General features: G+C 61.8%; 50 protein-coding genes and 1 tRNA gene. 21 read left to right on the top strand and 30 right to left on the bottom strand.

Going from position 1 to position 47,647, the window contains the following annotated elements:
• Positions 1 to 215: 215 nt before the first annotated feature.
• A complete protein-coding gene (gene rplS / locus ABN482_RS02710) occupies positions 216 to 593 on the top strand; it encodes a 50S ribosomal protein L19 (protein WP_109061624.1) in 378 nt (125 codons plus the stop codon).
• Here rplS and ABN482_RS02705 read toward each other — a convergent pair.
• Complete coding sequence (locus ABN482_RS02705) at positions 556 to 819, bottom strand: hypothetical protein (RefSeq protein ID WP_349502545.1); 264 nt, start codon at positions 817 to 819, stop codon at positions 556 to 558. The genes rplS and ABN482_RS02705 overlap by 38 nt on opposite strands.
• Before the next feature lie 40 nt (positions 820 to 859).
• On the opposite strand from ABN482_RS02705, the gene ABN482_RS02700 reads away from it, so the two are divergent.
• Complete coding sequence (locus tag ABN482_RS02700; RefSeq protein ID WP_502877223.1) at positions 860 to 1,546, top strand: CoA pyrophosphatase; 687 nt, start codon at positions 860 to 862, stop codon at positions 1,544 to 1,546.
• A 120-nt stretch (positions 1,547 to 1,666) separates the two neighbouring features.
• Here the strand turns inward: ABN482_RS02700 and rsgA are convergent, their stop codons facing one another.
• Positions 1,667 to 2,560 carry a ribosome small subunit-dependent GTPase A gene (gene rsgA / locus ABN482_RS02695; protein ID WP_349502543.1) on the bottom strand — a complete coding sequence of 298 codons (894 nt, stop codon included), beginning with the start codon at positions 2,558 to 2,560 and terminating at the stop codon, positions 1,667 to 1,669.
• Entirely contained in the window at positions 2,557 to 3,825 is a 1,269-nt protein-coding gene (locus ABN482_RS02690; RefSeq protein WP_349502542.1) for a M48 family metallopeptidase, read from the bottom strand. The genes rsgA and ABN482_RS02690 overlap by 4 nt, the downstream gene beginning before the upstream one ends.
• An 86-nt stretch (positions 3,826 to 3,911) precedes the next feature.
• On the opposite strand from ABN482_RS02690, the gene orn reads away from it, so the two are divergent.
• Positions 3,912 to 4,454 (top strand): oligoribonuclease, encoded by a 543-nt coding sequence (orn, locus tag ABN482_RS02685; protein WP_143858381.1) that lies wholly within the window; start codon positions 3,912 to 3,914, stop codon positions 4,452 to 4,454.
• A gap of 60 nt (positions 4,455 to 4,514) precedes the next feature.
• Here the strand turns inward: orn and ABN482_RS02680 are convergent, their stop codons facing one another.
• The 3 genes from ABN482_RS02680 to ABN482_RS02670 form a co-directional block, all read right to left on the bottom strand.
• On the bottom strand, positions 4,515 to 5,900 hold the full coding sequence (locus ABN482_RS02680; protein WP_349502541.1) for an MATE family efflux transporter: 1,386 nt from the start codon (positions 5,898 to 5,900) through the stop codon (positions 4,515 to 4,517).
• A 15-nt stretch (positions 5,901 to 5,915) separates the two neighbouring features.
• Positions 5,916 to 7,646: an ArnT family glycosyltransferase gene (locus ABN482_RS02675; RefSeq protein ID WP_349502540.1), complete on the bottom strand. Its 1,731-nt coding sequence runs from the start codon at positions 7,644 to 7,646 to the stop codon at positions 5,916 to 5,918.
• A 93-nt stretch (positions 7,647 to 7,739) separates the two neighbouring features.
• On the bottom strand, positions 7,740 to 8,006 hold the full coding sequence (locus tag ABN482_RS02670; RefSeq protein WP_109061602.1) for a type B 50S ribosomal protein L31: 267 nt from the start codon (positions 8,004 to 8,006) through the stop codon (positions 7,740 to 7,742).
• A 255-nt stretch (positions 8,007 to 8,261) separates the two neighbouring features.
• On the opposite strand from ABN482_RS02670, the gene ABN482_RS02665 reads away from it, so the two are divergent.
• Positions 8,262 to 8,390 (top strand): hypothetical protein, encoded by a 129-nt coding sequence (locus tag ABN482_RS02665; protein ID WP_275667547.1) that lies wholly within the window; start codon positions 8,262 to 8,264, stop codon positions 8,388 to 8,390.
• A gap of 120 nt (positions 8,391 to 8,510) precedes the next feature.
• Here the strand turns inward: ABN482_RS02665 and ABN482_RS02660 are convergent, their stop codons facing one another.
• A complete protein-coding gene (locus tag ABN482_RS02660) occupies positions 8,511 to 9,698 on the bottom strand; it encodes an NYN domain-containing protein (RefSeq protein WP_349502539.1) in 1,188 nt (395 codons plus the stop codon).
• Entirely contained in the window at positions 9,695 to 10,174 is a 480-nt protein-coding gene (locus ABN482_RS02655) for a hypothetical protein (protein ID WP_349502538.1), read from the bottom strand. The genes ABN482_RS02660 and ABN482_RS02655 overlap by 4 nt, the downstream gene beginning before the upstream one ends.
• A 104-nt stretch (positions 10,175 to 10,278) precedes the next feature.
• Here ABN482_RS02655 and ettA point away from each other — a divergent pair, with 104 nt between their 5' ends.
• From ettA to ABN482_RS02640, 3 genes are all read left to right on the top strand, one after another.
• Positions 10,279 to 11,952, top strand: coding sequence for an energy-dependent translational throttle protein EttA (ettA, locus tag ABN482_RS02650; protein ID WP_349502537.1), 1,674 nt, complete (start codon positions 10,279 to 10,281; stop codon positions 11,950 to 11,952).
• A 21-nt stretch (positions 11,953 to 11,973) separates the two neighbouring features.
• Positions 11,974 to 12,513 carry an isochorismatase family protein gene (locus ABN482_RS02645; RefSeq protein ID WP_349502536.1) on the top strand — a complete coding sequence of 180 codons (540 nt, stop codon included), beginning with the start codon at positions 11,974 to 11,976 and terminating at the stop codon, positions 12,511 to 12,513.
• A gap of 79 nt (positions 12,514 to 12,592) precedes the next feature.
• Entirely contained in the window at positions 12,593 to 13,819 is a 1,227-nt protein-coding gene (locus ABN482_RS02640; protein ID WP_349502535.1) for an NnrS family protein, read from the top strand.
• A 49-nt stretch (positions 13,820 to 13,868) separates the two neighbouring features.
• Here ABN482_RS02640 and ABN482_RS02635 read toward each other — a convergent pair whose 3' ends face one another.
• The 3 genes from ABN482_RS02635 to ABN482_RS02625 all read right to left on the bottom strand — a co-directional run bounded on the left by ABN482_RS02635 (position 13,869) and on the right by ABN482_RS02625 (position 16,634).
• A complete protein-coding gene (locus tag ABN482_RS02635) occupies positions 13,869 to 14,876 on the bottom strand; it encodes an endonuclease (protein WP_349502534.1) in 1,008 nt (335 codons plus the stop codon).
• A gap of 70 nt (positions 14,877 to 14,946) precedes the next feature.
• Positions 14,947 to 16,245 carry a Y-family DNA polymerase gene (locus tag ABN482_RS02630; RefSeq protein ID WP_349502533.1) on the bottom strand — a complete coding sequence of 433 codons (1,299 nt, stop codon included), beginning with the start codon at positions 16,243 to 16,245 and terminating at the stop codon, positions 14,947 to 14,949.
• Positions 16,206 to 16,634, bottom strand: a complete 429-nt coding sequence (locus tag ABN482_RS02625) for a LexA family protein (RefSeq protein WP_349502532.1) — start codon at positions 16,632 to 16,634, stop codon at positions 16,206 to 16,208. Before ABN482_RS02625 ends, ABN482_RS02630 begins: the two co-directional genes overlap by 40 nt.
• Positions 16,635 to 16,785: 151 nt before the next feature.
• Here ABN482_RS02625 and ABN482_RS02620 point away from each other — a divergent pair.
• The 4 genes from ABN482_RS02620 (at position 16,786) to ABN482_RS02605 (ending at position 19,090) form a co-directional block, all read left to right on the top strand.
• Positions 16,786 to 16,862, top strand: a tRNA-Met gene (locus ABN482_RS02620).
• 385 nt (positions 16,863 to 17,247) lie between these two features.
• Positions 17,248 to 18,204: a M23 family metallopeptidase gene (locus ABN482_RS02615; protein WP_349502531.1), complete on the top strand. Its 957-nt coding sequence runs from the start codon at positions 17,248 to 17,250 to the stop codon at positions 18,202 to 18,204.
• Positions 18,205 to 18,214: 10 nt separating this feature from the next.
• Positions 18,215 to 18,610 carry a hypothetical protein gene (locus ABN482_RS02610; protein ID WP_349502530.1) on the top strand — a complete coding sequence of 132 codons (396 nt, stop codon included), beginning with the start codon at positions 18,215 to 18,217 and terminating at the stop codon, positions 18,608 to 18,610.
• A gap of 60 nt (positions 18,611 to 18,670) precedes the next feature.
• Positions 18,671 to 19,090 carry a bactofilin family protein gene (locus ABN482_RS02605; protein WP_349502529.1) on the top strand — a complete coding sequence of 140 codons (420 nt, stop codon included), beginning with the start codon at positions 18,671 to 18,673 and terminating at the stop codon, positions 19,088 to 19,090.
• 59 nt (positions 19,091 to 19,149) lie between these two features.
• Here the strand turns inward: ABN482_RS02605 and ABN482_RS02600 are convergent, their stop codons facing one another.
• Both ABN482_RS02600 and ABN482_RS02595 read right to left on the bottom strand, forming a co-directional pair.
• A complete protein-coding gene (locus tag ABN482_RS02600; protein ID WP_349502528.1) occupies positions 19,150 to 20,460 on the bottom strand; it encodes a glutathionylspermidine synthase family protein in 1,311 nt (436 codons plus the stop codon).
• Positions 20,457 to 21,074, bottom strand: a complete 618-nt coding sequence (locus ABN482_RS02595; protein WP_349502527.1) for a hypothetical protein — start codon at positions 21,072 to 21,074, stop codon at positions 20,457 to 20,459. Before ABN482_RS02595 ends, ABN482_RS02600 begins: the two co-directional genes overlap by 4 nt.
• A 255-nt stretch (positions 21,075 to 21,329) precedes the next feature.
• On the opposite strand from ABN482_RS02595, the gene ABN482_RS02590 reads away from it, so the two are divergent.
• From ABN482_RS02590 to ABN482_RS02570, 5 genes are all read left to right on the top strand, one after another.
• Positions 21,330 to 22,169, top strand: a complete 840-nt coding sequence (locus ABN482_RS02590) for an energy transducer TonB (RefSeq protein WP_349502526.1) — start codon at positions 21,330 to 21,332, stop codon at positions 22,167 to 22,169.
• Positions 22,170 to 22,173: 4 nt separating this feature from the next.
• On the top strand, positions 22,174 to 23,250 hold the full coding sequence (locus ABN482_RS02585; RefSeq protein WP_502877222.1) for a MotA/TolQ/ExbB proton channel family protein: 1,077 nt from the start codon (positions 22,174 to 22,176) through the stop codon (positions 23,248 to 23,250).
• On the top strand, positions 23,250 to 23,705 hold the full coding sequence (locus ABN482_RS02580) for an ExbD/TolR family protein (RefSeq protein WP_349502525.1): 456 nt from the start codon (positions 23,250 to 23,252) through the stop codon (positions 23,703 to 23,705). The genes ABN482_RS02585 and ABN482_RS02580 overlap by 1 nt, the downstream gene beginning before the upstream one ends.
• A 172-nt stretch (positions 23,706 to 23,877) precedes the next feature.
• A complete protein-coding gene (locus tag ABN482_RS02575; RefSeq protein ID WP_349502524.1) occupies positions 23,878 to 24,564 on the top strand; it encodes a response regulator in 687 nt (228 codons plus the stop codon).
• Positions 24,542 to 25,657 carry a sensor histidine kinase gene (locus ABN482_RS02570; protein WP_349502523.1) on the top strand — a complete coding sequence of 372 codons (1,116 nt, stop codon included), beginning with the start codon at positions 24,542 to 24,544 and terminating at the stop codon, positions 25,655 to 25,657. The genes ABN482_RS02575 and ABN482_RS02570 overlap by 23 nt, the downstream gene beginning before the upstream one ends.
• 107 nt (positions 25,658 to 25,764) lie before the next feature.
• On the opposite strand, the gene ABN482_RS02565 is transcribed toward ABN482_RS02570, so the two are convergent.
• The 5 genes from ABN482_RS02565 to ABN482_RS02545 all read right to left on the bottom strand — a co-directional run bounded on the left by ABN482_RS02565 (position 25,765) and on the right by ABN482_RS02545 (position 30,968).
• The gene (locus ABN482_RS02565; protein ID WP_349502522.1) at positions 25,765 to 26,406 is read right to left on the bottom strand and encodes a tRNA-uridine aminocarboxypropyltransferase; all 642 of its coding nucleotides are present in this window, start codon (positions 26,404 to 26,406) and stop codon (positions 25,765 to 25,767) included.
• A complete protein-coding gene (locus tag ABN482_RS02560) occupies positions 26,403 to 27,281 on the bottom strand; it encodes an NAD-dependent epimerase/dehydratase family protein (RefSeq protein WP_349502521.1) in 879 nt (292 codons plus the stop codon). The genes ABN482_RS02565 and ABN482_RS02560 overlap by 4 nt, the downstream gene beginning before the upstream one ends.
• A 6-nt stretch (positions 27,282 to 27,287) precedes the next feature.
• Positions 27,288 to 28,625, bottom strand: a complete 1,338-nt coding sequence (gene argG, locus ABN482_RS02555; protein ID WP_349502520.1) for an argininosuccinate synthase — start codon at positions 28,623 to 28,625, stop codon at positions 27,288 to 27,290.
• A 157-nt stretch (positions 28,626 to 28,782) separates the two neighbouring features.
• The gene (gene argF, locus ABN482_RS02550; protein ID WP_349502519.1) at positions 28,783 to 29,727 is read right to left on the bottom strand and encodes an ornithine carbamoyltransferase; all 945 of its coding nucleotides are present in this window, start codon (positions 29,725 to 29,727) and stop codon (positions 28,783 to 28,785) included.
• A 65-nt stretch (positions 29,728 to 29,792) separates the two neighbouring features.
• The gene (locus tag ABN482_RS02545; protein ID WP_349502518.1) at positions 29,793 to 30,968 is read right to left on the bottom strand and encodes an aspartate aminotransferase family protein; all 1,176 of its coding nucleotides are present in this window, start codon (positions 30,966 to 30,968) and stop codon (positions 29,793 to 29,795) included.
• A 154-nt stretch (positions 30,969 to 31,122) separates the two neighbouring features.
• Between ABN482_RS02545 and ABN482_RS02540 the strand changes: the two genes are divergently transcribed.
• A complete protein-coding gene (locus tag ABN482_RS02540; protein WP_349502517.1) occupies positions 31,123 to 31,413 on the top strand; it encodes a DUF3579 domain-containing protein in 291 nt (96 codons plus the stop codon).
• 44 nt (positions 31,414 to 31,457) lie between these two features.
• Here the strand turns inward: ABN482_RS02540 and ABN482_RS02535 are convergent, their stop codons facing one another.
• The 10 genes from ABN482_RS02535 to ABN482_RS02490 all read right to left on the bottom strand — a co-directional run bounded on the left by ABN482_RS02535 (position 31,458) and on the right by ABN482_RS02490 (position 39,114).
• Complete coding sequence (locus tag ABN482_RS02535; protein WP_349502516.1) at positions 31,458 to 32,417, bottom strand: 2-hydroxyacid dehydrogenase; 960 nt, start codon at positions 32,415 to 32,417, stop codon at positions 31,458 to 31,460.
• Between the two features lie 109 nt (positions 32,418 to 32,526).
• A complete protein-coding gene (gene rpsT / locus ABN482_RS02530) occupies positions 32,527 to 32,790 on the bottom strand; it encodes a 30S ribosomal protein S20 (RefSeq protein ID WP_349502515.1) in 264 nt (87 codons plus the stop codon).
• Between the two features lie 108 nt (positions 32,791 to 32,898).
• The gene (gene murJ, locus ABN482_RS02525) at positions 32,899 to 34,464 is read right to left on the bottom strand and encodes a murein biosynthesis integral membrane protein MurJ (RefSeq protein WP_349502514.1); all 1,566 of its coding nucleotides are present in this window, start codon (positions 34,462 to 34,464) and stop codon (positions 32,899 to 32,901) included.
• A gap of 18 nt (positions 34,465 to 34,482) precedes the next feature.
• Positions 34,483 to 35,241: a 3-hydroxyacyl-CoA dehydrogenase gene (locus tag ABN482_RS02520; protein ID WP_349502513.1), complete on the bottom strand. Its 759-nt coding sequence runs from the start codon at positions 35,239 to 35,241 to the stop codon at positions 34,483 to 34,485.
• 71 nt (positions 35,242 to 35,312) lie between these two features.
• A complete protein-coding gene (gene adk, locus ABN482_RS02515; RefSeq protein WP_349502512.1) occupies positions 35,313 to 35,969 on the bottom strand; it encodes an adenylate kinase in 657 nt (218 codons plus the stop codon).
• Positions 35,970 to 36,069: 100 nt separating this feature from the next.
• Positions 36,070 to 36,840, bottom strand: coding sequence for a 3-deoxy-manno-octulosonate cytidylyltransferase (gene kdsB / locus ABN482_RS02510; RefSeq protein ID WP_349502511.1), 771 nt, complete (start codon positions 36,838 to 36,840; stop codon positions 36,070 to 36,072).
• Positions 36,837 to 37,010 (bottom strand): Trm112 family protein, encoded by a 174-nt coding sequence (locus tag ABN482_RS02505; protein WP_109061573.1) that lies wholly within the window; start codon positions 37,008 to 37,010, stop codon positions 36,837 to 36,839. Before ABN482_RS02505 ends, kdsB begins: the two co-directional genes overlap by 4 nt.
• Positions 37,011 to 37,064: 54 nt before the next feature.
• On the bottom strand, positions 37,065 to 38,099 hold the full coding sequence (lpxK, locus tag ABN482_RS02500; RefSeq protein ID WP_349502510.1) for a tetraacyldisaccharide 4'-kinase: 1,035 nt from the start codon (positions 38,097 to 38,099) through the stop codon (positions 37,065 to 37,067).
• Positions 38,096 to 38,509 (bottom strand): ExbD/TolR family protein, encoded by a 414-nt coding sequence (locus ABN482_RS02495; protein ID WP_349502509.1) that lies wholly within the window; start codon positions 38,507 to 38,509, stop codon positions 38,096 to 38,098. The genes lpxK and ABN482_RS02495 overlap by 4 nt, the downstream gene beginning before the upstream one ends.
• Positions 38,506 to 39,114: a MotA/TolQ/ExbB proton channel family protein gene (locus tag ABN482_RS02490; RefSeq protein ID WP_349502508.1), complete on the bottom strand. Its 609-nt coding sequence runs from the start codon at positions 39,112 to 39,114 to the stop codon at positions 38,506 to 38,508. Before ABN482_RS02490 ends, ABN482_RS02495 begins: the two co-directional genes overlap by 4 nt.
• 347 nt (positions 39,115 to 39,461) lie before the next feature.
• On the opposite strand from ABN482_RS02490, the gene xseA reads away from it, so the two are divergent.
• Positions 39,462 to 40,661 (top strand): exodeoxyribonuclease VII large subunit, encoded by a 1,200-nt coding sequence (gene xseA, locus ABN482_RS02485; RefSeq protein ID WP_349502507.1) that lies wholly within the window; start codon positions 39,462 to 39,464, stop codon positions 40,659 to 40,661.
• 24 nt (positions 40,662 to 40,685) lie between these two features.
• On the opposite strand, the gene ABN482_RS02480 is transcribed toward xseA, so the two are convergent.
• On the bottom strand, positions 40,686 to 41,153 hold the full coding sequence (locus ABN482_RS02480) for a DUF192 domain-containing protein (protein WP_349502506.1): 468 nt from the start codon (positions 41,151 to 41,153) through the stop codon (positions 40,686 to 40,688).
• Between the two features lie 50 nt (positions 41,154 to 41,203).
• Entirely contained in the window at positions 41,204 to 41,446 is a 243-nt protein-coding gene (locus ABN482_RS02475; RefSeq protein ID WP_109061568.1) for a cold-shock protein, read from the bottom strand.
• 196 nt (positions 41,447 to 41,642) lie between these two features.
• Here ABN482_RS02475 and clpS point away from each other — a divergent pair, with 196 nt between their 5' ends.
• The 3 genes from clpS to putA form a co-directional block, all read left to right on the top strand.
• A complete protein-coding gene (clpS, locus tag ABN482_RS02470) occupies positions 41,643 to 41,957 on the top strand; it encodes an ATP-dependent Clp protease adapter ClpS (RefSeq protein ID WP_502877224.1) in 315 nt (104 codons plus the stop codon).
• A gap of 87 nt (positions 41,958 to 42,044) precedes the next feature.
• Positions 42,045 to 44,348 carry an ATP-dependent Clp protease ATP-binding subunit ClpA gene (gene clpA / locus ABN482_RS02465; RefSeq protein ID WP_349502504.1) on the top strand — a complete coding sequence of 768 codons (2,304 nt, stop codon included), beginning with the start codon at positions 42,045 to 42,047 and terminating at the stop codon, positions 44,346 to 44,348.
• 102 nt (positions 44,349 to 44,450) lie between these two features.
• Positions 44,451 to 47,647 (top strand): trifunctional transcriptional regulator/proline dehydrogenase/L-glutamate gamma-semialdehyde dehydrogenase (putA, locus tag ABN482_RS02460; RefSeq protein ID WP_349502503.1); only part of this gene is annotated, 3,197 nt, incomplete at its 3' end.

Genomic DNA, 47,647 nt, shown 5'->3' with positions numbered 1-47,647 from the left:
TACGGCACCGTATCGAAATTGTCGATACCGGACTGGCCCTGTTCGGTGTGGCAATGATCCCGCTGGTGTGCTGGGTTGGGTATGCTGCCGGCTTTTGATGTATGCCTATTGGCAGGGTAAGTCAGATGATATAGAATTAAGGGCTTTTCACATCCTCTGCTGGCGTTCTTATCTTTCTACAACAACCCGCCAGGCAAGATGTCATGGAGTTTTCAATGAACCTGATTGCCATCATCGAGCAAGAAGAAATTGCCCGTCTGACCGAAGGTCGGACCATCCCCGAATTCGCGCCCGGCGATACCGTCGTGGTCAACGTCAATGTGGTTGAAGGTACCCGCAAGCGCGTCCAGGCCTACGAAGGCGTCGTGATCGGCCGTCGCAACCGTGGCCTGAACTCGGCTTTCATCGTGCGCAAGATCTCGTCCGGCGAAGCCGTCGAACGTACGTTCCAGCTGTATTCGCCCCAGATCGCCTCGATCGAAGTCAAGCGTCGCGGCGACGTCCGTCGTGCCAAGCTGTACTACCTGCGCGAGCGTTCGGGCAAGTCGGCTCGCATCAAGGAAAAGCTGGTGCGCAAGCAAGTCCAGGCTTAAGCCGTTTTCCGGCCCTGGTGCCGGAATCCGCAAAAAAAAGACGCCGCAAGGCGTCTTTTTTTTTGTCCATCAGCATGTCGCTGCTGTATTCATCGCTGCAGTATTCGTGCTGCCCGAATGCAGCGTGGCGGAACGGGCCGATTTCGTGCTGGAACGCCTGGAGGGCGTTTCCATGCTCCGACCATTGTCGTAACATGCAGGAGTATTCATTCTTTTTGTCTGCCATGCCACAGTCCGCTGCCAGTCGTCGAACCTCGACGGTCGTGATGACTCGCTTTGACCCTGAAGCCCAGCCCTGGGAGTCTGCGTCCCAGGGATTGCTGTCGCTGCCTGCCGATCTGCTGGAGCCAGCTGCATTGCGCGGATTGTTGCGTATCCCGCCGCCGCCGGGATGGGTCTGGAGCCAGGGGGATGGCGTCTTGCTGCGACCGTTGCCCGATGATGCACAGTTCGAGCCCGTGCAGGCGGCCGTGCTGATCCCGCTGGTCATGCGTGGCGATGGCCTGCATGTCATGCTGACCCGGCGTGCCGGGCACCTGCGCGATCATCCTGGCCAGATCAGTTTTCCAGGTGGCCGAATGGAGCCGTTCGATGTAGACACCACGGCCACGGCGCTGCGCGAGACCGAGGAAGAAACCGGCCTGGGCAGCGAGTTCATCGAGGTATTGAGTACGCTGCCTGCCTATCAGACGATCAGTGGCTACGTGGTGACGCCGGTGGTGGCGCTGGTGCGTCCAGGCTTTGAGGTGCGTATCGATCCGGACGAAGTGGAATCGGTGTTCGAGGTGCCGCTGGCTTTCCTGATGGATCCGGCCAATCACCGTCTGCACCGTTTTACGCCGCCTGATGGTCAGGCGCGACGCTATTACTCGATGCCCTGGGGCGAGTATTTCATCTGGGGCGCGACGGCCGCCATGCTGCGCAATCTCTACCGGCGGCTGTCGGCAGCCTGAGTGGTGATTTCAGGAGTGAGCGCCTGCTCTTTTGGGGTGCACAGCCACTGGGCCACTGGCTTTGAAAGCAACCGCCTCCAGGCAATGTTGCAGAAGATGGCCTGGGGTGATGGTGTGGCTTTATTTGCTCCGACCACGCTCCTGCAGGATACGGGCATACAGCGCATGGCGTTCCTGCCCGATCTGCGCGTGATCAAGCGCCTGCAATACCTGGCAACCCGGCTCGTGCAGATGGGTGCAGTTATAGAAGCGGCAGTGCGCCGCGTGCTCGGCAAACTCCGGAAAGCCCCGTTCGATATCCGAGTCGGACAGGTGGCTCAGGCCAAAGGCCTGGAAGCCCGGTGAATCAATCAGGTCGCCGTTGCCATCGGGCAGATGGTACAGGCGCGTGCTGGTGGTGGTGTGCTTGCCGGTGCCCAGCGCTGTGGATATTTCACGCGTAGCAGCCAGGGCATCAGGTACCAGGGCATTGAGCAGTGTCGATTTGCCCATGCCGCTCTGGCCCAGCAGCAGGTTGGTCTGTCCATGCAGATAGGGCAGCAGCTTGTCGCGCGCTTCTTCCTTGTGGTGTGCGCACAACTCAATGATGGGAACACCCAGCCGGTCGATATCGGTCAACTGAGCGCGGGCCTGCGCCAGCCCATCCGCCAGGTCGATCTTGTTCAGGATGATGAGGGGGCGAATATCGACGCTCCAGGCACCGACCAGTGCGCGACCCAGCAGGTCAACAGAGAAGGGCGGGGCCACGGCCAGGACGATCAGCAACTGATCGACGTTGGCGGCAAACACCTTGGTACGCATTTCGTCGGATCTGTAGAGCAGGTTGCGCCGGGGCTCGATGCGCTCGATGGCACCCTCGGCTTCGCCCTGCAGGCTGACCTGCACCCGATCCCCCACGGCAGCCTGGCCTTTCTTGCCGCGAGGAAAACAATGGCGCAGGCGGCCATCGGCAAATTCGACCGTATAGTGGCGACCATGCGCCGCGATGACCAGACCGCAGGTGATGCTGTTCATGCGGGCTGTGCTCCACCGGCAAGGCGCAGGCGTGCGATGCGCACGGCCGCAGGAGGATGGCTGTCGTAGAACGCCGAATGCAGCGGGTCGGGCGTCAGGGTGGCGGCATTGTCGTCATATAGCCGTACCAGTGCGGCGATCAGGTGATCGGCATTGCTCTGGCTGGCGGCATAGGCATCGGCCTGGAATTCATCGCGCCGCGAGCCCATGTTGGTGATGAAGGCAAAGGGGAAGGTAAAGACGGGTACGACCAGGCAGAACAGTACCAGCGCCATGGCCTGGAACGAGGCGAACTTCACGAGTTCCACGCCCAGGCCGACGTAGAACCAGAGTTGCGTTGACAAATAGCCAAGCAGCGCAAAGAAGCCCAGGCTCAGGGCAAAGCTGACGACGATGCGCTTGAGGATATGGCGATGATGGAAATGGCCCAGCTCATGGGCCAGGACGGCCTCGATCTGGTCATGGTTCAGGCGCGAGAGCAGGGTGTCGAAAAACACGATGCGGCGAGCCTTGCCGAAACCGGTGAAGTAGGCATTGCCGTGTGCCGAGCGCCGCGAGCCGTCCATGACGAACAGGCCGTTCAGCGGAAAGCCGCAGCGTGTCGCCAGGTTGCGGATGCGGCCGGCCAGGGTCTCATCCTCCAGCGGGCTGAAGCGGTTGAAGAGTGGCGCGATCCATAGCGGAAAGGCAACCAGCATCACCAGGTTGAACGCCACCCACAGCAGCCAGGCCCACAGCCACCAGAGCGTGCCGGCCTCCGTCATCAACCAGAGCACGGCGGCGGCCAGCGGCAGTCCGATCAGTGTGGACAGTACGATATTCTTGGCCAGATCGGAGAAAAACAGCGGCAGCGTCATCCGGTTAAAGCCAAAGCGGGCCTCGAGGCGGAATTGCCGCCAGAGCGAAAAGGGCAGGCCGACCAGCATCATGATGACCCCCACGCTTGCCAGCAGCAGCAACTGCGAGAGGAAACCGTTGTCGAACAGGCGTATCAGCATGAGGTCGATCGCCTGCAGCCCCCCCAACAGCGTCAGACCAACAAGCACGCCGGCATCGACGATGCGCTCGATCAGGCCCATGCGTACCCGTGCGACCGTGTAATCGGCGGCGCGCTGATGGCTGCGCAGCGAGATCCGGTCGGCGAAGATGGCCGGTACCGCATCGCGATGACGCATGACATGGGCAACCTGGCGGCGGGCCAGCCAGAAGCGCAGGCTGGCATCAAGCAGCAGGAACAGGGCGAACAGCAGGGTGAAGAGGGTCATCTGGCCGGAGCAGGTATGCGAAAATACCGGATTGATCAAACCGATAGTGTAAACGCGCACATCGCCGTTGAGGGCAAGGAAACCAAATGCAGAACGAAAACCGCCTGGTGTGGCTGGACATGGAAATGACGGGCCTCGATCCGGAAAAGGAACGCATCATCGAAGTAGCCGTGGTCGTTACCGAACCTGACCTGACCACAGTCGCCGAAGGCCCGGTTCTGGTCATTCACCAGCCCGATAGCGTGCTGGATGCCATGGATAACTGGAACAAGGGCACCCATGGCCGCAGTGGCCTGATCGACAAGGTCAAGGCCTCCACGCTGGACGAGGCGACTGCCGAGGCCCAACTGATCGCGTTTCTGTCGCAGCATGTGCCGGCCGGCAAGTCACCGCTCTGCGGCAACACCATCAGCCAGGATCGCCGCTTCATGTTCCGCTATATGCCGAAGCTCGAGGCGTTCTTTCATTACCGCAATCTGGATGTCAGCACGCTCAAGGAGTTGTGCCGGCGCTGGAAGCCCGAGCTGATCAAGGGCTTCGAGAAAAAGACCCGGCATGAGGCATTGGCGGATGTGTATGAGTCTATTGATGAGTTGAAGTATTACCGCGAGCACTTCATCAAGCTGTAGGGTGTTGACCTTCGCATTGCGAATGCGAAGGTCAAATAACTCACGCCGTGGCTACCACCCTCAAGGTGCCACGCGCCGGAACCAGACATGCAGCAAGGTGGCCGACAGCAGCAATCCCAGCGTTGCCATCAGCCACATCGCACTGGCACCCATCGGCGCACCCGCCATCAGCAGGTCGGTCAATGGCGTCAGGGCACCCTGGGCGGGGCCGAAACCCAGCCACCAGCCGCCCAGCAGGCCGAAGCCGCTCAGGGCCACGATCTGCAGCAGCAGAGGCACTACCGCAATCTTGTAGGCACGCAGGATATACGAGTTCACGCATTGCAGTGTGTCGCACAGGTGGAAGACCGGGATGATCTGCAGCAATGCCAGGGCCATCACGGCCACCTCGGCGTCGTCGGTGTAGAGCGCCACGATGGTTTCGCGCTGGGTGGTCAGCAGCAGTGCGGTCAGGATGGCACCGATGATGGCTGCCGACAGGCCTGCGTATGAAATGCGGCGCGCGGCATCGTGGCGACCGGCACCGATGGCCTGCGCGGCCAGCGATGCAGTGGCCACGCCGATCGACATCGGCATCATGAAGCAGAGTGCTGCCAGGTTGGACATGATCTGCTGTGCGCCGACTGCGTATACGCCTTCGCGAGCCACCAGCAGCGCCATGAAGGTGAAGGCGCAGACTTCCACCAGGTAGGAGCCGCCCATGGGCAGGCCCAGGCGCAGCAATTCCTGCTGGTCGCGCCAGCGGGGACGGCCCAGCGTCAGGTTGAATTGCAGGTACCAGGAATTGCGACGCAGGTAGCCGAAGCCCAGCGCCAGCGTGATCCAGGCCACCAGGGCGCTGGACAGTCCGGCACCGGTGGCACCCAGTGCCGGCAGGCCGAATTTGCCGTAGATCAGCAGCCAGTTGAAGAAGGCCTTGCAGACCAGGCCGATCAGATTGATGATCATGACCACCTGCGGGCGCGAAACCGAGGTGCCCAACGCATAGATGGTGCGAAAAACCAGTGCGGCGGGCAGGGCCAGGCACAGTGCCTGCAGGTAGCTGGCCATACCCTGGCGTACGGCAGGCTCGACGTCGCCCGAGAAAGCCAGCCAGATATTCGGAAACAGCATCAGCGCGATGCCCAGCACCGACAACGCCAGCGCCAGCCAGACACCCTGACCCCAGGCTCGGCCGACTTCGTGCAGGCGGCCGGCTCCATAGTGTTGCGCCAGGATCGGAATCAGTGCGTGCAGTACACCCATCAGGCCGACGAACACGGTCACGTAGACGGAAATCGACAGCCCCATGATCGCCAGGGCATCCGATGAGGCGTGGCCGGTCATGGCGGTATCGAGCACGGCATAGGCCATGCTGGCCCATTGCGAGATCAGTACGGGCCAGGCCTGCTTGACGATGCGCCGCATGGCGGCACCGATGCCGGCGGAATCGTGGGGGCGGTTCATGCGGGGCGGTCCGGATCAGCGCAGGCGCAGCAGCCTGAACAGCTCGTGCCGGTCAGCGGCGCGTGCGCCTTCCCAGAGTACGTGCTGGGCGTCGGCGTGCGGGGCCCGACCCTCCTCCATGGCGGAGCGGGAGGTCTGCACCAGTACGAAATTGCAGCGGCTGTCGTAGGAGAACGACTGCTTGTCGAACACGTAGAAAGCAGCGCGCTGGCTGGTGCCAAGATTGACGGCACGGATGCATTCGCCGGGGCCGATTTCGCGGGCGGCAGTCTGCGCCAGTTCGGCGGAAACGGCCCGATAGCTGCGGGCATAGTCGATGGCCGGTAGCCACAGCAGGACCAGCAGCAGCCAGGTCGTGGCCAGGCCGCCAGCCGAGAGGATGGTGCCGCGCCACAGGGCAGTCGGGCGGGCCTTGAAGCGCCAGCGCAGCAGTGCGACCCAGCCCAGGCTGACCAGGATCGCCAGCAGGGTGGGCAGCCAGTCCATGGATGGGTCAAAGCCAGTGGTCTGACGGGCGATATTGTGCGCGATCTTGGGCGGCCAGCCCAGGTGCAGGGCAATCCAGCCCAGCCAGACCGTGACGGCAGTGAGCGAGAAGCACATCACTGCGAACCAGTCCAGGGTGTTGACGATGCCCCTGCGCAGTGTCGGCAGGGAAAAGGCAGCCAGTGCTGCCGCCGGAACGACCAGGGTGATGAAATCGAGCTCGCCCGGGGTCGGTACGGCCAGCAGGCTCAGCAGGCCTGCCACCAGCAGGCCGAGGGCAATGGCGATGTGGGGGGCGTTGTACCAGCCGCGCCAGCGCGAAATAGCCAGTGCCGCCAGTGGCCAGGTAGGCCACAGGAACCAGCTCAGGTCGCGCAGGCCGCCGATGCTGCCCTTGAAGGTGGGCAGGCCATAGTAGTCAAGATTCCATTGCAGCCAACTGTCGATCCAGTACTCGCCGCGTGCGCCCTGGGCGCTGGCCGCCAGCAGCCAGGCAATGACGGGCAGGGCAGCGATGACCAGGCTGAGGGCCAGCCATTTGAGTCTTTGCCACAGCAGGCAGCCGGGACGGAAAATGAAAGGCAGCGCCAGCAGCAGCGGCAGCACGCCGGGCAGGCCTCGTGCCAGGCATGCGCCGGCCAGACCAAGCCCCAGGAAGATGGCACCGTTGAGTGGCTTGTCGAGCATGCGCGTCAGGCCGTAGAAGGCCAGTGCATTGCAGGCCAGCAGGGCCGGCACAATGCCGGTTTCGTGAACGTGTATCAGGATGCCGGCCGTGGCCAGCAGCAGCAGCAGTGCCGCATCGGCAATCATGCGGCCGTAGTCGCGCTCGTTGGGCTCGCCGCCGAAGGGCAGCGCCAGCGGCTGGGCCTCGGGCCGGCGGCCGATCAGGTAGGCACCATACCAGAGGCCTGCGGCACCCAGCAGGAACCAGAGAATATTGGGCAGTCGGGCGGCAGTGACCTCTCCCAGCCAGCCGCCGAACAGAACGGCAAACAGCCCGCCAACCCAGGCGGACAGTGGGCCGTTCTGGGCGTGGGCCATGTCGCCGATGCGCGGCAACAGCCATGCCTGCCCCCCTTCTCGGGCATTGTCCAGCATGGTGGCCATGCCGATCAGGTCATCGCTTTTCCAGGGGTCGCGCATGAACAGACCCGCCACGATATAGGCCAGCAGCAATGCGTACAGCGCCAGGCGCGGCAGTTTGGTCGTGGCCGGGGCGGTCAGGCGGGCCGGCGTGGAGCGATATAGGGGAGACACGGCGCTAATTTATCCGACTTCAAATAAAAAAGGCAGCCGCTGCGGGGCTGCCTTTGCAACGGGATACGCCGTAAGGCGTTTCCAGGTTCCGGATCAGGAAGCCTTGCTGACTGCGCCGGTGGTACGAGCGAAACGGGCACGGAACTTCTCGACGCGGCCGGCATCGACGATGCGGGTCTGGGCGCCAGTGTAGAAGGGGTGCGATTCGGCAGTCACGTCGCACTTGAAGAGCGGGTAGCTCTTGCCATCGATCTCGACGGTTTCGCGCGTGTTGACGGTCGAACGGGTGATGATCTTGCTGCCGGTTTGCTGGTCGAGGAAAACGACTTCGCGGTATTCGGGGTGAATGCCTTCTTTCATGGTATGAACGTTCCTGATTGAGAAAATGGGTCGCCGGTCCGCGCTGAAAATATTGCGCCTGCCAGGCTGGTGCAGCAAGGCTGACCACGTATCCGTAGATAACCGCCCATTCTAGCATTTTTTGTATGTACGCTGCCAACACACGGATGAAAAAGATTCCATGAGAGCCGGCAGAAATGCTAGAATCGACGTTTTCTCGTCACAACAGCAAGCGGGGCCGCTTTCCAGTCTGCCCTTGTCTTTACGGAGCTTATCATGGCTGAAATCAAGCGTACGCGTCGCAATACCCTCGAACGTCGTTGCCTGGGCAAGACGTTCAAGCGTCTGTTCATCAACGCCCCCAAGGGCGTCTTCAAGATGCTGGAAAAGGTCAAGCGCGTCTGATATCGACTCGCCTGGATAAAAAAGCCGCGTTCATCGCGGCTTTTTTTCGTCGGGCCGTTTCTGGACAAAAAGCGCCTCCGTGGCAGGGGTAGCGCCGGAACGCAGTAACAAACGTGGGGCTCAGGCTGCCGGTATCCAGGCCTGGATGGCTGCCTCTGTCTCGGTGTCCAGGATGATCTGTTCGCGCAGGCACAGCGAGCGGATGTTGTCCGTCAGCTTCTGCTGCAGTGTCGAAGGATCGTTGGGGCCGCGCTCGAAGTCGTGCCCGCGAAAGAGGATGCCGCGCAGCACGTGCTGTATGGCCGAGCGGCTGATGGGCAGTGCGGCTTCCTTGCTGGCATCTCGCAGGCGTTTGCTGGTTTCCACGAGATTGAACGGGTGCGATGCGACATCCCGGGAGAGCAGGGAGATCAGAAGACGGTATTTGCCAGGCGGCAGCAAGGGAATGTCCGTGGCTTCGTGGATACGGCTGACGATGTCATGAAGATGCAGCGCTGTTTCCCAGCCTTCGGGGGGGAGGGTATCCGCTGTGGCGGCATCCACCGCAAGCAGGCGTCCGCCCGAAGCGTTCCATTCGAAGGTGAATGGCTCAATGTCCAGAGTTTCGGAAAATTTTCGGAATGAGCCGTGTCCATCCCAGTCTGTCGCCAGTTGCGGATACTTCTGGATGATCAGATTGGCCATATGCGCACACGAAATGTTTCTTTGCGTCTGCTGCAGATGCGATCTGATCAGATCCTCTACGTCAGCGTCGACATCCATGGGTGCCGCTGAGGGCTCCGGCTCATCATCGATGCCCAGGCCATAGCGGATGAAATCGTCGGGATTGATCAGCAGGTCTGCCGAGGCGCGATATGCGGCGGATGGGAATCCGACCGCCAGCACGGTGGTACGTCTGTCCCACCGGCGCAGGCGGCGCAATACCGGCGTGAAATCCGCATCGGCGGAAAAAACGATGAATTCATCGTAGTGTGTTTCATGCTGCAGAAGATCGACGATATCCAGCACCATATGGATATCAGTGCTGGTTTTGCCGCCGCTGGTCAGGGCAGGGCAATCGACAATTTCGAAGCCGGCCATATTGAAGCGGGCGCGAAACTGCTGGTAGACCTGGGGATTGAGATAGCATCGGCGTACCAGGACGCGTCGCTTGGCATGGGCCGGGGCACCGTCCGGGAGCTGTAGTGCCTCGACCAGCCAGGACAGCCAGGCAGCAGGTTGCTGGGCAAAGCGCTCTGCGTACGTGGGGTCAAGCTGTTTCAGGCAGGAGTAGACATTGTCGAAATCGATGAAGAGCGCACTTTTCATTGACCATCCTCGTCATCGTCCGGCGGCAGGATCTGCGCGTCGGCCCCTGCGGCAAAAGGCAGCAGGTCCGGCAGGAAGTCCGACCAGGCTGCCGCCTCGCCGTCTTCATCCAGCTTGACGAAGCGTGCGCCTTCGTCATCGGTGATCTGGATCGACCAGATGTAGCGGCATTCGTAAACATCGTCCGGGCCGGGATTGAGCCCGCCGGCGTTGCCCAGCCAGAGCGTGCCGGGGCCGCCCATCTGGACAGTCGTGGTACCTTTCTCGACCTTGTCCTCGACGCTCAGCGGAATAGCGAAAATGACCCAGGCCCCATCATCCTCGAACGTGCCATGCTCGGCCAGGACCGGCTTGCCGAAGTAGGCGGTCAGGGCGTCGGCGGTGCGTGCCAGCAGCGTCAGTTCATCAGAGGAAAAGGTCAGGTTTTCCCGGGAGGCGTCAGGCAGGTCAGGGTTTGGTGTCAGGTCGGCAGACATGGTAGTCAGGATTCCGCAGTGTGGGCCAGACCGCAATGATACAGGGCGCGCAGGATAGGCTAAACTCGCCGCTTCAACCCCTTGTTTTTTCGAGTTTCCACCGAATGGCTCAATACGTTTTCACCATGCACCGCGTGGGCAAGATCGTGCCGCCCAAACGCCAGATCCTGCGCAATATTTCTCTCTCTTTTTTTCCGGGTGCCAAGATTGGCGTGCTGGGCCTCAATGGCTCGGGCAAGTCCACGCTGCTCAAGATCATGGCCGGCGTCGATAAGGAGATCGAGGGCGAAGCCGTGCCCATGCCGGATCTGAATATCGGCTACCTGCCCCAGGAGCCGCAGCTTGATCCTGCGCATACTGTGCGCCAGGCGGTAGAGGCGGGTCTGGGCGATGTGTTCACGGCTCGCAAGCGCCTGGATGAAGTCTATGCGGCCTATGCCGAGCCGGATGCCGATTTCGATGCGCTGGCTGCCGAACAGGCCGAGCTTGAAGCCATCATTGCGGCGGCCGCTTCCAGCGGTTCCGACGATATCGAGCATCAGCTCGAGATCGCCGCCGATGCGCTGCGTCTGCCGCCCTGGGATGCCGTGGTCGGCAACCTGTCCGGCGGTGAAAAGCGTCGCGTGGCGCTGTGCCGCCTGCTGTTGTCCAAGCCCGATATGCTGCTGCTCGATGAACCGACCAACCACCTTGATGCCGAGAGCGTCGAGTGGCTGGAGCAGTTCCTGCACAAGTATCCCGGCACCGTGGTGGCCGTGACCCATGATCGCTACTTCCTCGACAATGCGGCCGAATGGATCCTCGAACTGGATCGCGGTCATGGCATTCCCTGGAAGGGCAACTACAGCTCCTGGCTGGAGCAGAAGGAAGACCGCCTCAAGCAGGAAGAAGCCTCCGAGTCTGCCCGCCAGAAGACCATCCGCAAGGAGCTGGAGTGGGTGCGCCAGAATCCCAAGGGACGCCAGGCCAAGGCCAAGGCGCGTCTGGCTCGCTTCGAGGAACTCAGCTCCCACGAATACCAGAAGCGCAACGAAACCCAGGAAATCTTCATCCCGGTGGCGGATCGCCTGGGCAACGAAGTCATTGAGTTCGACGGTGTCAGCAAGGGCTATGGCGACCGTCTGCTGATCGACAATCTCAGCTTCAAGGTGCCGGCCGGTGCCATCGTCGGCATCATCGGTCCCAACGGGGCGGGTAAATCCACGCTGTTTCGCATGCTGGCAGGCAAGGAGCAACCTGATAGCGGCGAAGTCAAGATTGGTGCCACGGTCAAGATTTCCCATGTCGACCAGTCGCGTGACTCACTGCCCGATCAGCAAACCGTGTTCGATTCGATCGCCGACGGTGCCGACCTGCTCACGGTGGGCAAGTTCGAAATGCCGGCGCGCGCCTATCTGGGCCGCTTCAATTTCAAGGGCAGCGACCAGAGCAAGCAGGTTGGACTGCTTTCCGGGGGAGAGCGTGGCCGGCTGCACCTGGCCAAGACACTGATTGCCGGCGGCAACGTGCTGCTGCTTGATGAGCCTTCCAACGATCTGGATGTCGAAACCCTGCGCGCACTCGAGGATGCATTGCTCGAATTTGCCGGCACGGTGTTGGTGATCAGCCACGATCGCTGGTTCCTGGATCGGATTGCGACCCATATTCTCGCTTTTGAAGGTGACTCGCAGGCAGTATTCTTCGACGGTAATTACCAGGAATATGAAGCTGACAAGGTACGCCGCTTGGGCGAGGAGGGAGCCAAGCCGAAGCGCCTGCGCTACAAGTCGCTCAAGTAAAAACCGCAAGGAGGCGGGCTGATGACAATCTGGGCCGATGACAGTGTGTTGCTGCTGATCGATTTTCAGGAAAAACTGATGCCCGCCATGCATGATGGCACCGCCACGGTGGCGTGTGCCACCATGTTGGCTCGCGCGGCGCGTCTGCTGAAGGTGCCGGTTGTCGTGACCGAGCATCAGGCTGACAAGATCGGCCCTACGGTGTCTGCACTGGACGGCCTGGCTGATCTGGTATTTCCCAAGGTGCATTTCAGCGCAATCGAGGAGCCCGGCTTTGGTGTCGTGCTGCCGCCGGAGCGCAGTACCTTTCTGCTGGCAGGCTGGGAGGCTCATGTCTGCGTCTTGCAGACTGCGCTGGGGTTGCGGGTGGCGGGTCATCGGGTTGTCCTGCTGGCAGATGGCAGCAGTTCGCGCCGACCTGTTGATCATGCCATTGCATTGCAGCGTGCCCAGGGGCATGGCATCGAGATCGCCACGGCCGAGATGGTGCTGTTCGAGTGGCTGCATAATTGCGAAAACCCGAAGTTCAGGGATGTGCTGGCCTTGGTCAAGCAACGCTGATCGCAGCGGCAACTTGCCTTACATCAATCACGATCCGGCACGCCACGTGTGATGATGCTCATATCGATAGGAAATCCATATGAGCGAACTTCTGCATATCCACGAACCTGAGCCGTCTCCGTCGCGTCCGCAGTGGCGTGCATTCCTCGAACTGGGCTTCAGGCCCCTGTACATGGGGGGCTGCGCCTGGGCTGCCGTATCTCTGGCGGTCTGGATGTACGCGCCGGGCTGGCTGACTTCACGTCTGTTTGGCGTGGTCTGGCACGCCCATGAAATGCTGTGGGCGTTCATCGCCACCATTGCCGTGGGTTTTTTGCTGACGGCGGTCAACAATTGGACAGGGGTCAATCCCCTGAGCGGGCGCAAGTTGGGCGGGCTGGTGCTGCTCTGGCTGGTGGCCCGTATCGCTTTTCTGCTGCATGGCGATGCGGCCTTTCTGATAGGGGCGACCTGTGAACTGTTGTTCTACGCGGGTGCGGCGTGGGCCGTGGGGCGGGCGATCTATGGCACCCGCAACAAGCGTAATTATGCCGTGCCGTTGCTGATACTGGCGCTGGGGATCGCTGATGCGTTGTTTCTCCTCGAAGCCTGGCGGGGCGATTATGCAGCGTTGATGGAACGCTTCAATCAGGGATTGCTGAGCATGGCGCTGATCGCATTGCTGGTGGCGCGGCGCGTGATTCCGTTTTTTGCGTCGCGAGGGGTTCCGGGGTTGGAGATTCCCATGCATGTGCGCAGCGGGCAGTGGCAACTCTATCTGACGGCATGTGCGCTGGTCGCCAACCTGCTGCAGTGGGATATCGTGACTGCGCTGGCCCTTGTCGGTGCCGGGGGGATCTCGCTCTGGCAGTGGTTGAGCTGGAAGCCACTGGCCGTGCGTCGTGTGCCGCTGTTGTGGATTCTCTATCTGGGTTACGCAATGCTGGGTGCCGGGTTGCTGGTCGAAGCGGGGCAGCGCGCAGGATGGGAAATCCGCGTCGCATGGCCAGTGCATGTGATCGGTATCGGCGGCTTTACCCTGCTGATCATCGGCATGGTGACGCGTACGGCACTGGGGCATCTCGGGCGGCCGCTCAAGACCGATCGTTACATCGTTACCTGCTACCTGTTGATGGTGCTGGCGTTTGTGCTTCGGCTACTGGCCTTGTTGCCTGCTGCACCTGCGGTGCCGTTGCTGCACGCGGCAGCCTGCGCCTGGATCGTGTCCCTGGTGCTGTACCTGTGGCGCTTCGTGCCGTACCTGATCCGTCCCAGGGCCGATCAGCCGCGTGGTCGCGTGCTCAAGGCGACGCAGGTCCGGCTGTAGGTCGATATGCCTTGAGGCAATGCCTCAAGGCTGTTCCGATCCGATTCATTTATCGGCAGTCGCCCGCCCGCCTGAAACCGGCGGCCCGGGCGGCGTTTTCATTGTCGAACTCGATGATGTTGTGCTGCGCCATGCGGCTGTAGCCAGGGCAGCCCTGCGGCAGGTGATACACCTGGCTTCTGCGGTTGCCGCGTACCGAGGTGGTGCTGTCATGGCTGGATGCTGCCACTTGCGCCACTCTTGGCCGCGAGGCAGTTGATGGCCTGCCTGCCGGCGTGTTCCGGGCATGGCCGTGCGCGATATTCCTGAGGCCTTCGCCGCTGTTGCGATGGTCGTCCGACCATTGTCGTGCGCCACTGACGAACGGATTGCCGTGGCCCATGCGCGCCATGATGCGCTGGTCGCGCTCCAGCTCGGCGGCATCGACCGGGAACTGGCGATCCCATGACATCAACAGGCGTGCCTGCTGGCGAGACATCGGCAGGTTGTAGCGGTCATGCATGTAGAAATAGACCCGCGCCAGCAACCCCTTGGCGCTGTCCGGCGGTTCTGCAGTGCGCTGTCGGAAATCTATTCGAAAAGAACAGACACCATAGTCGGCCTGATTGTTTGCGACAGGGCCGAACGGAAAGTTCTGCCGGTCGCCATTGACTTCGCCCACGACAGGGGTGAGGTTGTGCATATCGGCTTCCATGGCATTGAATACCGGGTCGGTCTGTTGGCAGTGTCCACGGCCACCCTGCTGCCAGCATTGGCGGGCCCGTCCGAAATTGCTGGCCGGCACGATGTGCTCCCATTCAAGCCGTTCGGCCCGCTGGGGCTGGGCACGCGTGCTGTAGCCGCATGAGGTCGGCTCCATGCGTCCGCCCGAGCGACCGGTCCAGCGCCAGTCGCAGCCACAGTAGAGATCGCCGCCTGCGCCCTGGTTGCGATCATGATAGACATACTGGCGGGATTCGATCTTGGCCTGTTCGAAGTCGGAGGGGGCGGCCAGGGCCGTGCAGGGCAGGAAGACGGCAAGCAGAAGCAGGCACAGTCTGTGGGCAAGGGTGGGCATTGAAATGCTGGGCAGGCAGGGCATCAGGGCAATACAGAAAGAGATGGATGACGGGGCAGGCATACTGCCATCAACAGCGTACTTCGATCAACTCATTCCAGCAGGTCGTGGCCCGTGGCGACATGCGTTCCTGGCGCATCAGCCAGGGGGCGTCACGGTCGTGCAGGGCGCTGGCAATCTGCAGCGTATCAGGACCGAAGCGGGCATTGATTCGATCCAGCGCCACCATGGTCCTATCGTCGGCACGGGGTGACTCGGCAGGTGTAAACAGGTCATACTGGAACTGGGCATGGGCGGGCTGGATATCCATCAGGCAGACGCCGGCCTTGGCGTAGTCGCAGCCGGGTCGATAGCCACCACGCAGCCCGGCAAGAGCGGCGGCAATCAGGCGGTCGGTTCGGTTGGAGGGGGGCGTCAATGGCAGGATGGCGCTGCAGGCGTGTTGCCGGCCCGGCTTGAAATAGCTGGTTCGCGCGAATACCTGCAGGGTGCCGGCCAGTGAACCCTGTCTCCGCAGCTTTTCGGCAGCCCGGCTGGTGAAGCGGCTGATGGCCTGGAGCAGATCGTCGAGCCGGGTCACGGGCTGCCCGAAGCTGCGTGAGCAGAGGATCTGACGGCGCGGTTCCGGATGATCCTGCCAGCCCAGGCAGACCTCTCCGGCCAGTTCCCGGGCAGTATCGGCCACGGTGCTCGAAAATGCACTGCGCAGGTCTCGGGGATTGCTGCGAGCCAGGTCCAGCGCCGTGTGGATGTCCTGGGCCCGCAATCGGGGGGCGAGCCGGCGGCCGATGCCCCAGACGGCATCGACGGGCGTCAGTGCCAGTGCCCGATCACGCCGTTCCGGGGCAATGTCGCAAAGATCACAGACGCCCTGCAGGACAGGGTAGGTCTTGGCCAGATGGTTGGCCAGCTTGGCCAGTGTCTTGCTGGCACCGATGCCGACGCAGGTCGGCAGGCCGAGCCACTGTCCGATGCGACTGCGGATGGCCTGGCCGATATCCTGCCCGGTGCCCGGCAGGCCGTTCAGATCGAGGAAGGATTCATCGATGGAATAAATTTCCTGGTGTGGTGCGAACTGGCCGATCAGGGTCATCATGCGATCGCTCATGTCACCGTACAGGGCAAAATTGGCAGAGCGCGCCACCAGGCCCCGGGATTCCAGGTGCCGGATGCTGAACCACGGTGCGCCCATCCGTATGCCGAGTGCCTTGGCCTCGTGGCTGCGGGCAATGGCGCAGCCATCGTTGTTGGAGAGCACGATCAGCGGCTTGCCTGCGAGTGCCGGCTGCATGACTCTTTCACAGGCGCAATAGAAGCTGTTGCCATCGATCAGCGCGATGCGTGCCGATGCGCGGCCTTGATGATCCATGTGACGACTCCCCAGATATGCAGTTCCTGGCCTTCGCGCAACTCGATATCGGCGAAGTCGGGATTGGCAGCTCGCAGCATGACCTTGCCCTGATGCTGATGCAGGTGCTTGACGGTGAATTCGCCTTCCATCACGGCGACGACCATGTCGCCGTGCGTCGCCTGAAGCGACCTGTCCACGATGAGTACGTCGCCATCGTCAATACCTGCATCACGCATGGACTGACCTCGTGCCCGGAGATGAAAGGTGGCTTCGGGGTTGGGTGTCAGGATGCGGGCGAGATCAATGCGACGCTGACCATGGTCGGCGGCAGGGCTGGGAAAACCGCACTGGACAGTGGCACTGGTTTGCCATATTTCATGGAGATATGGAGCAGATGGCGCAATCATGTTTTGAGTGCTGTATATAAAAACAGTATTATTGCGCTTTCTGCTTCAAAGCTCCAGTCTCCCAGCAAGGCTTTCTACATGAAAGAATCAAGATGGAGTTGACGGGCCGATTTCAATAGTGCATAATTTCATCTTTGACGTACAGAACAGACGCGGGGTGGAGCAGTCTGGCAGCTCGTCGGGCTCATAACCCGAAGGTCGTAGGTTCAAATCCTGCCCCCGCAACCATTTCAGAAATGGCCTCGATTACCTAGGTAATCGAGGCCATTCTGTTTTGGCGTTGCCTGTGTGCTGCTGCTCGGGATTTTCCTTGTGTGCAGGCAGGGCGTGTCGCAGGATGGCTGCGGTTTACGGGTCGGTTATTCTGAATATATGCGCAATGTGCATATGTATCGACATGATATGTCCTTGCCCCAGGGGTTAAAACCAGTAATAATCGGGAGCAGTTGCTCATGAAAGCGATGCGCCCGGCCTGCAGGCCGTTTTGTTTCAGCTGCCGTGCGGGTGGCGTTCTCAAGGAGATGACGAGTTGGCTTTCGTCATACTGTCCGCCCGAACCCTGGCAAAATCAAAAACCAGAACCCTCAGTGTCCGTTTTTTCCTCGGGCTGACTGTGTCTGCATTGCTGCTGGCGCTTGGTCTTGGCGTGTTGATCGGCTGGCTGTGGCGTCCGGCCTTGCTGGAACCTGTGGAGCCTGTCGCCGCGCAGGCCGTATCGGATTCGGATCAGAATGTGCCAGAGGCCGTTGTGGCCCAGGATGGCCGCTTGCTGGTCGAGCGGGTGGGCGAACTGTCGGGCCGGCTGGTGCAACTGGAACTCGAGGCGCAAAGCCTGGCGGCCCGATTGGGTGCCGCCCGGGAATTCCAGGAGCGCATGCAGGGCAGCGAACAGGTCGAGGGTGGCCGTGTGGCCAAGACCCAGCCGGGATCGCCTTCCGGTGGCCCTATGCTGGCACCGCTGCCTGAAAATGACGCACCGGGCAACGATGCCGTATTGTCTGGCCCCATGCAGGGCGAGTCCTCCTCGGGCAGCGAGCAGGCGGAGGCGTCAAGCGCGGATGATTCCCCCGATGTGGCTGCTGCGTTGCTGCGCATGCAGGATGATGCGGACCGGCTGTCCACATTGCTGGCCGGTCTCGATGTTGCGACGACCTCATTGAGTCTGGCGCATATGTCATTTCCGGGGCGCACGCCTGTATCCGGCTTTCGGATGACATCGACGTTCGGCAATCGTACCGATCCGTTCAGGGGGAGGCTGGCTTTCCACAGTGGCGTCGATTTTCCTGCGCCCAGTGGTACGCCTATCCATGCCAGCGCCGGCGGGCGGGTGATCTATGCGGGCTATCGCCGCGAGTATGGACATACCGTCGAGATCGATCATGGTGCCGGCCTGGTGACACGCTATGCGCACGCATCGCGGCTGCTGGTCAGTCGCGGCATGGCCGTGATGCCGGGCCAGGAAATTGCACGTGTCGGCAATTCAGGGCGTTCTACCGGGCCACATCTGCATTTCGAAATTCTCAGGGATGGACGGTTTGTGGATCCGGCGGTCTATCTGGCGCGTTTCTAGGCAGGTGTCGATGATGTTTGGTTCCGCACAACCTGATAGTCGTACGCTGAGTACAGGGCGCATCGATCTCGCGGTCAGGCGTCCCGGCAGGAAAAAAGCCATGCTCGGCTGGAGCCTGCTATGCCTGGCGCTGGCTGCGGGCGGTTTTGCTTGGTGGGCGCAAGGGCGTACTGATTTGCCCTGGATGGCAATGGATGCAGAGTCGCTGGCAGTGGACGTGTCCGAGCCGTCATTGGCGCAATTGAAACAAGCCCTGGAACAGGCACGTGTCGATCACGACATAGAAGTGGCGACGCGGCAGGAGCTGGAGCGCCAGATTGCGACCTTGAGCGAGCAGCTCAAGGAAGCGCAGGCCGAACTGGCCTTTCTCAAATCGGTCGGCAGCAGCCCGCCGAAGACGAATTGAATGACAACCCGCGCGGTGGGGCCGCGCACGACGGACGGTCGAGAATGGCCGGGAGGCAGCATGTTCAACAAAAAACGCAAGCGGATGCTGGAAACGACCAAGCTGTCCAGCCTGATTGCCGACAATCTTGCGGTCAATGGTGATATTTCATTCAGTGGCGGACTGCGCGTGGATGGGCGCATCGATGGCAACGTCAGCGGCATCGATGGCGAAAAGAACCTGATCGTGATCAGTGACAAGGGCAGCGTCATCGGGCGCGTCAGTGTCTATGATGCAGTGGTCAATGGCACGATCACGGGTGATCTGGTGGTCGAGCATTTCCTCGAGTTGCAGGCCAATGCCCGGATTACCGGCAATATCGTGTATCGGCAACTGCAGATGGAGTGCGGTGCAGTGGTCGAAGGGCGTCTGGAAAGGGCCGAGGCTGCGCAGGAAGCCAAGGTGATCGATCTGATGGCAGCCGGTTCGGCTGCCGGGTGATGCTTGCACTGTCCTGATGGCATTGAAACACCGGGGTGTATCTTGCCAGGCAGCCCGATTCAGTCCAATGGCGTCAGCAGGTGCGGGATGAAGCGCTCATTGCGCAGGTCGAGCACCGGTTGGTCGAACTCCCTGAAGCACAGCGTCGCGACATCGGCCAGCAAGCTGTTGGGGCGGGATGTCATCCAGGCACCCAGGATGAAATTGTTGCGCCCGGCGACCTGCCCGGGTGGACAGTAGGCCTGATGGATCATGGGTGTGTCCTGATAGCTGCCACCGCTGGCGGCGGTCAGCGTGCCCTGCTCGACAATACTGATGTTTGACGACAGTCGGCCCAGGGCCGGCTTGGCGACATGGGTCGGGCCGATGGCATCGGCCTCGAAGGCTGCACGCAGGTGCGGCAGCCCGGCATGCCGGGCTGCAAAGGCCGGATCGCTGTCGTACAGATCACTGATGAAGACCAGCATTCCCTTGTGGCTGAGAAACCAGCGCCAGGCCGGTTCCATAAACGACACCTGGCCGAACCACTTGCGGTGGCTGCGAAAGGCCTCGGGAAAGGTCATGACCATTTCTTCCCAGGGCGTCAGCATGAAGATCAGGTCAGGGCGCAGGCCGGCCTGGTTCATGACGAAAGGCTGTTCCGGCATCAGGTAGTCGTAATCCAGCTCGCGGATATCCACCAGGTAAGGGTCGTAACCGGCCGCCTCGAAAAGCTGTACCAGTGTTTCGCAGGTGGTGATGTCTTCGATGAACGAGGTGTCGCAGACCACGGCGACCCGCTTGCCGCCCGCCATTCGTGTCTGCAGCATGGCAATGGTGGTATGCCACCATTCGTTGAACTGGCGTTGTGGATGGCCCAGTCCCGTTGCCAGGATGTTCTCGAGGTTGATCGATTCGAACAGCATGACGGGGGTGTTGCCGTTGAACTCATAGATTCCCGTGATGCGACCGGATGCCGGATCCACGGCAGCATCGAAGCGGCCGTAGAGTGTCTGTGCCGCCAGGCCCGGACTGTGCAGGGTGGCCCTGGCGTAGTCGATGAACATGTCGCCGTGAGCCTGCATCATGTCGCAATCGAAATAGCGTCGGATGCGCGCATTCGATCCGGTCAGCAGGACGCGTACGGCCTCGACCATCATGGCGTAATAGCGTGTGAGGGTGGCTGCCATCTCGTCGGCGGCGGATTCCTGCAGCAGATAGAAGGGCATGGCTGCCCGGTGCGCGATGGGAAATGAAAACAGATCGGCCAGCTCGCTGTTGAGCTGGCCGTGATCGGTATAGAACAGATGCGTGAGCGGCAACTCCTGCGAGAGCAGGGTGGCCGCGTCGAAGTCGATGCTGTATGTCCGCGCCGTGATGGCAGCGGTCATGCGCCGCCCCCGTAGCTGTTGCTGCGCGAGGAGGATGAGTTGAATGCACCGCTGGCGCGGGTTTGCTGGGAGGCACGCGAGGCGGCCGAGCCGAACGAGGACATGCGCTTCTTTTCGGTGACGGCAGACTGGTAAGTGCGGGTACCCTGCTGCTTGGCCTGGTCATATTGGGCCGGGGAGCCGTAGCTCTGGGTCCGGCCCATGCGGTTCATGAACATGCTGCCCAGCATGTAGCCCATCAGTGCGCCGGTCATACCAGAGACGAAACTGCTGCCCCCATTGCCTGCGTTGTCGGCATATTCGGGTACCTTCTCTGCCAGCGCATCGGACTGCCAGGTCGTGATGCTGCCGTCGGGGTTCTGGCGAGCCACATTGATGACCTTGTTGCCATTGGCGTCCACGCCGAAATAGACATCCTGGATCGTGGGATCATTCTTGCGCAACTCGGTCAGCAGCTCGCGAGCCTGGGCCTGATCGGCATTGAGCTCACTCAGGATACTGGCCTGCAACTGTTCGGGGCTGATGCCGGCTTCGGGGGGCGTATTCTGTTCGCAGCCGGCCAACAGGATCACGCTGGCGCCGGTGAGAGTGGCGGCAATCGTGTGGCGTTTCATGCGTTTCTCCGCAGGGTCGTACTTGAAGCCGTTAACTGTAACGCATCCATCATGACCCTGTCCAAACGGAAAGGGCGATTGAAACAAGCCTGCATGAGGCAGTGCAAACAAGTCTGCCCGGAATTGAGAAATGTGAAGATTGCGTGAAGATTCTGCTTGCGAATAATTCGTATTAGGATTACTATGTTTTATTGTCCGGGAGCTGCGATAGGCTCCGTCTTACCGCTTTCCAGGTTGTTTTTTCACGGCTGATTCATGCCCCTGTTTACCCCGCCCCATCGAGAGCAAAGCTCATCCCTTCCCCTGAAGGTGGGCGCCGGTTTCGCCGTACTTGCACTGCATGCAGCGGTCATCGGTGCCTTGCTGTACCAGTCGAGCACGCACCTGATTCTGGAAGAGCCAGAAGCCGTGACGGTCCGCTTTGTCGAGCTTGGCCCCGATCCACAGGATGTGCTGGGTCCGCAAAACGAAAACCCGCCTGCGCTGGCAGCCCCCGTCCAGGAAGAGCAGCCCGAGGTCACTCCCGAGCCGGAGCCCGAGCCCGAAGAAGTCGAGCCGGAACCCGAGCCTGAGCCGGAGCCCGAAATCATTCCTGAGCCGGAGCCTGAACCCGAGCCGGCTCCGGTCATCCCCAAGCCAAAACCCAAGCCCAGGCCCCAGCCTCGGCCCCAGCCGGTAGTCCAGCCGCAGCCTGATCCGGTACCGCAGGAGCTGGTAACCCAGGATGCCCCGGCTTCGGCCACGCCGCCCAGCGGTACGCCCGAAGGCACCAGCGCACCGCAGGGGCCGCAGGGCGAACCCAATGACGAGCCCCGTCTCATTGGCCGAGTGGACTACATGGGGCGCCGGCCCGAGCCTGTCTACCCGCGCGCCTCACTGCAGCGGCGCGAACAGGGCGAAGTCATCGTCCGTGTGCTGATCAATGTCGAGGGCTATGTCGACAAGGCGACCGTACAGCGCTCGTCAGGCCATGACCGGCTTGATCGTTCGGCCCTTGATGCTTCCTACAAGGCGCGTTTCCGGCCCTATACCGAAAACGGCATCCCCTACCCGGCGCTGGCCGATATCCCATTCAATTTCGTTTTAAGGAACTGAGAGCATGTCTCTATTTTTGCAACTGACCACCGCGCTGTCGCAAGTGGCGCCTGCCGTGAGCGGTGCCGCAACCGACACCGCCGCCGCAGCGTCCGGTGCGGCAGCCGCAAGCCAGACGGCTCCGCAGACCTCGGCAGAGGGAACCACGCAACTGGCCCAGAGCGCGATCGATGCCGCCAATGCAGCCGCCGCACCGGCCGCCGATGCGACCAACGCCGCTGCTGCGTCGATGACCAGCGTGACCGACCTGGCCGTGGCTGCAGCCACCCAGGCGGGTGATCAGGCCGCCGTCTCGTCGATGGGCTTCATGCATTTCGTTGGCCAGAGCGACATGGTGGGCAAGTTCCTGTTCATCGTGCTGATTCTGATGTCGCTGGTGACCTGGTACCTCATCGTCGTCAAGGCGATCATCAACTGGCGCACGTCGCGTCGTGCCAAGGAATTCCTGAATACCTTCTGGAATGCCAGCTCGCTGGAACAGGTCGAAAATGAAATCGTCACCCATGGTGCCAACGATCCGTTTTCGCATCTGGCCAGCCATGCCATCCACGCTGGCGAGCATCACGTCAAATACGGTGCCAAGAAGCTGGAAGAGGCCGGTTCCAAGCGTGAGTTCGTGACCCGCACCATGCGCAAGGTCATCGATGAAGAGACGGCCAAGCTCGAAAACGGCCTGACGGTGCTGGCGTCGGTTGGTTCGACTGCGCCGTTCGTCGGGTTGTTCGGTACGGTCTGGGGCGTATATCACGCGCTGGTCGGCATCGGTCTGGCCGATGGCGTCACCATCAACCGCATTGCCGGCCCCGTGGGCGAGGCGCTGATCATGACCGGCCTGGGTCTGGCGGTCGCCATTCCGGCGGTACTGGCCTACAACACGTTCGTGCGTGGCAATCGCGTGCTGTTGGCCAACCTCGATACGTTCGCCTACGACCTGTTCACTTTCATCACGACCGGCCATCAGCAGCAGCAGACGACCGGCAACGGCAACGGCAAGGTATCCAAGCAGGCGCGCCGTGATGGTGAAACCAAGGGCGCAGCCGCCCTGGCAGCGGCACCCTCGGTCTCGCAAGGGGAGCAATAATGGCTTTCGGCGGCTTCGACAACAAGGGCCAGGGAGGTGGTGGCCACACCATGTCGGAAATCAACATGGTGCCGCTGATCGACGTCATGCTGGTGCTGCTGGTCATCTTCATCATCACGGCACCGTTGCTGGCGCACTCCATCAAGATCAACCTGCCGCAGGCCAGTGCCGAGCAGATCGAGGAAGATCCGGTCACGCTCGACCTGGCCATCGATGCTTCCGGCCAGATATTCTGGAACGAGGAGCCCATCGAGATGCCGGCGCTGTTCAACCGGTTCGCCGCCATCACCAGTGAAAAGCCACAGCCCGAGATCCGCATCCGTGCCGACCTCAATACCCGCTACGAAATCCTGGCCGACGTGATGTCTTCGGCCAAGCGTGCCGGCATGAAGCGGATCGGCTTCATTACCCAGCCGCGTCCTTCGGAGCCGGCTCCCGAGGTGGCTGCACCCTGATTCCGCAATCATCCTGCGACACTTGAAGTCGCTTTCGGCCCCCTGCCATCGACATGATGGAGGGGGCCGTTTCAATGAGGTTGCATCGTGTCGCCATGCCTGCCGTGGAAGTCTTTCTGTTGTCTTGTCGCAATCGCTGAACAGTGGCGACTCCTGCGCTAGAATGCGCGTTATGAGAGTGCTCCTGATTGAAGACGATGCGGTGCTGGGCCGGGCTCTGGACGAGTTCCTGAAAGGGCAGGGCTATGCCGTGGACTGGCTGACCGAAGGGCGACAGGTGATCGAAACCCTGACGCTGCAGGCCTACGACCTGGTGCTGCTGGATCTCAACCTGCCGGACACCGATGGGCTGGTGCTTCTGTCACAGATGCGCAGCCAGGCCGTCATGGTGCCGGTACTGATCCTGACGGCGCGCGATGGCGTCAATGAACGGGTGGCAGGGTTGGATTGCGGCGCTGACGATTACCTGGTCAAGCCGTTCGATCTGCCCGAACTGGCCGCCCGTGTCCGGGTCTTTGCGCGTCGGCAGAGCCAGCAGGCCCTGTCTCGTGTTCAGGCGGGGCCGCTCTGGCTCGATAGCGTCAATCGTGAAATCACTGCCGAGGGCGAGCGTCTTGCCCTGTCGGCACGCGAATTCTCGGTACTCGAAATGCTGATGATGCGCAGCGGCCGTGTCGTGACCAAGCAGCAGATCGTCAATTCCCTGTCTGCCTGGGATACCGATTTCAGCGAAAATGCGGTGGAGGTCTATATCTACCGCCTGCGCAAGCGCCTGGATGCGCTGCCGGTGTCGATCCAGACCATACGTGGCTTCGGCTACATGCTCAATGTCGCGGATGATGAGGCCGCAGCAGGCTGAACCGGCCTGGCGGGCCCGCATGGGGCGGCGTACGCTGGTACGGCATCTCAGTGTGCGCCTGCTGCCGGCGGTGTTGCTGCTGACGGCACTTGATCTGGGCGCTACCTGGTTGATCACGCATCAGGTCGATCTCGAAACCTGGCAGCTCGACGAGATATTCTGGGTCATGGTGGCGGGCCAGGTGGCGCTGATGCTGCTGTTTTTTGGGCTGGTGATCTCCGGCATCCGCTCCGGGCTGCGTGGTGTCTATAGGCTGTCCGACGAGTTGCGCAGCCGCTCCATCGAGGATCTCCAGGCGCTCGACGTGGATCAGGTGCCTCGCGAGATTGCGCCACTGGTAGTCCATACCAATGACCTGCTGGGCCGCCTGGAGGCTTCCGTTCAGGCCCAGCGCCGCTTTGTCGGCCATGCCGCTCATCAGTTGCGCACGCCCCTGACTGGTTTGAAACTGGAGTCCGAGCTCCTGCTCGAACAGCCCCTGAACGACGATATCCAGGCCCGTGTGATGCGGATCAAGCAGTCTACCGATCGCATGATCCGGTTGGGGCAGCAATTGCTGGTGTTGGCACGGGCTGATCCCGGAACCCGTCCACAGGATGCCTTCATGCGTCTCGACCTGGCGGAAGAGGTCCGCAATGTGGGTATGGAATGGGTGCCGCGTGCCTATGCGCAATCGGTCGCGCTGGAGCTGGATGCGCCGGTCACACCGGTCTGGATCGATGGTGATGCAGTTCTGCTGGCTGAACTGATCGGCAATGTCCTGGACAACGCATTGCGCTATGGTGCCCGGCCAGGCTTGATCCGTCTGGGGGTGGGGCATGCCCCGCCTTCTCTGATCATCGAGGATGATGGGCCCGGCATGGGCGAGCAGGACCAGAAAAGAGCCTTCGAGGCGTTCTATCGCGTGCCGGCCAGCACGTCTGGCGGTGCAGGGCTCGGCCTTGCCATCGTGCGTGAGATTGCCCAGGCGCATGGCGGCTGGTGCCGCCTGGAGAGCGGCAGCGGCGGGCGTGGGCTGCGGGTGGTGATCGTGTTTCCCGGGCCACGCATCGGTGCCCGGCTGACACGCGGCGCGGTATCCAGCGCCGCTTGAGGCATACAGCCAGCCATTTTGGCGTGGCACGGTCACTGCAAAACGCATGCAGGTAATTGCAGGTATGACTCGGGCCTGCGTCTTTGCCAGGACTGAATGCGATCGCCTCAGTGTGAGGCACCCCTGGCTGCGGCCTGCAGGGCGAGATGACGCGCATAGGCGGCCTCGCCCATGGACTCGATCTGTTGCTCGATCATGACATCGAAAAGATGCAGTACAGGCTGGAAATCCACATCGGGCTCGAAAATCTCGAGCGTTCGTACGATGGCTTCCAGTGTGCTGACCGCGCCAGGTCGAATTGCACGTCGCAGTCGATAGCGTGATGGGATGCCTTCCGGCAGCACCAGGCGTGGCAGGTTTTCCAGCAATGTGTGGGAACGGACCAGGCGGCCAGCCTGGCGCCATGTGCCGTCTGGCACGACCAGCAGATCCGGCCAGGTGGCCGGGCACATTTGGCCGGTACTGGAAGCAGGTAGTGTCATGGCCTGCGAGCCGGGAAACAGCAGACAGGGGGCACGCGCCCGTGCCAGCCTCTGTGGCAGGTCCTCGAAGCTGTGGCCAATCCTGATGTCGGCCCGTTCCAGCGCCAATGCCGCCAGACGGGCCGTATTCAGTGGATGATGCTGCTCGTCAGGGTGCTGCAGAATCAGGATGGTTGTCCGGTGTGATACTGGATGGATATGCCGACAGAGACAGTGCGAGGCAGGTCGCTGGCAGCGCGCGCAGCGTGGCCGTGTTGGTGCTGTCATTGCGGCGTGTGCAGGGCCTTGATCTGCAAGGCGTAGGCTGCCAGGGGATCGGGCCAGTGCAATTCGAAGCCGCTGGCAAGCAAGCGGGCATTCGACAGACGCTTGCCGCAGGTATGCGGTTGTGCATCTTCGGCAGGTGCGGGTGCGCCGAGCATGGACGCCAGTGCTTCATAGAAGGTCCGCATGGATTGCGGTTGTCCATCGCTGCCGATATAGCAGGATGCAGCCTCGGGCAGTGCCAGGAGATGCACGCAGGCGCGCGCGGCATCTTCGATATGGATACGGTTGATCCAGCGTGGCCGTGCCACGGGGGGAACGTGTGCATGGCCTGCCAGCAGTCGACGCAGCAAGTGCGTGCGTCCGGGGCCATACAGGCCGGCACAGCGCAGCGTGACGGTACGGGCAGGGAGCTGTTGCTGGAAGTGCTGTTCGGCTTCCAGCAGGATCTGTCCATTGAAGCTGTCGGGTTCTGCCTGTGTCTGCTCGTCGGTCCAGGCTGGTGCTGCGGTCGTATCCATGCAGTCGTCCGCATAGACGGCAGTGGAAGAAACGAAGAGCAGGCGTTCGAGCGCTGTTGCATCGAGTCCTGCCAGCAGTATGTCCGGTGCCGTGATGAAGATGCGCCGGTAGGCGTCGGCATCACGTGCATCCGGGGTGGCGGTGTAGAGAATATGGGTTATGCCGCTAGGTAATGCTGCAATGCAGGCCGGGTCGGTCAGGTCGCCTGCCAGCCATTCGATATGGCCGGCTGTGGGTGGCGGCTGGCGGCGCACGCCGATGACCCTTGCGTTGGGAAAACGCGCCAGGAAATGGCCGGCAGCCCGCTGTGCCAGATCGCCGGCACCTGCCAGCAGCAGCGTCTTGCGGGCCGCCATATGCCTTTACTTGTCGCTGTCGTGCTTGAGTTGCGGCAGCGGGGCATTGCCACTGGCCGACAGCAGGCCTGTTTCGACATAGGTGAACAGCTTGGCGCGGGTGTCGATGATATCCAGGTTGCGCATGGTGAGCTGGCCGATGCGGTCCTGCGGCGAGAAGCTGGACTCACCCTTTTCCATGGTCAGGCGCTCGGGCATGTAGGTCAGGTTGGGCGACTCGGTGTTGAGGATCGAGTAGTCGTTGCCGCGACGCAGTTCGAGCGTGACTTCGCCGGTGATGGCGCGGGCCACCCAGCGCTGTGCGGTTTCGCGCAGCATGATGGCCTGAGGGTCGAACCAGCGGCCCTGGTACAGCAGACGGCCCAGGCGCAGGCCGTTGATGCGATACTGCTCGATGGTATCTTCGTTGTGGATGCCGGTCACCAGGCGCTCGTAGGCAATGTGCAGCAGTGCCATGCCCGGGGCTTCGTAGATGCCGCGGCTCTTGGCCTCGATGATGCGGTTCTCGATCTGGTCGCTCATGCCCAGGCCGTGGCGGCCACCGATGCGGTTGGCTTCCAGGAACAGCTCGACCGGGTTGGCGAAGGTCTGGCCATTGAGTGCGACCGGCTGGCCTTCCTCGAAGCGGACAGTCACGGTTTCGGGCTTGACCTCGACATCGTCGCGCCAGAAGGCCACGCCCATGATCGGCTGGACGATCTTCACGCCGGCACTCAGGTATTCGAGATCCTTGGCTTCATGGGTGGCGCCCAGCATGTTGGAATCGGTCGAGTAGGCCTTTTCCGCCGACATCTTGTAGTCGAAACCATGCTGCTGCATGTATGCCGACATTTCCGAACGGCCGCCGAGTTCGTCGATGAAGGCCTGATCCAGCCAGGGCTTGTAGATACGCAACTGGGGATTGGTGAGCAGGCCGTAGCGGTAGAAACGCTCGATGTCGTTGCCCTTGAAGGTGCTGCCGTCACCCCAGATGTGGACGTCGTCCTGCTGCATGGCGGCGACCAGCATGGTGCCGGTCACGGCGCGCCCCAGCGGTGTGGTGTTGAAGTAGGTAATGCCACCTGTGGAAATGTGGAAGGCACCACATTGCAGGGCGGCAATCCCTTCGGCTGCCAACTGGCTGCGGCAGTCGATCAGGCGGGCATCTTCAGCGCCGTAGGCCTTGGCGCGCTGGGGGATCGAATCGTAGTCGGATTCATCGGGCTGACCCAGGTTGGCCGTGTAGGCGTAAGGGATGGCACCGTTGTTGCGCATCCAGAGAATGGCGGCGCTGGTGTCGAGGCCGCCGGAAAAAGCGATACCGACCTTCTGGCCGGCGGGAAGATGCGGAAGAATGGTGCTCATAATGCTCTTAGCCTGATGAAATTCGAAAAAATGAATGCGGGCAGGATGAACCTGTCGGTGCGGCTGTCCATGTGAATCGTGACAAGCCTAGCGTCAACCCGTGATTTTAGCGCGTTTGTGCCGTGCTGCCCCGTTGCGGGCGGCACGGCAGGCTCTGTCAGTTCTGCTGGCCGAGCAGCAGGAACTCCATCAGCGCCTTCTGGACATGCAGGCGGTTTTCGGCCTCGTCCCAGACCACGCTTTGCGGGCCGTCGATCACATCGCCGGTGACTTCCTCGCCGCGATGGGCCGGCAGGCAATGCATGAAGATGGCATCGGCAGCGGCAGCGGCCATCATCTCGGCGTCCACGCACCAGTCCTTGAAAGCGGCGCGACGGATGTCGTTTTCCTGCTCGTAGCCCATGCTGGTCCAGACATCGGTCGTGACCAGATGCGCACCCTGGCAGGCCTGCTCGGGATTGTCGAATTCGCGCAGCACCTTGGGATCGGGGTGGCCGATGCGTTCGTGGTCGAGACGGTAGCCCTCGGGGGTAGATACATGCAGGGTGAAGCCGAGCAGTTCTGCCGCCTGCAGCCAGGTGTACGACATGTTGTTGGCATCACCGATCCAGGCCACCGTCTTGCCGGCGATGTCGCCGCGATACTCGATGAAGGTCATGATGTCGGCCAGGATCTGGCAGGGGTGGAACTCGTTGGTCAGACCGTTGATGACCGGCACGCGCGAGTGCGCCGCGAAGCGTTCGATACGGGTCTGCTCGAAAGTGCGGATCATGACGATGTCGACCATGCGCGAGACGACGCGGGCAGTATCCTCGATGGGTTCCGAGCGACCCAGCTGCGAGTCGTTGGTGGTCAGGTGGATGACTGAACCGCCAAGCTGGTACATGCCGGCTTCGAACGAGACGCGCGTGCGGGTGCTGGCTTTTTCGAATACCAGCGCCAGGGTGCGGTCATGCAGCGTATGGTGGGGCTGGTAGCGCTTGAACTTGTTCTTGATCAGTGCGGCACGGGCCAGCACGTAGCGGATCTCGTCGGCCGAAAAATCGCGCAACTGGAGAAAATGCCGCAGCGGTGCGGCTTGCGAGGGTGCGGGAGGTGTCATGGCAATGAATCCTTCGGTAGCGTGTCCCGCCCTGCTGCCAGGGCGGGATATCGGGCGTACGGTTTTCAGGCGGCGAGAAAGTCCTTGATCAGCGGCACCAGGGTGGCGACGATGTGGTCGGCTTCCTCGCGCTTCAGGATGAGCGGAGGCAGCAGGCGCACGACCTTGTCGCGGGTGACGTTGATCAGCAGGCCTGCCTCGGCGGCCTTGGCAACCAGAATGCCGCAGGGGCGATCCAGTTCGATACCCAGCATCAGGCCACGCCCTCGGACTTCGATGACGCCAGCGGTGCCGGCCAGTGCCTGGCCCAGCGCTTCCTTGAGGTAGGTGCCGACCTGGGCGGCGTTCTCGAGCAGTTGCTCTTCTTCCAGGGCCGACAGCACGGCCAGGCCAGCGGCACAGACCAGCGGGTTGCCGCCGAAGGTACTGCCGTGGTTGCCAGGGCCGAACACGCCTGCGGCCTTGCCGGCCAGTACTACTGCGCCGATGGGCACGCCACCGGCCAGGCCCTTGGCGAGGGTCATGACATCGGGACGGATATCGGCCCACTGGTGGGCAAACCACTTGCCGGTACGGCCGACGCCGGACTGGACTTCGTCGATCATCAGCAGCCAGCCGCGCTCGTCGCACAGCTTGCGCACGGCGCGCAGGTAGTCGAGGTGGCTTTCGCGGATGCCGCCTTCGCCTTGCAGGACTTCAAGCAGGATGGCATTGACGCGGGGCTCGGCAGTGGCCGCATCGACGATGGCCTGCAAGTCGTTCTGCGGTACGTGGATGAAGCCGGTGGGCAGGGGCGTGAAGCCCTTGCTGGCCTTGGCGCTGCTGGTGGCGGCCAGGGTCGCCAGCGTGCGGCCATGCCAGGCCGAGTCCAGCGTGATGATGTGGGCGTGTTCGTTGCCGTTCTGGTGGCCGTAGAGACGGGCCAGCTTGATGGCGATCTCGTTGGCCTCGGAACCGCTGTTGCAGAACGCGACTTCCTGCATGCCGGACAGCATGGCAATGCGTTCGGCCAGCGCCGTCTGCTGCGGCACTTCGTAGATGTTGGACGTGTGGATCACGCGCGCGGCCTGCTCGGCGATGGCCGAGACCAGGCGCGGGTGTGCATGCCCCAGGCAGGAAACGCCGATCCCAGCCAGGCCGTCGAGGTATCGTCGGCCATGCTCGTCCCAGAGCCAGACTCCTTCACCGTGGGTGAAGGAAATGGGAAGGCGGGCGTAGATATTGGCTAGGGGAGATGACATACCTCAATGCTCCAGGCAGGACGTTGAAAGAAAGCCTGATCGGGCTTTCAGGAAAACTCTAATCATATACAATTCGCTACGCGGACGACACAGGAACTGCGCATTCTTCGCGCAGCTATCGTTATTTCCGTCGCCCGACTGCAAAAGAGTGGCTATGACAGAACAAGCGCGGCAATTGATCATTCATGGTACGACACTGGCGGGGCATCGTTTCAGGCCCAGCGACTGGGCCGAGCGACTGGCCGGTGTCATGTCCCAGTTCCGTCCGGCAGGGTGTGCCGGCAGCCATCTGACCTATTCTCCCTATGCTGTGCCGCGCGTGATCAATGGTGTCAACTGCGTCGTGGTCGATCATCGCCTGCGTGCGCTGGAGCCGCTGGCATGGAAATTCGTGATCGAGTTTGCTCGCGACAATAGCCTGACCATCGAAGGCGAGCTGGAATGAGAAAGGAGCCCGTCAGGGCTCCTTTCTCATTGGGCTGACAGGATTCAGACGGGTGTCAGCACCTTGCCTGTCTCGAAGAATGCCTGCAGGTTGTGCAGGACCAGCTCGGCCATGGCGGCACGGGTTTCGTGAGTGGCGCTGGCGATGTGCGGTAGCAGCACCACGTTGTCGAGTGCGCGCAGCGCGGCAGGTACCTGGGGTTCGTGCTCGAACACGTCCAGGCCGGCGGATCGCAGTTTTCCCTGTTGCAGCGCCTGGATCAGGGCCGCTTCATCGACGACGCTGCCACGCGAGATATTGACCAGGATGCCGTCCGGGCCGAGTGCCTCGAGCACCGGTGCATTGACCAGGTGCTGCGTGCCGGCACCGCCAACAGTGGCAATCACCAGGAAATCGGCCCAGGCCGCGAGCGAGACAAGACTGTCAGCGTATGTCCAGGGCACATCGTTGCGTGCATGGCGGTTGTGGTAGCGGATATCCATGTCGAAACCCTGGCCTCGCCTGGCAATGGCTTCGCCGATGCGACCCAGCCCCAGGATGCCGAGTTTCTTGCCACTGACGCGGTTGCCCAGGGGAAAGCTGCCATGTACCTGGCCCCAGTGTCCTTCACGCACGAAGCGATCTCCCTGGGCGATGCGGCGCGATGCGGCGATCATCAGTCCCCAGGCTGTGTCGGCCACGCAATCGGTCAGTACATCGGGCGTGTTGCTGACCAGCACGCCACGCTCGCGTGCGGCGGCGATGTCGATGGAGTCATAGCCGACGCCCCAGCTGCAGATTGCCTTGAGTGCCGGCATGGCCTCCATGATCTGGCGCGTGCAGCCGTGGTTGGCTGTCGTGACGATGGCGGTGATGTCGCCGGCCTTTTCCTGAAGGGCTGTGACGGGATCAGCCTCTTCCCAGAGTCGGAAAGGCTCGAAATGGGCGTCGATCAGCGGTTGGGCGACGGGCGAGCCGCTGAGCGGCCCGATCTGGACGATGCGGGGTTTTGATGCGGGTGCCATGATGATGCGATCCGGGTTGAAAACCCAAGTGTGGCACGATCAGGCAAATAGCAAAAGCCCCTCTGGTAGGGAGGGGCTTCATACGGCATCCGTCAGGGACGGAAAGGGATCAGGCCAGTGCCTTGATCGCGGCTGCCAGGCGGCTCTTGTGGCGAGCGGCCTTGTTCTTGTGGATGATGTTCTTGTCAGCCACGCGATCGATCACGCTGCTGGTTTTTTGGTACACGGCAGCAGCTTGCTCCTTGTCACCGCTTTCGATGGCCTGGCGCACACGCTTGATGGAGGTGCGCAGCATCGAACGCAGGCTGGAGTTGTGTGCGTTGAGTGCAACGGATTGACGGGCGCGTTTACGTGCTTGTGCGGTGTTTGCCATGTGTGTGTACTTTGAGAACTTTAGAAGAACACGCTGAGCCAGCGGCGCAACGCATATCGTAATTAGCAAAACTATAGATTATATCAGCCTGCGCCGGGCATGCAACTGTCACTGTTGGAATCTCGCACGGGTGAGGTCGCGCGGGCGCAGTCCGAACAGGGCCAGCACACCGAAATAGGTGGCTGCGGCTGCGCCGATGACACCGCACAGCAGCCCGGCACGCAGCCAGGGCCGGGGCTGCAGGCCGATCCAGTCGATGTGTGCATTCAGAAAATGGAGGGCCGCGCCCATGGCCAGCAGGGCCGGCAGCAGGCGCAGCATGAAGCCGAACCAGCCCGGGGCGGGCTGGTAGCTGCCATGGCGACGCAGTCCGATCAGCAGCAGCAAGGCATTGAGGCAGGCACCCAGTCCGATGGCCAGCGCCAGGCCGGCATGGGCGAGGCGAGGTACCAGGGCGATATTGAGCAACTGGGTGGCGATCAGGCAGATGATGGCGATCTTGACCGGTGTGCGGATATTCTGGCGGGCATAGAAGCCCGGGGCCAGGATCTTGATGGACAGCAGGCCGGCCAGTCCCGCGCCATAGGCCATGACGGCGTAACGTGTCTGGAGTACATCGGCAGCGCTGAAGGCTCCATAGTGGAACAGCGTGGCAACCAGACCTTCCGACAGCAGGGCCAGTCCAAGCATCGCCGGCAGTCCCAGCAAGAGTACCAGCCGCAGGCCCCAGTCCAGCAGGTTGCTGTAGTCCCTGGTATTGCCGGAGGCATGCGCCCGCGACAGGGCAGGCAACAGCACGGTGCCCAGGGCAACGCCGAGCAGGGCACTGGGGAACTCCATCAGGCGATCGGCAAAGGAGAGCCAGGTCACGCTGCCCGGCGTCAGCCAACTGGCGATATTGGTATTGATGAGCAATGAAATCTGGGCGACCGATACACCCAGCACGGCTGGCAGCATCTGGCGCAGGATATGCCGCACGGTGGGGTCCTGCCAAGCCGCGCGAGGCGTAGCGCGCAGCAGGCGGGGCGTCAGCCCCAGCCGGGCCAGGGCCATCCACTGGACAGCCAGCTGGAGCGCGCCGCCGACCATGACGCCGATGGCCAGTGCATAGACAGGCGGATCCATGTGCGCCGACAGCAGCAGGCTGGCTGCGATCATTGACAGGTTGAGCAGCACCGGCGTGAAGGCCGGTACGGCAAATTTCTTCCAGGTATTGAGCACTCCGGAGGCGAAGGCCACCAGCGACATGCAGAGGATATAGGGGAACATGGCCCGGGTCATCCATACGGCAGCATCGAAGCCGTCGGTATTGCCCGAGGCGCGCAGGCCGCTCGCCATGGCGGAGACGACCCAGGGTGCGGCCAGGATGCCCAGCAGGGTGACGGTCATCAATGCCAGCGTCAGGATCAGGGCGACGCGGTCCAGCAGCATGCGAACTGCGTCGTCGCTGCGCTCGGTGCGCGCAGCCCCCAGGATCGGGACAAACGCCTGTGCAAAGGCACCTTCGGCAAACAGGCGGCGCAGCAGGTTGGGGATGCGGAAGGCGATCCAGAACGCATCGGTGAGCGGTCCGGCACCGAAGGCGCGGGCAATCAGGATATCGCGGACCAGGCCCGTGATACGCGAAACCATGGTCAGGCTGCTGACGGTGGCAGCGGAACGGAACAGACCCATCGAGTTATCTGGCTGGTGTTATTTCGGGGGCATCCTGATGGCACCATCGAGACGGATGGTTTCGCCATTCAGCATGTCATTGACAATGATCTGGTGCACCAGCCGGGCATAGTCTTCGGGACGGCCCAGGCGTGGCGGAAAGGGAATGGAGGCGGCCAGGCTGTCCTGGACCTCCTGTGGCATGCCTGCCATCATGGGTGTGGCAAAAATGCCAGGGGCGATGGTCATGCAGCGGATGCCGTCGCGGGCCAGGTCACGGGCAACCGGCAGGGTCAGCCCCACGATGCCGGCCTTGGAGGCTGCATAGGCTGCCTGGCCGATCTGGCCGTCGTAGGCCGCCACGGAAGCGGTATTGATCAGCACACCGCGCTCCCCCGTGGTTTCCGGCGTGTTGAGCGCCATGGCCGCCGCCGCCAGCCGGATCATGTTGAAGGTGCCGATCAGATTGACGGCGATCACTTTCTGGAACATGTCCAGCGTGTGGGGACCGTTGCGGCCGACAGTGCGGGCGGCCGGTGCGATACCGGCGCAATTGACCAGGCCGGCAAGCGGGCCCAGTTCGAGCGCGGCGGCAATGGCAGCCTGCGCATCGTCTTCGCGCGTCACATCGCAATGTACGTAATGTTGTCCCAGCTCCTGCGCTAGTACACGCCCGGCCTCATCCTGCAGGTCGGCCAGCACGATGTGGGCACCATGCTCGGACAGCATGCGTACGGTGCCGGCGCCCAGGCCTGAGGCACCGCCGGTCACGACGAAAACCTTGTCAGCGATCTGCATGGGCGCACTCCTGTCGAGGGAACGGGACGGCTCCGTATGCCTGCTGGCAGGCGGAGCCGGGATGACTGGATTCAGTCCTTGAGGGCTGCAAAAATGCGCTCGCGGATTTGATCCACGCTGCCGACACCCTGGACGGTGCGGTAGCGGGGCGCGCGTACCGGTTCGGCTGCGGCCCAGGCCGAATAGTAGTCTACCAGCGGACGGGTCTGGTTTTCATAGACATTGAGGCGGTTGCGCACCGTCTCTTCCTTGTCGTCGTCGCGCTGAATCAGCGGCTCGCCGGTTTCGTCGTCCAGCCCTTCGGACTTGGGCGGGTTGAAACGGATATGGTAGCTGCGGCCGCTGGGCTGGTGAACACGGCGACCGCTGATGCGGTCGATGATGTCTTCGCCCGGTACCTGGATTTCGACGACGTAATCCAGATCGACGCTGGCATCCTTGAGCGCATCGGCTTGCGGAATGGTGCGGGGGAAACCGTCGAACAGGTAGCCCTGGGTACAGTCCGGCTGCTGCAGGCGATCCTTGACCAGGCCGATGATGATGTCGTCGGACACCAGGCCACCTGCATCCATGATCTTCTTGGCTTCGATGCCCAGGGGCGTGCCGGCCTTGACGGCAGCGCGCAGCATGTCGCCCGTGGAAATCTGGGGAATGCCGTAGTGCTGGGTGATGAAGGCGGCCTGGGTGCCTTTACCGGCACCGGGGGGGCCAAGCAGAATAAGACGCATGATGACTCCTGATTGGATTGAGACAAAGTATGAATTTCGGGTCTGCTGCATTATGCCGCAATGCAGCAAACGATGCGGCGATCCGGACTGCGCGTTTACCCTAGGTCGGTCTGGCAAAATGGTGCCGGATCCGTTCCAGGTCTGCCGGGGTGTCGATGCCGGGCAGGGCAGGCTGCGCTGTTTGGTGGACAGCGATGCGGTAGCCGTGTTCGAGTACGCGCAGTTGTTCAAGGGATTCGATCTGTTCGAGCTGGCCGCGCGCGAGCGTGGGGTAGCGGCGCAGGAAGCCGGCCCGATAGGCATACAGGCCGATGTGTTGCCAGCCAGACAGCGAACCCGGCAATGCCATGCCTGCCTGGTGCGCGGCCAGGGTATCTCGCGCCCAGGGGATCGGGGCACGCGAGAAATACAACGCATGGCCGCTGTTGTCGCAGACCACCTTGACGATGTTGGGATCGAACAGATCCTCGGCGCGGCGGATCGGGCTGGCGCAGGTCGACATCACGGCATCGGGGCTGTCGGCCAGCAGTTGGGCAGCCTGGCGTACCAGTTCAGGTTCGATCTGGGGCTCGTCGCCCTGCACGTTGACGATGATCTGCTCGTCATCCAGTGCCAGCAGGTCGCAGGCCTGTGCCAACCGGTCGGTGCCGCTGGGATGATCGTTGCGTGTCATCAGGGCCTGGCCGCCGTGGCGTTGCACGGTATCGAAGATCCGCGTATCGTCGGTCGCGACCCATACGCCGAGCGCGCCGGCCTTTTCGGCCTGGCGGACCACACGCACGATCATGGGCAGGCCGGCAATGTCGGCCAGCGGCTTGTCAGGCAACCTGCTGGAGGCGGCCCGGGCCGGAATGATGACGTGAAAGCTCATTCATCGGCCGCCAGCGGACGGGCCTCGCTTTCGAGCAGGACGGGGATGCCATCCCGGATCGGGTAGGCCAGCCGGGCTGCCCGCGAAACCAGTTCCTGCTTCTGGCGGTCATACTCGAGCCTGCCTTTGCAGACAGGGCAGACCAGGATATCGAGCAGACGAGCTTCCATAATTTGAATTGCCTTGAAAATGCAGTCGGCGCAACAGGCGCGGCGACGGTTGCATTAGTGTATGACAATTTTTTGGAGGAGGTCTTGAGGAAACGCAGGATCCGAGAAGCGGGCATCGACGTCCAGATACCACAGGCGAGGATCCTCGATATGGCGGCATTTGACCGCATCCTTGGCTGTGATGAGGATGATATCCGCGTCGATATCCAGAAAAGGGGATTCGCTGTAGGGATAATGATCAGGCAGGGCAACGGTCTGTGCCAGCCGGATGTCGTGACGGGTAAGCGTGTCGAAGAAGCGGGAGGGTTGGCCGATGCCGGCAACCGCTGCGACCCGGGCGCTGGCAGACTGCATAGCCAGGTCGGCCAGTGTACGGTGTGCCGCGTCATGAACGTGGATGAACTCGCCAGGTTGCAGGTGCATGGTGATACGGTGTGGCGCTCTGCCTGCATGCCGGGAAGGGGCCGGCTGCTGTCCGGGCGGCAGGTTGTCGATCACGACATCGACCTGTGCCAGCCGGCCGACAGGTTCGCGCAAGGGGCCGGCAGGCAGGAGCCAGCCATTGCCCGAGCCACGCTCATCCTGCACGACGATTTCCAGGTCGCGTTGCAGGGCCAGGTGCTGCAGCCCATCGTCCGAGACGATGATGTCCGTATCGGGAAAAGCCTGCAGCAGGGTGCGCGCCGCCAGTACCCGCAGTGGATGTACCGAGATCGGAGCATGGGTTTTCTGGCTGATGAGGGCTGGTTCATCCCCGAAGTCTGCGGGGGCAAGCGCGCCCCGGCCGGTCCTGGGCAATGCACCTGGTTCCACACCATAGCCGCGGCTGATCACCCCCGGATGATAGCCCTGTGCCTGCAGTGCCTGGACCAGCGCGATGACGACCGGAGTCTTGCCGGTGCCGCCCACGTACAGGTTGCCCACGACGATCACAGGTACTGGTGCGCGCCAACTGAAGCGCCAGCCATGCCTGTAGGCCTGCCGCTTGCCGGCCACGACCAGGGCGGTGAGCAACGAAAGGGGATAAAGCAGGCAGGCCAGCCAGCCGCGACGCAGCCAGTGCCGATGTACAAAGGCGTGCAGCTTCATTGTTGCTGGGTGGCAAAGGCAATGCGGCTGAGGCCGGCCTGGCGGGCCGCTTCCATGACGGTCACCACGGATTGGTGTGGTGCCTGGGCATCGGCATGGATGATCAGCATGGCATCGCTGTGGCCGTTGGCGCGTGCCCGCAGGGCTGCAACCACTTCGGCGGGGCCGCTTGCCGAGAGCAGTTCACCATCCAGAGCGTACAGGCCGTCGCTGCTGATGGCGAAGATCAGTGCGTTGTGGGTGCTGTCGGCACTGGCCTGGGCCGAGGGCAGTGCAACGTCGAGCTGGCTGAAGCGTGCGAAGGTGGTGCTCGTGGCCAGGAAAATCAGCATGACGAGCAGGACGTCGATCAATGGGATGACATTGATTTCAGGTGTGTCGTCTCTGGAGGAAGTACGGCGAAAATTCATTGGGCGGCGCTGGCGCGGGTCAGGGTGCTCAGCCGGGCGGCCTGGCGTTCCATTTCGTCGAGGTAAGTGTCTGTCCGCGAGCGGAAGTAGCGATGGGCGACCAGGGCCGGGATGGCAATGAGGATACCGAAAGCCGTATTGTAGAGCGCAACCGAGATGCCGCGTGCCATCTGGGTCGGATCGCTGCCGGTCGGGGTCCAGGCACCGAAGATCTCGATCATGCCGATCACGGTGCCGAACAGGCCCATCAGTGGCGCGGCGACGGCGATCGTTGCCAGCGCGGGCAGGTAGCGCGAGAGCTGGAAGGCAACCGCGTGGCCGGCGTCTTCAACATACTGACGTTGTCGCTCAGGGGTGTCGGCGCGATGTTCCAGCACGGCTGCCAGCACCACGCCCAATGGAGAGGTGTCGTGCAGGCGGGAAAGCGCTTCCGGATGTGTCTGGCGACGCTGCAGCATGTCGGCAGCCTGTTCGGCCAGGCCGGCGGGCAGGATGCGTGTCCGTCGCAACGACAGGCTGCGCTCGATGATCAGCGCAAGCGTGAGAATGGAGGTGGCAAGCAGGGGCCATACCGGCCAGCCGGCGGCGACGATCAGTGAGAACAACGGGCGCTCCGGTCGTGTGGACAAAGAATAGTCGTGACTGTAATGGTGCGCCGACCAAGAGGCAAGTCCGGTGGGTGGAAAACTATCCACAAAAATTGTGGATAAGTCTGTGTGAAACTTCGTGAAATTGCATGGTGGCGGTGTGCGGGGCTGGCATGCTGAAAAAATGAGCAAAATCTTGTTTTTTATTAATTTTGTTTAAAATCAATGTGTTGTGATCTTTTGTTCAGGTTTGGGCTGATGTTTTGATGGTTTTCGAATGCGTTGTATCATGCGCCTGCGTTCGCGCTTTTCTGTGGATAGCCAGGCCTGTCGTTGCGGGTTTGCTTTGAAATCAAGGGGTTGTTTTGACGTCCGCCATCCTGAGTGTTTCTCAGTTGAATCGCCTGGTCGCCGGGCAGTTCGATGCCATGCCAGCAGTCCAGGTGGCCGGTGAGGTATCCAATTTCACCTGCGCGGCATCGGGGCACTGGTACTTCACGCTCAAGGACGATCGCGCCTCCGTGCGCGTGGTAATGTTCCGTGGTCGGGCATCTGCCGTAGGCTTCATGCCCAGGGCCGGCGATCGCGTCGAGATCCGTGCGCGGGTTACGCTTTACGAACCGCGGGGCGATTACCAGTTGCAGGCCGAAGGGATGCGCCGGGCAGGCCTGGGTGATCTCTACGAAGCATTCCTGTTGCTGAAGGGGCGTCTTGAGGCAGAGGGCTTGCTGGATGCCGCGCGCAAGCGCGAACTGTCGGTCTGGCCACGTGCCATCGGTATCGTGACCTCGCTGCAGGCGGCTGCGTTGCAGGATGTGCTGACAGCCTTGCGGCGGCGCGTGCCTCATATTCCCGTTTACATCTATCCTGCGCCTGTCCAGGGCACCGATGCTGCTGCACGGCTGGTGCAGGCGCTCGACCAGGCGCAGCGCCACGCCGAGGCCGATGTCGTGCTGCTGGTGCGGGGCGGTGGCAGCATAGAGGATCTCTGGTCGTTCAATGACGAAGGACTGGCGCGTGCCATCGCAGCCTGCGATATTCCCGTAGTGAGCGGGGTGGGGCATGAAACGGATTTCACGATTGCCGACTTTGTCGCGGATCTTCGTGCCCCCACGCCGACAGCGGCAGCCGAACTGTGCTGTGAGCCGCGCCAATACTGGCTGGATCGGGTCGGCAGTGCCGCGGCGCGCATCGCCCAGGCGCAGCGGCGTCAGCATGAGCGGGCGGCGCAACGGCTTGACCGAGCCGTTGCATCCCTGCTTTCGCCTGCGCAGCAACTGGCATTGCAGCGCCAGCGTCTGCTCATGGCCTGTCACCGCCTGCAGCGTGCCTGGCGAGGAGGGGTGTCAGTTTGGGCCGGTCGGCTGGAAGCGCAGCGTGCCCGCTTCGGTGCGCTCGATCCCAGGCTGGCATTGCAGCGTGGCTATGCCATTGTGCGGGATGGAGAAGGGCATGTGTTGGAGCGCGGCGCAGGGCTGGCTGCCGGGGATCGCGTCAGCATCGAGTTTGCTGCCGATACGGCCGAGGTCAGCATTGCTGCCATCAGACACGGCACCAAGCCTTAGGTCTATACGCCTTGGTGCGATATCTTAATTCGGTAGCCCGTTCAGTTGCGCGTTACCTGACAGGTGGCGCGTAGCGAACCAGCCCTGTTCCATCTCGAGTGCGTAGCGGACGGGCTCGGCAGAGCAGTGGGGTGTTTCGGTATAGGGAGCCATGTCGGCGATATTGGCGATCGTGCCATCGTCGCGGATGAAGGCAATGCTCAGCGGCAGGGGGGTATTGCGCATCCAGAAGCACAGCGTGTCGGGTGTCGGGTAGACAAACAGCATGCCGTGATTCGGAGCCAGTTCTTGCCTGAACATCAGTCCGCGTTGCCGCGTGGCATCGTTGTCGGCGACTTCGGCGTGGATCAGATGAATGCCCGCATTCATCCTTATAATGGACAGCGTCGGATTGGGATTGCCCGCTGGCGCGGCATGGCTGTAGAACAGTCCGGAGCCGGCCAGCAGAATGAAAAAGAAGACCCTGCGTACAGCACATCGTAGATGTGCCATGCGCAAAAGTCTTCCACAGATCATGGGATCTGAATTGAGGTGCACGCGATTCAGGCCGAGGTGATATTCAGGGCTTGCTTGCCTTTCGGCCCCTGGATAATCTCGAATGCAACGCGCTGGCCTTCCTTGAGGGTCTTGAAGCCATTCATCTGGATCGACGAGAAATGTGCGAACAAGTCTTCGCCGCCATCTTCGGGTGTAATAAAGCCGAAACCCTTGGCATCATTAAACCATTTGACGATGCCCAGGGACTTGGGGGAAGAGTCTCCGAGCGTGGGGGTGGTGTCTAACATGGGAACTGCCTCTGAAATCGAATTGATACTAAAGATCCTTGCAACGGGGGGATGTTGCGCCGATCTTTATTCCTGATGCATCAACTCCGTGATCAAGAAAATCAGGAATACTGAATCATCTGACGATTTAAGGGTAAACGTCAAGTATGGAAACCACGAATATCATAAAATAATGTGGATGTGATTATTCATATATATAAATATGGCTGCTGATTTGCAATTGAACCCTGTGGTGGAAAGCCATCAGGCACAGGTGGGGCCACCCCCCATGTACCAGGTTGTCCTGCTCAATGACGACTATACGCCGATGGACTTCGTGATCATGATTTTGCAGAAGTTTTTCGCCAAGACCGACGAAGAGGCGACGCATATCATGCTGCGCGTGCATCATGATGGACGGGGTGCCTGTGGTGTCTTCAGTCGCGACATTGCCTCGACCAAGGTGTCCCAGGTCGTGCGTTGTGCCCGCGCCAGCCAGCACCCTTTGCAATGTATTATGGAAACTGTCTGAAACTTGCCTGTCTGTGTCGATGGCGTCAGCCCGGTTTGAGCATAGAATACAGGCTGGCATGTCGCTTCAGAGAATGACGGAGGAAGCGTGATTTCCCAGGAACTAGAAGTCAGTCTGCATCTGGCCTTTGTCGAGGCACGTTCGGCACGGCACGAATTCATCACGGTCGAGCACCTGCTTTTGTCACTGCTCGACAATGGCGCTGCGGTCGATGCGCTGCGTGCCTGCGCAGCCAATGTCGATGAGCTCAGGCGCCATCTCCGGCAGTTCGTGGCCGAGAATACGCCTGTCGTGCCCGAAGGGCATGAGGTCGATACACAGCCCACGCTAGGCTTTCAGCGGGTCATCCAGCGTGCGATCATGCATGTGTCCTCCAGCGGCACATCCAAGAAAGCCGTCAATGGTGCCAATGTACTGGTGGCGATTTTTGGCGAAAAAGACTCGCATGCCGTATTCTTCCTGCAGCAGCAGGGCGTAACCCGGCTGGATGTGGTCAATTTCCTGTCGCACGGCATCACGCGTGTCTCGGCGCCTGAAGAGCCGGTGGCCAGCCCCCGGCCGGCTTCGGCACCGGGCAGCGCGGCCGAGAGCGATGGCAAGCAGACCCCACTCGAGCAGTATGCCCAGAATCTCAACCAGCAGGCCGAAGACGGTCGTATCGATCCGCTGATCGGTCGCGACGAGGAAGTCGAGCGCGTCATCCAGGTACTGTGTCGCCGCCGCAAGAACAATCCTCTGCTGGTGGGCGAGGCCGGTGTCGGCAAGACCGCCATAGCAGAGGGCCTGGCCTGGCGGATTACCCAGGGCGACGTGCCTTCCGTGCTGGCCGACGCCCGTATCTATGCGCTCGATATGGGTGCGTTGCTGGCCGGCACAAAATATCGCGGGGATTTCGAGCAGCGCCTCAAGGCCGTGCTCAAGCAGATCCGCGATACGGCCCAGGCAGTGCTGTTCATTGACGAGATCCATACGCTGATCGGTGCCGGCTCGGCCTCGGGCGGTACGCTCGATGCCTCCAACCTGCTCAAGCCGGCCCTGTCGTCCGGGCAGCTCAAGTGCATCGGTGCGACTACTTATACCGAGTATCGCGGCATTTTCGAGAAAGACCAGGCGCTGTCGCGCCGTTTCCAGAAAATCGATGTGCCCGAGCCCAGCGTCGAGCAGACCATCCAGATTCTCAAGGGGTTGAAAACCCGTTTCGAGGAGCATCACGGTGTACGCTATTCGGCAGCTGCCCTGGTGGCTGCGGCAGAACTGTCGTCCCGGCACCTGAACGACCGACATCTGCCCGACAAGGCCATCGATGTCATCGACGAGGCCGGGGCTGCACAGCGCCTGCTGCCCAAGTCGCGCCAGAAAAAAGTGATCGGCAAGGGCGAGATCGAGGCCATCGTGTCGCGCATGGCCCGCATCCCGCCGCAATCGGTGTCGACGGATGATCGACATCGGCTGGCAACGCTCGAACGCGACCTCAAGGCGGTGGTGTTCGGTCAGGATATGGCCATCGAGGCCCTGGCAGCTGCGATCAAGATGGCACGCTCGGGGCTGGGCAAGCCGGACAAGCCGATTGGTGCCTTCCTGTTTTCGGGGCCGACTGGCGTGGGCAAGACCGAAGTGGCCCGTCAGCTCGCCTTCACGCTGGGTATCGAGTTGCTGCGCTTCGACATGTCCGAATATATGGAGCGGCATGCCGTGTCGCGCCTGATCGGGGCTCCTCCCGGCTATGTCGGTTTCGACCAGGGGGGCTTGCTGACCGAGGCCGTCACCAAGCAGCCGCATTGCGTCCTGCTGCTCGATGAAATCGAGAAGGCGCATCCGGATGTATTCAATATCCTGCTGCAGGTGATGGATCACGGCACGCTGACCGACAACAACGGGCGCAAGGCCGATTTCCGCAATGTCATCCTGATCATGACCACCAATGCCGGTGCCGATGCCATGAACCGCCGCGCCATCGGCTTTTCCGGGGCGCACAAGCAGGGCAATGAAATGGCCGACATCCAGCGCGCCTTCACGCCCGAGTTCCGCAATCGGCTGGACTCGATCATTCCGTTTGCGCCGCTCGATCGCCAGGTCATCCTGCGCGTGGTCGACAAGTTCCTGATGCAGCTCGAAGACCAGTTGCACGAAAAGCGGGTCGATGCGGTGTTCTCCGAACGCCTGCGCAGCTATCTGGCCAAGCATGGTTTCGATCCGCAGATGGGCGCGCGTCCCATGCAGCGCCTGATCCAGGATACGATCCGGCGTGTGCTGGCCGATGAACTGCTGTTCGGCAGGCTGGCGTCGGGTGGCAATGTCACGGTGGATCTCGACGAGCACGACAAGGTTTTCCTGTCGTTTCCCGATGCGCCACAAGCCGTGCCCGAGCAGGAGGCTGCGCTGACCGATTGATGCGAGGTGCAACCCTAGGGTAAACACCGATCAGGCCGGGTTGCACCTCGCCTTATACTCTGTTATCTGATTGATTCAATACTAAAATTCAGGTGCAGAGACATGGCCAGTACGACGCTGGGTATCAAGGTGGACAGTGCCTTGCGTGAACGGTTGAAGGCGGCGGCAGAGCAACTGGGCCGTACGCCTCACTGGTTTCTCAAACAGGCCGTGATCGCCTATCTTGAGCAGGTCGAGGCAGGTCGCCTGCCGCCGGAGCTGGCTCATCTGCTGGGCCAGGACGGGGTGCAACTCGATGTTGGTGCCGGTGCTACTGCCCTGGCGCTGCCAGTAGGCCAGGCCATCCAGCAACCCTTTTTCGAATTTGCCCAGGGCGTGGCGGCGCAATCCGTGCTGCGTGCTGCCATTACTGCGGCCTACCGTCGTCCCGAACCCGAATGTGTACCGTTGCTGATCGAGCAGGCGCGCGATCTGGTGACGCCCAGGGTGACCGCGCTGGCCAAGAAGCTGGTGGTGGCCTTGCGCGGCAAGCGGCGCAGCGGCGGTGTGGAAGGACTGGTGCAGGAGTTTTCCCTGTCGAGCCAGGAAGGTGTGGCCCTGATGTGCCTGGCCGAGGCGTTGCTGCGCATTCCTGACCGCGCTACGCGCGATGCACTGATCCGCGACAAGATCAGTGGCGGAGACTGGCAGGCACATGTCGGGCATTCCGCTTCACTGTTCGTCAATGCAGCGACCTGGGGGCTGGTGCTGACTGGCAAACTGGTCAGCACCAACAGTGAACAGAGCCTGTCCAGGGCGCTGACGAAGCTGATCGGCAAGGGTGGCGAGCCCTTGATCCGCAAGGGTGTGGACATGGCCATGCGAATGATGGGCGAGCAGTTCGTCACCGGCGAGCGTATCTCTGAAGCACTGGCCAACAGTCGCAAGTTCGAAGCCATGGGATTTCGCTATTCCTACGATATGCTGGGCGAGGCTGCCACCACATCCGCGGATGCGCAGCGTTACTACGATGCCTACGAGCAGGCGATCCACGCCATCGGCATGGCATCGAACGGGCGCGGCATCTACGATGGTCCTGGTATTTCCATCAAGCTCTCGGCGCTGCACCCGCGCTATGCCCGCGCCCAACAGGAGCGTGTCATGGCCGAGTTGTTGCCTCGTGTACTGGCTTTGGCGCAATTGGCCCGCCACTACGATATCGGCATGAATATCGATGCAGAGGAGTCTGACCGGCTGGAGATCTCGCTCGATCTGCTCGAGGCCCTGTGCTTTGACGACACCCTGCAGGGCTGGAATGGTATCGGTTTCGTGGTGCAGGCCTACCAGAAGCGTGCGCCGTACGTGATCGACCATGTGATCGACCTGGCGCGCCGCAGCCGGCATCGTGTCATGGTGCGGCTTGTCAAGGGTGCCTATTGGGACAGCGAGATCAAGCGTGCCCAGGTTGATGGCCTGGAGGGCTATCCGGTCTATACGCGCAAGGTCTATACAGACCTGTCCTACCTGGCCTGTGCACGCAAGCTGCTGGCTGCACCCGAAGCAGTCTTTCCGCAATTTGCCACGCACAACGCCCAGACGGTGGCCACCATTTATCACATGGCTGGACAGAATTATTATGCTGGCCAGTACGAATTCCAGTGCCTGCACGGCATGGGCGAACCGCTTTACGAAGAGATCGTGGGGCCGGTGGCGCAGGGCGGACTCAACAGACCCTGTCGCATCTATGCGCCGGTCGGCACCCACGAAACCCTGCTGGCCTATCTGGTGCGGCGGTTGCTCGAGAACGGTGCCAACACTTCGTTCGTCAACCTGATCGGCAATGCCAATATCGATATCGCCACGCTGGTGGCCGATCCCGTGGAGCAGGCGCTCAGGCTGTCGCCTCCCGGCCTGCCGCACGAGCGAATTCCCTTGCCCAGGGATCTGTTCAGGATCGATGGCCAGGGGCGGCTCAATGCGTCCGGCATCGATCTTGACAATGAACAGCGCCTGGCATCGCTGGCACCGGCCTTGCTCGGCAGCGGCACCCAGCATTGGCGTGCAGCGCCGATGCTGGGTGATGTGGAAACCGCCTGGGATGATGGCCGCAGTCGTGCCGTGCCGAATCCTGCCGATCACCGGGATATCGTGGGCCACGTGATCGATACCGGCCCGGATGAACTGGAGCGCGCCTTGCGCATGGCGACGCACAGTGCACCGATCTGGCAATCCACCCCCGTCTCGGAGCGGGCCCAGTGCCTGATGCGGGCTGCCGACCTGCTGGAGGCGCGCATGGCGCACCTGCTGGGGCTGATCGTGCGCGAAGCAGGCAAGACCTTGCCCAACGCCGTGGCCGAGGTTCGGGAGGCTGTTGACTTCCTGCGCTACTACGCAGATCGCATCCAGCAATCCTTCTCCAACGATACGCACCGGCCGCTGGGCGTAGTGTTGTGCATCAGCCCCTGGAATTTTCCGCTGGCGATCTTCACGGGGCAGGTGGCCGCGGCACTGGCAGCAGGCAATACGGTGCTTGCCAAGCCTGCGGAGCAGACCTGCCTGGTGGCGGCGCAGATGATCGGGATTCTGCATGAGGCCGGTATCCTGCGGGGGGCCGTGCAGATGGTGCCGGGTGATGGCGAGCATGTCGGGGCCGCACTGGTGGCCGACCGGCGAATCCATGGCGTGATGTTTACTGGTTCGACCGAAGTGGCGCAAGGCATTGCCTGCGCTCTGGCGCAACGTCTTGATGACCGTGGGCGCACGATTCCCCTGATCGCTGAAACCGGTGGACAGAACGCCCTGATCGTCGATTCCTCGGCCCTGGCCGAGCAGGTCGTGGCCGATGTGCTGGCATCGGCCTTCGATTCGGCGGGGCAGCGTTGTTCGGCACTGCGGCTCCTGTGCCTGCAGGAAGAGATTGCCGATCGCACGCTGGCCATGCTGCGCGGGGCCATGCGAGAACTGATCATCGGTAATCCAGACAGACTGCAGACAGATGTCGGGCCGGTGATCGACCAGGTGGCCCAGGAATCCATTCTCGGTTACATCGAGACCAGGCGTGCGCAGGGCTGTGTGGTTGACCAGGCTGTGCTGCCCGAGCAGGGATTGCCGGGTACGTTCGTCGCTCCGACTCTGATCGAGATCGACGCCGTATCGCGGCTGGGACGCGAAGTGTTTGGCCCGGTACTGCATGTGTTGCGTTACCGGCGCGAGGCACTGGGCACACTGATCGACGATATCAATGCCACTGGCTACGGGCTGACTTTCGGTGTGCATACGCGCATCGACGAGATGATCGAGTTCGCCACGCAGCGGATCCG

The organism is Corticimicrobacter sp. (assembly GCF_040137905.1).
In the GTDB taxonomy this organism is placed as follows: domain Bacteria; phylum Pseudomonadota; class Gammaproteobacteria; order Burkholderiales; family Burkholderiaceae_B; genus Corticimicrobacter.
Note: the sequence above shows the minus strand (reverse complement) of the source record. Positions and strands in the feature narration are given on the sequence as shown.

Bases quoted from the DNA above. Each gene is read 5' to 3' on its own strand.
- ABN482_RS02625 (WP_349502532.1), bottom strand. From the start codon at position 16,634: ATGATTGCGCCATCTGCTCCATATCTCCATGAAATATGGCAAACCAGT.
- ABN482_RS02610 (WP_349502530.1), top strand. From the start codon at position 18,215: ATGATGTTTGGTTCCGCACAACCTGATAGTCGTACGCTGAGTACAGGG.
- ettA (WP_349502537.1), top strand. From the start codon at position 10,279: ATGGCTCAATACGTTTTCACCATGCACCGCGTGGGCAAGATCGTGCCG.
- lpxK (WP_349502510.1), bottom strand. From the start codon at position 38,099: ATGAAGCTGCACGCCTTTGTACATCGGCACTGGCTGCGTCGCGGCTGG.
- ABN482_RS02605 (WP_349502529.1), top strand. From the start codon at position 18,671: ATGTTCAACAAAAAACGCAAGCGGATGCTGGAAACGACCAAGCTGTCC.
- rplS (WP_109061624.1), top strand. From the start codon at position 216: ATGAACCTGATTGCCATCATCGAGCAAGAAGAAATTGCCCGTCTGACC.
- ABN482_RS02505 (WP_109061573.1), bottom strand. From the start codon at position 37,010: ATGGAAGCTCGTCTGCTCGATATCCTGGTCTGCCCTGTCTGCAAAGGC.
- ABN482_RS02520 (WP_349502513.1), bottom strand. From the start codon at position 35,241: ATGCAGATCGCTGACAAGGTTTTCGTCGTGACCGGCGGTGCCTCAGGC.
- ABN482_RS02575 (WP_349502524.1), top strand. From the start codon at position 23,878: ATGAGAGTGCTCCTGATTGAAGACGATGCGGTGCTGGGCCGGGCTCTG.
- ABN482_RS02480 (WP_349502506.1), bottom strand. From the start codon at position 41,153: ATGGCACATCTACGATGTGCTGTACGCAGGGTCTTCTTTTTCATTCTG.
- ABN482_RS02570 (WP_349502523.1), top strand. From the start codon at position 24,542: ATGATGAGGCCGCAGCAGGCTGAACCGGCCTGGCGGGCCCGCATGGGG.
- kdsB (WP_349502511.1), bottom strand. From the start codon at position 36,840: ATGAGCTTTCACGTCATCATTCCGGCCCGGGCCGCCTCCAGCAGGTTG.
- ABN482_RS02595 (WP_349502527.1), bottom strand. From the start codon at position 21,074: ATGAAACGCCACACGATTGCCGCCACTCTCACCGGCGCCAGCGTGATC.
- rpsT (WP_349502515.1), bottom strand. From the start codon at position 32,790: ATGGCAAACACCGCACAAGCACGTAAACGCGCCCGTCAATCCGTTGCA.
- argF (WP_349502519.1), bottom strand. From the start codon at position 29,727: ATGACACCTCCCGCACCCTCGCAAGCCGCACCGCTGCGGCATTTTCTC.
- murJ (WP_349502514.1), bottom strand. From the start codon at position 34,464: ATGGGTCTGTTCCGTTCCGCTGCCACCGTCAGCAGCCTGACCATGGTT.
- ABN482_RS02495 (WP_349502509.1), bottom strand. From the start codon at position 38,509: ATGAATTTTCGCCGTACTTCCTCCAGAGACGACACACCTGAAATCAAT.
- ABN482_RS02665 (WP_275667547.1), top strand. From the start codon at position 8,262: ATGGCTGAAATCAAGCGTACGCGTCGCAATACCCTCGAACGTCGTTGC.
- ABN482_RS02545 (WP_349502518.1), bottom strand. From the start codon at position 30,968: ATGTCATCTCCCCTAGCCAATATCTACGCCCGCCTTCCCATTTCCTTC.
- ABN482_RS02535 (WP_349502516.1), bottom strand. From the start codon at position 32,417: ATGGCACCCGCATCAAAACCCCGCATCGTCCAGATCGGGCCGCTCAGC.
- ABN482_RS02680 (WP_349502541.1), bottom strand. From the start codon at position 5,900: ATGAACCGCCCCCACGATTCCGCCGGCATCGGTGCCGCCATGCGGCGC.
- ABN482_RS02560 (WP_349502521.1), bottom strand. From the start codon at position 27,281: ATGGCGGCCCGCAAGACGCTGCTGCTGGCAGGTGCCGGCGATCTGGCA.
- ABN482_RS02565 (WP_349502522.1), bottom strand. From the start codon at position 26,406: ATGACAGCACCAACACGGCCACGCTGCGCGCGCTGCCAGCGACCTGCC.
- argG (WP_349502520.1), bottom strand. From the start codon at position 28,625: ATGAGCACCATTCTTCCGCATCTTCCCGCCGGCCAGAAGGTCGGTATC.
- ABN482_RS02590 (WP_349502526.1), top strand. From the start codon at position 21,330: ATGCCCCTGTTTACCCCGCCCCATCGAGAGCAAAGCTCATCCCTTCCC.
- ABN482_RS02580 (WP_349502525.1), top strand. From the start codon at position 23,250: ATGGCTTTCGGCGGCTTCGACAACAAGGGCCAGGGAGGTGGTGGCCAC.
- ABN482_RS02475 (WP_109061568.1), bottom strand. From the start codon at position 41,446: ATGTTAGACACCACCCCCACGCTCGGAGACTCTTCCCCCAAGTCCCTG.
- orn (WP_143858381.1), top strand. From the start codon at position 3,912: ATGCAGAACGAAAACCGCCTGGTGTGGCTGGACATGGAAATGACGGGC.
- ABN482_RS02690 (WP_349502542.1), bottom strand. From the start codon at position 3,825: ATGACCCTCTTCACCCTGCTGTTCGCCCTGTTCCTGCTGCTTGATGCC.
- ABN482_RS02540 (WP_349502517.1), top strand. From the start codon at position 31,123: ATGACAGAACAAGCGCGGCAATTGATCATTCATGGTACGACACTGGCG.
- ABN482_RS02585 (WP_502877222.1), top strand. From the start codon at position 22,174: ATGTCTCTATTTTTGCAACTGACCACCGCGCTGTCGCAAGTGGCGCCT.
- ABN482_RS02670 (WP_109061602.1), bottom strand. From the start codon at position 8,006: ATGAAAGAAGGCATTCACCCCGAATACCGCGAAGTCGTTTTCCTCGAC.
- ABN482_RS02645 (WP_349502536.1), top strand. From the start codon at position 11,974: ATGACAATCTGGGCCGATGACAGTGTGTTGCTGCTGATCGATTTTCAG.
- rsgA (WP_349502543.1), bottom strand. From the start codon at position 2,560: ATGAACAGCATCACCTGCGGTCTGGTCATCGCGGCGCATGGTCGCCAC.
- ABN482_RS02660 (WP_349502539.1), bottom strand. From the start codon at position 9,698: ATGAAAAGTGCGCTCTTCATCGATTTCGACAATGTCTACTCCTGCCTG.
- ABN482_RS02655 (WP_349502538.1), bottom strand. From the start codon at position 10,174: ATGTCTGCCGACCTGACACCAAACCCTGACCTGCCTGACGCCTCCCGG.
- adk (WP_349502512.1), bottom strand. From the start codon at position 35,969: ATGCGTCTTATTCTGCTTGGCCCCCCCGGTGCCGGTAAAGGCACCCAG.
- ABN482_RS02635 (WP_349502534.1), bottom strand. From the start codon at position 14,876: ATGCCCACCCTTGCCCACAGACTGTGCCTGCTTCTGCTTGCCGTCTTC.
- ABN482_RS02700 (WP_502877223.1), top strand. From the start codon at position 860: ATGACTCGCTTTGACCCTGAAGCCCAGCCCTGGGAGTCTGCGTCCCAG.
- ABN482_RS02640 (WP_349502535.1), top strand. From the start codon at position 12,593: ATGAGCGAACTTCTGCATATCCACGAACCTGAGCCGTCTCCGTCGCGT.
- ABN482_RS02600 (WP_349502528.1), bottom strand. From the start codon at position 20,460: ATGACCGCTGCCATCACGGCGCGGACATACAGCATCGACTTCGACGCG.
- ABN482_RS02630 (WP_349502533.1), bottom strand. From the start codon at position 16,245: ATGGATCATCAAGGCCGCGCATCGGCACGCATCGCGCTGATCGATGGC.
- ABN482_RS02705 (WP_349502545.1), bottom strand. From the start codon at position 819: ATGGCAGACAAAAAGAATGAATACTCCTGCATGTTACGACAATGGTCG.